Origin of the sequence: Streptomyces sp. ME19-01-6 (assembly GCF_033793745.1) — a bacterium.
Lineage (GTDB): Bacteria > Actinomycetota > Actinomycetes > Streptomycetales > Streptomycetaceae > Streptomyces.
The window spans coordinates 57,474-115,144 of sequence record NZ_JARAXF010000022.1; the positions used below are offsets into that span (position 1 = coordinate 57,474).

Sequence of the window (57,671 nt, forward strand, 5' to 3'; positions counted from 1 at the left end):
GGCGACGCGCAGGTCCTCGACCTCGAGCAGTGCGGTCACTGTCCGTCCTCCGTACGTGCTGTGGTGCTCTTCGGGTTCCCGCCCGCCCCGGTGGACTGCTGGGCCTCGGCCGCTTCGACCTCGGCGGCCTCCTCCGTGCCCGGTGCGCCCTCGAAGGGGGTGCCGATGTAGGCGGCGATGACGCGCTCGTCGCTCTGGACGACGTCGGGGGTGCCCTCGATGAGCTTCTGGCCCTGGACGAGCACGGCGACGCGGTCGCAGAGGTTGAAGATGAAGCGCATGTCGTGCTCGATGACGAGGACGGCGGTGCCCTGGTCCCGGATGGCGAAGACGAGTTCCTCGGTGGCCCGGGTCTCCTGGGGGTTCATGCCGGCGGTGGGCTCGTCGAGGAGGAGCAGGCCGGGGTCGCTGGCGAGGGCCCGGGCGATCTCCAGCTTGCGCTGTTCGCCGTAGGGGAGGTTGCGGGCGAGGTGGTCGGCCTTGCCGGCGAGCCCGGTGAACTCGAGGAGTTCCATGGCGCGTTCCTTGGAGGCGGCTTCGGCGCGTTTGAAGCCGGGGCCGCGCAGAAGGGCCGACCACAGGCCCTCCTTGGTGCGGGTGTGGCGGCCGACGAGCACGTTCTCCAGGACGGTCATGTTGGCGAAGAGCCGGATGTTCTGGAAGGTGCGGGCGACGCCGGCCTGGGTGACCAGGTGGGGCTTGGGCGGCAGGACGGCGCCCTGGTAGGTGACGCTGCCCTCCGTGGGGACGTACAGCCCCGTCAGGCAGTTGAAGAAGGTGGTCTTGCCGGCGCCGTTGGGGCCGATGAGGCCGACGATCTCGCCGGAGTTGACGGTCAGGTCGACGGAGCGTACGGCGGTCAGTCCGCCGAAGCGCATGGTCACGCCGCTGGCGCTGAGCACAGTGGTGCCGGGCGCGGGGGAGGTGGTGGTGGTCGTCATGTCTGTCACGCCTCCGCCTTGGTGACGCCGACGGCGTTGCCGGAGAGCTGGGGCTGGTCGGGGACGTCTAGCTGGCCCGTCTCGTGGTATTCGAGCTGCTGACGCCGGTTGGGGATGATCCCTTCGGGGCGGAAGCGCATCAGGAGGATGAGCGCGACGCCGAAGGCGAGGAGCTGGTAGTCCTGGAGGAATTCCAGCTTCTTGGGGATCAGGAACAGGAGGGTGGCGCCGAGGAGGGGGCCGCCGATCGTGCCCATGCCGCCGAGGATGACCGCGGCGAGCAGGAAGGTGGAGTTGGGGGGCACGGGCCCGGCGAAGACGTACTGCTCGGGCACCACAGTGGTCTGGACGTGCGCCCAGACGGTGCCGGCGACACCGGCGAGGGTGGCGCCGAGGGCGAAGGCGATGAGCTTGACACGGAAGCCGTTGATGCCCATGGCGGTGGCGGCGGTCTCGTCCTCGCGGATGGCGACCCAGGCGCGGCCGATGCGGGAGTTGCCGGCGCGGCTGAAGACGAGCACGACGACGACTGTCACCAGCAGCATCAGCAGGAAGTAGTTGGCGTTCGAGTCGAGCGTGTGGCCGAGGACGGTGTGCTCGTCGTCGAAGTTGAAGCCGAAGATCTCCAGCGGGGGAATGTTGGGGATGCCGTCGGGGCCGTTGGTGACGGAGGGGCCGGAGTCGCCGTCCAGGTTCAACACTGCGAGGCGGAAGATCTCTCCGAAACCGAGGGTGACGATGGCTAGGTAGTCGCCGCGCAGCCGCAGGGTGGGGGCGCCGATGACGACGCCGAAGATCAGGGAGACGACGCCGCCCGCGATGACGGCGGCCCAGAAGGGGAAGTGGACGTCGATGGTGGAGGAGGTGGCTCCGGAGACCAGGGCGGCGGTGTACGCGCCGACGCCGAGGAAGGCGACATAGCCCAGGTCGAGGAGGCCGGCCAGGCCGACCACGATGTTCAGGCCGAGGGCGACGGTCGCGAAGATGAGGATGTTGACGCCGAGCTCGGTGTAGCTGGCCTTGTCCTGGGTGAACGGGAAGGCCACCGCGGTCACCAGGGCCGCGAGGAGGGTGACGGAACGGTACTTCGCGGTGAGCGCGCCCATGCGGGCGACGATCCCGGCCTTGAAGAGGGCGGCGGCGGCGAATCCCACGGCGATCAGATAGCCGAGGAACGGCTCGGGGTGGTCCGGGTCGGTCTGGATGCCGTAGTTGACGACGTAGAGCCCGATCGCGAAGACGGCGGCGATGATCAGGATCTCGGCCCAGGAGGGCAGCTCCGTCGGGCGCTTGAGCGGCCGGGTGTCGTTCGGGATCAGGAGGGCCGCGAGGGGGATCGCGCTGCCGATGGCGGCGACCCAGGCGCCGGGTTCCCAGTTGGCCAGGCCGCCGAGGTCGACGGCGATGGAGATGACCGTGAACCAGGTGGTGGCGAAGGTGCCGAGGGCTATCAGTCGCAGGGCCTGGGTGGAGCCGGCGGGGGTGAGCCAGCGCAGTCCGCGCAGGTCCATGGCGGCGAGCGCGAAGACGGTGGTGAGCAGGCCCAGCACCAGGGTGAGGATCTGCAGCCCGCCGGGGTAGCCGTAGAAGGTGAGGTCGCCGGGGAACTCGTCGGTCCAGGTCCAGGCGAGGAAGGTGGAGACGACGGAGGCGAGGCCGCCGACGGCGGTGATCGCGCGCACCATGGTGGCGCGTCCGCCCGTGTGGGTGTTCTCACCCGTGGTCTTGCTGGTGTCGGTGCTCATATGTGGTCCCTCCTCACGCCCGGTCCGCCACGCGTTCGCCGAGCAGGCCCTGTGGCCTGACCAGCAGAACGACGATGAGCAGGGTGAAGGCCCAGACGTCCTTCCAGGCGCCGCCGCCGAGCTGGTCCATGCCGGGGATGTCCTGGATGTACTTGATGGCCAGCGCCTCGGCGATACCGAGTACGACTCCGCCGAGCATGGCGCCGTAGATGTTGCCGATGCCGCCGAGGACGGCGGCGGTGAAGGCCTTGAGGCCGGCGATGAAGCCCATCTCGAAGTTGATCTGGCCGTACTTCAGCCCGTGGGCCAGGGCTGCGACGGCGGCGAACGCACCGCCGATGGCGAAGGCCATCACGATGATGCGGTCGGTGTTGATCCCCATCAACTTGGCGGTGTCGGGGTCCTGCGCGGTGGCCTGCATGGCACGTCCGGCGCGGCTCTTGGAGACGAACAGGCCCAGGGCGAGCATGCACAGCGGGGCGGCTATGAGGAGGAAGACATCGCCGCGCTGGATGTGCAGATTGCTGAAGATCTCCAGGGACTTGCCCTCGAACTGCGGGAAGCTGCGCGGCTTCTTGGCGTCCGGGTAGAAGGCCCAGACGGCCTGCTGCAGTGCGATGGACAGGCCGATGGCGGTGATCAGCGGGGCGAGCCTGGGTCCGCCGCGCAGTGGCCGGTACGCGAACCGCTCGGCGGCGGTGGCGATGGCCACCGAGGCGACGACGCCGCCGATGAGCATGAGGGGCAGGGCCAGGGAGAGCGCGGTGCCGCTGGGGAGCCAGATGTAGATGGTGAGGGCTCCGAAGCCACCGATCATGAAGATCTCGCCGTGGGCGAAGTTGATGAGCTGGACGATGCCGTAGACCATGGTGTACCCGATGGCGATCAAGCCGTAGAGGGCGCCAAGGGTCAGGCCGTTGACCAGCGTTTGCGGCAGTTCGTGCACCGCAGGGCCTCCGATGAGCGTGTCGGATATGGCACCGCGCGGGGGCGCTGTTGCGCCTCCGCGCGGCTGGGGGTCGATGGTGCGGGGCAGTCCCCGGGATCAGTCCTTGAAGGTCCGGCTCGTCTCGTCCTTCCAGGCGCCCTTGACGACCTCGTAGACCGTCAGCTGCTTGTTGGTGGTGTCGCCGTACTGGTCGAAGGAGACCTTGCCGGTCACGCCCTCGAAGGAGACCTTGTTCAGTGCTTCGGTGATCTTGGCGCGGGCGTCGTCGGGCAGCTTGCCGTCGTTGTCGTTCACCACGGTCTTGACGGCCTGGATGATCGCCCAGGCGGCGTCGTAGGAGTAGCCGCCGTAGGCCGCGTAGGGGTCCTTGTAGCCCTGGGCCGCGTAGTCCTTGACGAAGGCCTTGGCGGAGGGCAGCTTCTCGACGGGGTAGCCGACGGAGGTGGCGAAGTCGCCGTCGTTGCTGGTGCCCGAGGCCTTGATGAAGGCGGGGTCGTAGATGCCGTCGCCGCCCATGATCGGGACGTCGGCCCCGGCCTGCTTGACCTGGTCGGACAGGAGGCCGCCCTCGGGGTACTGGCCGCCGAAGTAGACCGAGTCGGCGCCGGAGGACTTGACCTTGGCGGCGATGCCGGAGAAGTCGGTCTCCTTGACCGTCAGGTGGTCGGTGCCGACGACCTTGCCGCCGAGGCGCTGGAACTCCTGGGCGAAGATCTTGGCGAGGCCGGTGCCGTAGGCCTGCTTGTCGTCGACGACGAAGACCTTCCGCTTCTTGGCGTCCTTGTAGTAGTACTGCGCGGCGAAGCGGCCCTGGATGACGTCGGTGGTCGCGGTGCGGAAGTAGGTCTTGAACGGCCGGGCCTTCTTGCCGGAGGCCCAGTCGTCACCCTGGCTGAGGGCCGGGTTGGTGTTCGCGGGGGAGACCTGGGCCAGGTCGGCCTTGGCGAACACACCCTGCATGGACTGGGAGACGCCGGAGTTCAGCGGGCCGACCGTGCCCAGGATCTCGTCGTCGTCGACCATCGAGGTGGCGTTCGTCTTGCCGGAGGAGGGCACGGCCTGGTCGTCGAATTCTTTGATCTTGAAGGTGACGCCGGGCACCTCGTTGTTCTTGTTGGCGACCTTGGTGGCGAGGTCGACCGAGTTCTTGATGCCCTGGCCGAGGGCGGAGAGGGAGCCGGTCAGCGGGGCGTCGACACCGATGACGACGGTGGTCTTCTTGTTGTCGCTGCTGCTGCTGTCGCTCTTGTCGCGAGACCCACAGGCGCTGAGGGTGAGCGCGCCCGCAGTGACCGCGGTCGTGATGATGAGCAAGGAACGGTGTCGCACGAGGAATCCTTTCCCTGGCCGGCCCCCTTCTTCTGGGTGCCGAGTCCTCGCCGGATGTCTGGAACGGCCGTGCGGATGTTCGGTTAACACCCGACGACGTGGTGACTGGCTGTGACTCTAGGCGCGTCACGCAGCGGGGGGCAGAGGTCCAGGCCATGATGTGACTGTCTTGTTATGCCACAAGTCACCGGGGCGTGTCCGTGTAGCGGAACGTAAGGGACGAATGGGGCATCTGACTGTAATCCATGTGGTCCGGATGCTGAGAATCTGCAGTTCCGCTAAGTAGTGCGAGGGGTCGGAGGGGGATGCGCGGACTGACGTGCGATCATGTACACGAAAAGATCAACAGTACAGTTCCCGGCCTAAGCCAATGCCTAGTTTCGCATTGCGCGATTGTTACGGAGTGTTACGTCCGGCGCTCATGACGGCGGGCGCCAGTTCTCCGAGCTGTGGGTCGCGCCGCGCTCGTCCGTGCAGCGCCGCAGGGTCTCCTGCCTGATCAGCTCCTTGGCGGCCGCGGTGCCGCGCCGCTTTCGCTCCGCGCGCGCGGAGCGCACGATGTCGTCGTAGATCTCGTACTGCTGGTTGGACAGCCCCTTCTGCTCCCAGTCGAGCCCGGCCCATTTGCTGCCCAGCAGGTCCTGCTCGGCCCAGTACGAGATGAGGTCGAAGCACAGCCGCACCGGTGAAGTGGCCTGGGCGGTGGGGCGGTTGGCCGAGGTGCGCGGGGCCGGGGCGGGGCGGGACTGTGGGCCGGCGCACGCGGTCGCGGCCGCCGTGAGCGTCAGCGCGAGGGCCCAGGCGGCGGCGGGACGGGGCCGCGCGCGGGTCGATCGGCGGGTTGCTGCCCCCATGGGAAAACGGTAGGCCCGCCCCGGCGGGGCGGGCAACGGTCCCGCGCGGCGGCCGTCAGTGCGCCGATCCGCCCTCGGGCTCGCCGACGTCGGTCACATCGGCCGACGCCTGGAACGCTCCGGGGTCCACCTCGCGCAGCATGCAGGTCAGTCGGGCCGAGCAGACACGCCGGTCCTGTTCGTCGGTGATGACGATCTCGTAGGTGGCGGTGGAGCGGCCGCGGTGGACGGGTGTGGCGACGCCGGTGACCAGGCCGGAGCGGGCCCCGCGGTGGTGGGTGCAGTTGAGGTCGACACCGACGGCGATCTTGGAGCTGCCGCCGTGGAGCATCGAGCCGATCGAGCCGAGGGTTTCGGCCAGCACCGCCGAGGCGCCGCCGTGCAGCAGCCCGTACGGCTGGGTGTTGCCCTCGACCGGCATCGTGCCCACCACACGCTCGGCGGAGGCCTCGATGATCTGCACGCCCATGCGGGTGCCGAGGTGTCCGGCGGAGAACAGCGCGGGGAGGTCCACGCCGAGCGCCGCGTACTCGTCGATGACCTCTTGCGGGAACGTCACACCGGTCTGCTCGCCCATGGGGTCCTGCTCCATTCGCTCGGGTGTCCTGCCGTCGTTCTGTCGATGGCCGATTCTTGCCGGTCGGCTGAGCAAACGCTTAGGCGGGGTCGGCTACCTGGGGTCGCTTGGTTCCAGGCGGACCACGACGGACTTGCTGGCGGGGGTGTTGCTGGTGTCGGCCGTGGCGTCCAGCGGGACCAGGACGTTGGTCTCCGGGTAGTAGGAGGCCGCGCAGCCGCGTGCGGTCGGGTAGTGGACGATCCGGAAGCCGGGCGCGCGGCGCTCGCTGCCGTCCGTCCATTCGCTGACCAGGTTCGCGTACGAGCCGTCGGCGAGGCCGAGCTCGCGCGCGTCCTCGGGGTGGACCAGCACCACCCGGCGGCCGTTCTTGATGCCCCGGTAGCGGTCGTCCAGGCCGTAGATGGTGGTGTTGTACTGGTCGTGGGAGCGGAGCGTCTGCAGCAGCAGCCGGCCCTCCGGAACCCGCGGGTACTCGATCGGGGCGGCGGTGAAGTTGGCCTTGCCGGTGGCGGTGGGGAAGCTGCGGGAGTCGCGCGGGGCGTGCGGCAGCGCGAAGCCGCCGGGCCTGCTCACCCGGGCGTTGAAGTCCTCGAAGCCGGGGATCACGGCCGCGATGCGGTCGCGGATCGTGCCGTAGTCCTTCTCGAACTCCTCCCAGGGGGTGCGGCTTTCCGCGCCCAGCACCCGCCGGGCCAGCCGGGAGACGATGGCGGGTTCCGAGAGCAGCCCGGGGCTCGCGGGCGCGAGGCGCCCGCGCGAGGCGTGCACCATGCCCATCGAGTCCTCGACGGTGACGAACTGCTCGCCGCCGCCCTGCAGATCGCGCTCGGTGCGGCCGAGCGTGGGCAGGATGAGCGCCCGCGCGCCGGTGATCACATGGGACCGGTTCAGCTTGGTGGACACATGGACGGTGAGGCGGGCGCGGCGCATCGCGGCCTCCGTCACCTCGGTGTCGGGGGAGGCGGCGACGAAGTTGCCGCCCATGGCGAAGAAGACCTTGGCGTGCCCGTCGCGCAGCGCCCCGATGGCCCGTACGACGTCCAGACCGTGCTCGCGGGGCGGGGCGAAGCCGAACTCCCGCTCCAGGGCGTCCAGGAAGGCCGGGGCGGGGCGCTCGAAGATGCCCATGGTGCGGTCGCCCTGCACATTGCTGTGCCCGCGCACCGGGCACACCCCGGCGCCGGGGCGGCCGACATTGCCCCGCAACAGCAGGAAGTTGACGACCTCTCGGATGGTGGGCACGGAGTGCTTGTGCTGGGTCAGCCCCATGGCCCAGCACACGATGGTGCGCTTGGAGGCGAGGACCATCCGCAGCGCCCGGTCGATCTCGGCCCGCTCCAGGCCCGTGGCGCGCAGGGTCTCGTCCCAGTCGGCGGCGCGGGCCGCGGTGGCGAACTCCTCGAACCCATGGGTGTGCTCGCGTATGAACTCCTCGTCGACCGCGCCCGGGGTGGTCTCGGCGGCCTCCAGGATCAGCCGGTTCAGGGCGCGGAAGAGGGCTTGGTCGCCGCCCAGCCGGATCTGCAGGAAGAGGTCGGTGAGCGCGGTGCCGGCGCCCACCAGGCCGCGCGGGGTCTGCGGGTTCTTGAACCGCTCCAGGCCTGCCTCGGGCAGCGGGTTGATGCTGATGATCTTCGCGCCGCCGGCCTTCGCCCGCTCCAGGGCGGAGAGCATCCGCGGGTGGTTGGTGCCCGGGTTCTGGCCGGCCACGATGATCAGATCGGCCTGGTGGAGGTCGTCCAGCAGCACGCTGCCCTTGCCCACGCCGAGGGTCTCGGTCAGCGCCGAGCCGGAGGACTCATGGCACATGTTCGAGCAGTCGGGCAGGTTGTTGGTGCCGAATTCGCGGGCGAAGAGCTGGTAGAGGAAGGCGGCCTCGTTGCTGGTGCGCCCCGAGGTGTAGAAGACGGCCTCGTCGGGGGAGGCGAGGGAGGCCAGTTCCTCGGCGATGATGTCGAAGGCGCGCTCCCAGGTCACCGGCTCGTACGACTCGGCGCCCTCGGGCAGGTACATCGGCTGGGTGAGGCGGCCCTGCTGGCCGAGCCAGTAGCCGCTGCGGGTGGCGAGGTCGGCGACGGGGTGTGCGGCGAAGAAGTCGGGGGTGACGCGGCGCAGCGTCGCCTCCTCGGCGACGGCCTTGGCGCCGTTCTCGCAGAACTCGGCCTTGTGGCGCTTGTCCGACTCGGGCCAGGCGCAGCCCGGGCAGTCGAAGCCGTCCTTCTGGTTGACCTTGAGGAGGGTGAGCGCGGTGCGGCGCACGCCCATCTGCCGCTGGGCGATGCGCAGGGTGTGGCCGATGGCGGGCAGTCCGGCGGCGGCGTGCTGCGGGGCGGCCACCTCGGGTGCGTCCTGCACCGGGTCGCCTGCGGGCGGCTTGGCTGCCATATCGCTTCTCCCTACGCGCTCGGAGACCAGGTCCTCACTCCTTGAGGTCCGATCCTTTCATGGCGCAGCTGGTTCTCGGGCGGGAGGCGGGGAGCGTTGTCGGTGGGGCGTGGCAGGATCGGGGGCGTGGCAGAGAAAGCATCGAAGAAGACCGCAGCGCCCGCGACCGCCGACCGTGCGGGAGACCGCCCCCGGCTGCTCCTGCTGGATGGGCATTCCCTGGCATATCGGGCGTTCTTCGCGCTGCCGGCGGAGAACTTCAACACCACCACCGGCCAGACCACCAACGCGATCTACGGCTTCATCTCGATGCTGGCGAACACGCTCCGTGATGAGCAGCCCACGCATCTGGCGGTGGCGTTCGACGTCTCGCGCAAGACCTGGCGCTCCGAGCAGTTCACCGAGTACAAGGCGAACCGCTCCAAGGCGCCCGACGAGTTCAAGGGGCAGGTCGAGCTGATCGGCGAGCTGCTCGACGCGATGAACATCACCCGCTTCGCGGTGGAGGGCTTCGAGGCCGACGACATCATCGCCACCCTCGCCACCCAGGCCGAGGCCGAGAATTTCGAGGTGCTGATCGTCACCGGCGACCGCGACTCGTTCCAGCTGGTCAGCGACCATGTCACGGTCCTCTATCCGACGAAGGGCGTCTCCGAGCTGACGCGGTTCACCCCCGCCAAGGTCGAGGAGAAGTACGGCCTCACCCCGCGGCAGTACCCGGACTTCGCCGCGCTGCGCGGCGACCCGTCGGACAACCTCCCCGGCATTCCGGGCGTCGGGGAGAAGACCGCGGCGAAGTGGATCAACCAGTTCGGCTCCTTCGCGGAGCTGGTGGAGCGGGTCGCCGAGGTCAAGGGCAAGGTCGGCGACAAGCTCCGCGAGCACCTGGAGGCCGTCAAGCTCAACCGCCAGCTGACCGAGCTGGTGCGGGACGTCGAACTGCCCGTCGGCCCCGACGGCCTCAAGCGCGTTCCGTACGACCGGCAGGCGATGTCGGTGATCATGGACGCGCTGGAGTTCCGCCACCAGAACTTCCGGGACCGGGTCCTGGCCGTCGACCCCGGCACTGCCGAGGAGGAGCCCGCGGCCGCGGCCCCCGGCGTCGAGGTGGACGGCGTCGTGATCGGCTCGGGCGACCTCGCCCCCTGGCTGGAGCGGCACGGCGCCGAGCCGCTGGGCCTGGCCACCGTCGACACCTGGGCGCTGGGCAGTGGCAGCGTGAGCCAGATCGCCCTGGCCACCGCCTCCGGCCCCGCCGTCTGCTTCGACCCGTCGGCAGTGGACGAGCCCGACGAGCGGGCCTTCGCCGACTGGATCGCGGACCCGGGCCGGCCGAAGGTGATGCACGACGCCAAGCGCGTCATGCGGGTCTTCGACGAGCACGGTTGGACCGTGGCCGGGGTCGCCATGGACACCGCGCTCGCCGCCTATCTGGTCAAGCCCGGCCGCCGCTCCTTCGCGCTGGACGCCCTGTCGGTCGAGTACCTGGGCCGCGAGCTGTCCCCGGCCGCCGCCGCGGAGAGCGGGCAGCTGGCCTTCGGCACCGACGAGCAGGCCGAGCAGGACGCCCTGATGACCCAGGCCCGGACGATCCTGGACCTCGGTGAGGCGTTCGGCGAGCGGCTCGCCGAGGTCGGCGCGGTCGAGCTGCTGCGCGATGTCGAGCTGCCGATCTCCGCGCTGCTGGCCCGCATGGAGAAGGCGGGCATCGCGGCGGACCGGGACTGGCTGGACCGCATGGAGCAGCAGTTCGCCGGGGCCGTGCAGCAGGCCGTCAAGGAGGCACACGCCGCGGTGGGCCATGAGTTCAACCTCGGCTCCCCCAAGCAGCTCCAGGAGGTGTTCTTCGGCGAGCTCGGCCTGCCCAAGACCAAGAAGACCAAGACCGGGTACACGACGGACGCGGACGCGCTGGCCTGGCTGGCCACCCAGACCGACCACGAACTCCCGGTGATCATGCTGCGCCACCGCGAGCAGGCCCGGCTCCGCTCCACCGTCGAGGGCCTGATCAAGACCGTCGCCCCCGGCGGCCGTATCCACACCACCTTCAACCAGACCGTGGCGGCGACCGGCCGGCTCTCCTCCACCGACCCCAATCTGCAGAACATCCCGGTGCGCACCGACGAGGGCCGGGCCATCCGGCGTGGCTTCGTCGTCGGCGAGGGCTTCGAGTCGCTGCTGACCGCCGACTACAGCCAGATCGAGCTGCGCGTCATGGCCCATCTGTCCGAGGACGAGGGCCTGATCGAGGCGTTCACCTCCGGTGAGGACCTGCACACCACGGTCGCCTCCCAGGTGTTCGGTGTGCCCAAGTCCGGGGTGGACCCGGAGATGCGCCGCAAGATCAAGGCGATGTCGTACGGACTGGCGTACGGGCTGTCGGCGTTCGGCCTGTCCCAGCAGCTGGGCATCACACCGGACGAGGCGCGCAAGCTGATGGACACCTTCTTCGAGCGGTTCGGCGGGGTGCGCGACTATCTCCAGCGGGTCGTCGACGAGGCCCGGGCCACCGGCTACACGGAGACCATGCTCGGCCGCCGCCGCTATCTCCCGGACCTCAACAGCGACAACCGCCAGCGCCGCGAGATGGCCGAGCGCATGGCGCTCAACGCGCCGATCCAGGGCACAGCCGCCGATATTGTGAAAATCGCGATGCTTCGGGTGGACGAGGCGTTGACGGAGGAAAAATTGTCGTCGCGGATGCTGCTCCAGGTGCACGACGAAATCGTGCTGGAAGTCGCCCCGGGGGAGCGGGAGCGGGTGGAGGCCCTGGTGCGCCGGGAAATGGCCGGAGCCTTCCAGCTCCGGGCCCCGCTGGACGTGTCCGTAGGGGCCGGACCGGACTGGGAATCGGCGGCGCATTAGGGCTGTTCGCGAACCGGGCCTCGGAACAGGGGGCCCGGACGGACCGCCGCCCTGGGGCGATACGGGCGGTACGTACCGGTAGCTGCGGGGCGGCAAGTTGTCGTAGTGTCACGAGGATTGACGTGGGGGAGCGCGCGCAGTGCTCGACAGGGAGGGACATACGCATGGCACCGCATATCGGCCGACGACTGCGCAAGGGAGCGGCCACGACGGCGGTGGCGGCGGTCGTGATGGCCGCTCTCACCGCCTCGCAGGCCCCTGGATTCGCCGGTACGGCCCGGGATCGGCACCACGACAGCGCGGATGAGACGCCGGCACCACCGTCGTCCGACGCCCCCATCGACGGCGGCTCGTCCTACCACACCGATCTGCCGCCCCTGCAGAAGCCCGGCAAGCCCGGTGCCTCCGTCGACCTGCCGGGGCTGCCGGACGGCGCCGCGGCCGCCGAGGCGGGCATACCCGCGAGCGTGCTCGACGCGTACAAGAAGGCCGAGGCGGCCCTCAAGGAGTCCAGGCCCGGCTGCAACCTCCCCTGGCAGCTGCTCGCCGCGATCGGCAAGGTCGAGTCCGGCCAGGCGCGCGGCGGCCGGGTCGACGCCGACGGCACGACGTACACGCCCATCCTGGGCCCGGTGCTCAACGGCAACGGCTTCGCCAGGATCACGGACACCGACGGCGGCGCGTACGACGGGGACTCCACCCACGACCGCGCCGTCGGGCCCATGCAGTTCATCCCGTCCACGTGGGCCACCTGGGGCCGGGACGGCAACGGCGACGGCGCGAAGAACCCGAACAACGTCTACGACGCCGCGCTCGCGGCCGGCGCGTATCTGTGCGCCGGCGACCGCGATCTGTCGGTCAAGGCCGACCTGGACCGGGCGATCCTCGGGTACAACCACTCCCAGGAGTATCTGGCCACCGTCCTGTCCTGGTTCGAGTACTACAAGAAGGGCACCCACGAGGTGCCCGACGGCGCCGGCGTGCTGCCCGACCCGGACAAGAACAACGGAGGCTCGGGCGGCGGTAAGGACCACGGCGGCAGCGGCTCGGAGAGCCCTACCCCGCTCCCCGACCCGACCCCGGGCGGCGGCGACGGCTCCACCCCCGAGCCCCCCGCGACCGGCTCCGGCGAGGTCGAGACCCCCGCCCCGGAGACGCCGTCCCCGGAAACCCCCGCCCCGTCCACCGTCTCCCGGCTCAAGGCCGTCGGCGCCACCGAGCTGACGGCCACGGCCGGCACCGAGTTCGCCGACAAGCCCAAGGTCCGCGCCGAGACCGCGGCCGGCAAGCCGGTCGCGGGCGTGCGCGTGCAGTACGAGATCCGCGGCGAGACCGACGCACGCTTCCCCGGGAACGCGACCCGCGTCTCCGCCTTGACCGGCAGCGACGGCACCGCCACCGCCCCGGCGCTGCGCGCGGGCGAGACCGCCGGCTCCTTCACCGTCCGGGTCACGGTCGTGGGCCGCACGGTGACCGCCGCTGACTTCGCCGCCACCGTCAAGGCCCGCCCCGCCCCGCAGGCCGACGCGCTGGCCCGCGCCGACGACAAGGCCCTCAAGGCCGAGACCGGCGGCTCCTTCGCCGACGCGGTCGCCGTCAAGGCCACCTACAAGGGCAAGGCCGCGGCCGGTGTGGCGGTGACCGCCACCATGATCGTCGACGATGCGGCGAAGGCGACGGACAAGCCCACCGAGAACGACAAGGGCCCCTACTTCAAGGGCGCCCTGGGCATGCCCGTCCGCACCCTGACCACCCTGAAGACGGACGCCAACGGGCAGCTGATCCTCCCCAAGATCTACACCGACGACCACGCGGGCACCTTCCTGCTCCGCCTCACCACCGCCGACGGCGTGGCCCTGACCATCGAGCTGACCGTCACCGAGCCCGCGGCCCAACCCACGGACCAGCCCACGGCCGAGCCCACATCTCAGCCCACGGCCCAGTAACCGGCCGAGGCCACCGAGCACCACCCCACCGCCCCTGCGCCCCCACCGGGCCAGGGGCGGTGCGACGTCCACGCCCACGCGTTCTCGCCTTCGTGTTCTCATCTCCGCCCCCCGTTGCTACGGTGCCCCAACCCTGACGCACCGTCAGGGCGTCCCGTACGCCGCAGCAACCGGAGGCTGAGACATGCGCGCCCTCGCCGCCGCCGCGATCGGACTGGCCGCCGCCCTCGCCCTCGTCTTCACGGTGACGGCCATCGGCGCCCCCAGCGGCAAGACCTCCCCCAAACCGCTGCTCACCACCGTCCCCGAGCACCCCTGAGCCCCGAGGGAGGGACATACCGCCATGCGCCGCAAAGCCAGCCTGGTGCTGCTCGCCTTCGCCGTCTTCTTCGCCGCCCTGTCGCCGCTGTTGCGCTGGTACGCCTTCCCCCGGCTGGCCAAGATCCCGCCCAGCGAGTACCAGACCGCCGTCCTCGAGGCCAAGCCCGCCGTCCTCCTCGACTACGGCACCATGCAGCCGAAGAAGGTCTCCAAGGTCAGCATCGTGCAGACGCTCCGCGGAAACGTCGCCGCGGCGAAGAAGGCGGGGAAGGCGGCCGGGCGCGATGTCGTCGTCTGGGACGCCCTGTCCTACATCGCCGGGCCCGACGGCAAAATGGTCTCCAAGATCCCCGAGCGCTATGTCTTCGACGCCCACTCCCAGGACCCCGTGCACCAGGGCGGCGAACACGTCGACGGGGACCCGGTCCGCCGGGAGGGCATCGAATACAAGTGGCCCTTCCTCACCGAGAAGCGCGATTACACCTACTTCGACGCCCAGACCAGGACGTCCGCGCCCATCCACTACAAGGGCACCCAGAACTTCCGAGGCCTGAAGGTCTACTACTTCGAGCAGACGATTCCCTGGACCAAGGTGAAGCTGCCGAAGATCATGCCGGTCGAGGGCGTCACCCCCGAGACCGTCCACAAGGCCGGCACCACCCGCTGGTACTCCACCAAGCGCATGTTCTGGGTCGAGCCCACCACCGGCGCGCCCGTCAAGGGGGAGGAGATCCACCGGGAGGAGCTGCGCGGCGGCACGCTGCTCGGCGGCCGCGACAAGGTGACCGTCTTCTCCGGCCATGTGAAGATGCGCGAGGACTACATCGAGCACACCGTGAAGATGGTCAAGTCCCAGCGGCAGCTGGTCCTCCTGCTCACCACCTATCTGCCCTGGGGCTTCCTCGCCCTCGGCGCCGGGCTGCTGACACTCTCCCTGGTGCTGGAGGCCCGCGGTCGCCGCCCGGGCAGCGGCACCGGGGCCCGCGACGAGTCCCCGGTCCCCCGGCCCGTACCCGCCCCGGTGTGACCGGGCCGGCGGGACTGTCAGTGCACGCCCGTACCGTACGCCCATGCCTACCAGCACCTGCCTGCCCAGCCCCGAACTCGCCGACCAGCTCGTCGAACTGGCGCGCCTGGAATGGACGCCCGGCGCCACCGCGGCCGCCGCCGAACGCTTCGGCTGGACGCCGGTGCAGGACGAGGAGTGCCACCTGCCGTTCTGCTACTACTACGAGGCCGACGACTTCGACGAGGAGCTGGCCACGGGCGGGCTCAACGGCAACATCGACTGGCTGGAGAAGCACTACGCCCACGACCCCGGGTGGCGCTTCGAGCGCGACAGCGGACGCGCTCACTTCGATGCGCAGTGGCGCGCCGCCGTCGCCCTGTTCACCCAGCGGCTGGGGAAGCCGGAGGTCACCGTGCGCCACGAGAAGGGCAAGTCGCCGTGGTACTACGCGGCGTGGCGCTGCGCGGGGAACGCGCTGGTGGTCGGCCAGTGCACGGACAGCGGCTCGTATATGACCTTCGAGCAGGCGCTCGTCTGGATCGCCCCCTACCCGGCCGGGCGGCCGTTCCCGGGGGCGGGCGGGTTCGACAGCCTCATCGAGTGCTGAACGGGCCCCGCGCCGGGGCTCAGCGACGGGAGTTGGTACGCCGCGTCGGCTCGGCCGCCGCCGGGTCCTCCGGCCACGGGTGCCTGGGATACCGGCCGCGCAGCTCGGCGCGCACGGAGCGGTACCCCTCCCGCCAGAAGGACGCCAGATCGGCCGTGACCGCGGCGGGGCGCCCGGCCGGTGACAGCAGGTGGACGAGGAGCGGCACCCGCCCGCCCGCGATCCGGGGCGTCTCCTGCCACCCGAACAGCTCCTGCAGCTTGACGGCCAGCACGGGCTGCTCCTGGCCGTAGTCCACCCGCACCCGCGAGCCGCTGGGGACCCGCACCCGCTCGGGGGCCAGCTCGTCGAAGCGCGCCGCGTCCCCGGTCGCCCAGGGCAGCAGCCGGGCGAGCGCCTGACCCGTGTCCGCGCGCTCCAGGTCGGCCCGCCGCCGTGCCCGGTCGAGCTCCGGGCCCAGCCACGCGTCCAGCTCCGTCAGCAGCGCCGGGTCGGACACATCCGGCCAGGGGCCGCCCAGCTCCCGGCGGAGGAAGGCCAGCCGCTGCCGGAGGACGACCGCCTCAGCGGGCCAGCGCAGCAGCCCGAGCCCCTCGGCGCGCAGCCCGTCCCGCAGCGCGGCGCGCACCAGCCGCGGATCGGGCGCGGCCAGCGACCGTGCCGCCAGCTCCACCGCCCCCAGCCGCTCCACCCGCCGCGCCACGACGTCCCCGCCGGACCAGCCGACCTCCTCCCGCTGCTCGTACAGGGCCGTCGCCGCGATACGAGCCGTCTCCTCGTCCACGACGGCCGCGAGCCGCACCCGCGCCGACGCCGCCGAGACGGGCCGGTCCGCGACAGCCACCGCCAGCCACGGCGCGTCCCGCAGCCGAGACCCCTCACCGAGCTCCGCGCCGGTGCCCGACGCCATGAGATACGCCCGCTCGCCCCGCCGCCGCGCCACCCGCTCAGGAAACGCCAACGCGGCCACCAGCCCCGCGACGGCGTCATCGCTCACCGGACCCGCGCCACGGGCGTCCGGCGCGTGCCCCGAGGACCGCAGCGCGCTCAGCGCGCTCTCAAGGCGGCGCGCCTCCTGGCGCCAGCGGGCGGCGTACGCGTCCGTGCCGCGCCGGGCGGCGCGCCACGCGGCGGCCAGGTCGTCGCCGTACTCCCTGGGCGGCTCCTCGCTGAGCAGGGCCACGGCCTCCGCCGCACGGCGCGCGCCCACCTCTGGCGCGCCGTCCAGCAGCGCCCGCGCGAGCCGGGGGTGGAGGCCCAGGCGGGCCATGCGCGTGCCCCGGTCCGTGGCCCGCCGGGCCCCGTCCACGGCGCCGATCGCGGTCAGCACCTCGCGCGCGGCGGTCAGCGCACCGCCCGGCGGCGGGTCGAGCAGCGCGAGGCCGGAGGCGTCGGGGTCTCCCCAGCACGCCGTCTGCAGCGCGAACGCCGTCAGGTCCGCGACGCTGATCTCCGGGGACGGGAAGCGCGGCAGCCGGGCGTCCTCGGCCTCCGGCCAGCAGCGGTAGACGGTGCCCGGTGCCTCGCGCCCGGCCCGGCCCGCCCGCTGCCGGGCCGCGGCCCGTGAGGCGCGTACGGTCGTCAGCGCGCTCAGGCCGCGCGCGTGGTCCATCCGCGGCTCGCGCGCCAGCCCGCAGTCCACGACGACCCGTACGCCCGGGACGGTCAGGCTCGACTCGGCGACCGAGGTCGCCAGGACCACCCGCCGTGGCGCCGTCGATCCCGCGCCCGCGAGCACCGCGTCCTGCGCGGCGGCGGGGGCGCGCCCGTGCACCTGCAGCACCTCCGCGTCGGCGCCGCCGAGCAGCCCGGCGACCCGCGCGATCTCCCCGACGCCCGGCAGGAAGCACAGCACGTCCCCCTCCCGCTCGCGCAGCGCCCGCCGCACCACCGCCGCGACGTGGTCGAGCAGGGCGGGGTCCACCCGCATCCCGTGCGGCGGGCGGAGGGGGCGCGCGGGCGGCGCCCACACCACCTCGACCGGATGGGACACGCCCTCGGCGGACACGACCGGCGCCGGCTCGCCGTCCGCGCCCAGCAGCCGGGCCCAGCCCTCCGCGTCCGTGGTCGCGGACGCGGCGATCAGCCAGAGGTCGGGCCGCAGGGTGGCCCGTACGTCCAGCAGGAAGGCGGCGGCCGTATCGGCGTCCAGGTGCCGTTCGTGGCACTCGTCGAGCACCACCGCGTCGACCTCGGCGAGCTCGGGGTCGCGCTGCAGCCGCTGCAGCAGCACACCGGTGGTGACCACCTCCACGACGGTCTCGCGGCTCACCCGCCGCTCCCCGCGCACCGTGAATCCGACCCGGCCGCCCGTCGCCTCCTCGCCCAGCAGCCACGCCATCCGCCGCGCCGCGGCCCGCGCCGCGATCCGCCGTGGCTCGGCGACCAGCACCCGTCGCGGGGGCCCGCCGGCGGGGCCCGCCGCCCCGGCGAGCTCCAGGGGCACCAGTGTCGTCTTGCCGGTCCCGGGCGGGGCGCACAGCACCGCAGCGCCCCGGTCGTCGAGCGCGCGCCGCAGGGCGGGCACGGCATCGCGTACGGGAAGCGCTTCGAGCGCGGTGATGCGGGGCGTACGGGGCGCGCTGGGCGTACGGCGGACGGTCATCGGGTCATCCTGTCAGTCGAGGGGACGCGGCCCGCCGGGCGCGCCCGCCCCGCCTCGCCCGCCGGCCCCGCCAGCTGGTCCCGCCCGTCAGGCCCGCTCGCACACGAAGATCGCTGTCCCTGGGATCAGATTCCCGCGCAGCGGGGACCAGCCGCCCCACTCCTGGTCGTTCCAAGCGGGCCATTCCGGCTCGACGAGGTCGAGCAGCCGGAATCCCCCGGCCACCACGTCCCGCACCCGGTCGCCCAGCGTCCGGTGGTGCTCGACATAGACGGCACGGCCCGTCTCGTCCTGCTCGACGTACGGCATGCGGTCGAAGTAGGAGGCGGCGACACTCAGCCCCTCGGGGCCGGGTTCGTCCGGGAACGCCCACCGTATGGGGTGCGTCACCGAGAACACCCACCGCGCGCCCGGCCGCAGCACCCGGTGGACCTCGCGCATCACCCGCACCGGGTCGGCGACGAAGGGGATCGCCCCGTACGCCGAGCACGCGAGGTCGAAGGACGCGTCCCGGAAGGGGAGCGCCGTGGCGTCGGCCTGGACGAGCGCGACCGGCCCCGGGCCCGCCGTACCCGCCGCGCCGGCTGCGCCGATTTCGGTATCGATCCGCAGCGCGTGCCGAAGCTGCCGGTGGGAGATGTCGAGCGCCACCGGCCGCGCCCCCTGCGCCGCGAGCCAGCGGGAGCACTGCGCCGCGCCCGCCCCGACCTCCAGGACGGCCAGCGCCTCGAGGCCGTCCGCCGGCCCGAGCAGCCCGGCCTCGGCCTCGTCGAGGCCCTCGGGGCCCCAGACGAAGCGGTCGTCGCCCAGGAAGCCGCCGTGCTCCTCCTGATACTCGTCCGCGTTGCGGTCCCACCAGCCGCGGCTGGCCCGGCTGCTCTCCGCGTCGTCGGCGATCCGCCGGGTGGCCGTGGGCTCCTCCGGCTCGCTCGCCGTCGCCGTGAGATCTGTTGTCGCCATGGGATCTCCAGGGGCGCCGGGCGTGCCGGGCTCGTCGGTTGCACGGGGCATGTGTTCTTGGACCATCGGGCGCGTCGTCGTACTCTCTGTATCGACCTGTGGCTGTGGGGAACGGCTGTCCGCGTCGCAGCACGAACCGTGCGATTTGCCGGGTTTGGGGCGAAATGCCCAGCGTGTGCTCTTCGTGTATTGACCCTGCCCGGCTGCCCCCGTATGCTACAAGTTGCGCTGCGGGCCTGCGCGCCTCAGACGGAGCAGGTCGCGCTCGCATCTGTTGTATGTCCCTCGGTCACCGAGGCGCTTTTCGATCCCTCGGGAAGAGATCAACGCCTCCGAGGCTGTCCGGCTTCTGCAGTGCGATAACGGGTCCTCGGCGTAGCAGTACCTACGACTTCATGTCCGTACCGGAGCCCTTTCCCACATGACGAGCAGCACCGAGGCAACCCGCACCACCCCGCAGGTGGCGGTAAACGACATCGGTTCCGAGGAAGCCTTCCTCGCCGCGATCGACGAGACGATCAAGTACTTCAACGACGGCGACATCGTCGACGGCGTCATCGTGAAGGTCGACCGGGACGAGGTCCTGCTCGACATCGGTTACAAGACCGAAGGCGTCATTCCTTCCCGCGAGCTTTCGATCAAGCACGACGTCGACCCGAACGAGGTCGTGGCCGTCGGCGACGAGATCGAGGCCCTTGTCCTCCAGAAGGAGGACAAGGAAGGCCGCCTGATCCTCTCGAAGAAGCGTGCCCAGTACGAGCGTGCCTGGGGAACCATCGAGAAGATCAAGGAAGAGGACGGCATCGTCACCGGTACCGTCATCGAGGTCGTCAAGGGTGGTCTCATCCTCGACATCGGCCTCCGTGGCTTCCTCCCCGCCTCCCTGGTGGAGATGCGCCGCGTCCGCGACCTTCAGCCCTACGTGGGCAAGGAGCTCGAGGCCAAGATCATCGAGCTGGACAAGAACCGCAACAACGTGGTCCTGTCCCGCCGTGCCTGGCTGGAGCAGACCCAGAGCGAGGTCCGCCAGACCTTCCTCACCACCCTCCAGAAGGGCCAGGTGCGCTCCGGCGTCGTCTCCTCCATCGTCAACTTCGGTGCCTTCGTGGACCTGGGTGGCGTCGATGGTCTGGTCCACGTCTCCGAGCTGTCCTGGAAGCACATCGACCACCCGTCCGAGGTCGTCGAGGTCGGCCAGGAGGTCACGGTCGAGGTCCTGGACGTCGACATGGACCGCGAGCGCGTGTCCCTGTCGCTCAAGGCGACCCAGGAAGACCCGTGGCAGCAGTTCGCCCGGACCCACCAGATCGGCCAGGTCGTCCCGGGTAAGGTCACCAAGCTGGTGCCGTTCGGTGCGTTCGTCCGCGTCGACGAGGGCATCGAGGGCCTGGTCCACATCTCCGAGCTGGCCGAGCGCCACGTGGAGATCCCGGAGCAGGTCGTCCAGGTCAACGACGAGATCTTCGTCAAGGTCATCGACATCGACCTCGAGCGCCGCCGCATCAGCCTCTCGCTGAAGCAGGCCAACGAGGCCTTCGGTGCCGACCCGTCCGTGGTCGAGTTCGACCCGACCCTGTACGGCATGGCCGCGTCCTACGACGACCAGGGCAACTACATCTACCCCGAGGGCTTCGACCCCGAGACCAACGACTGGCTCGAGGGCTTCGAGACCCAGCGCGAGGCATGGGAGACCCAGTACGCCGAGGCGCAGCAGCGCTTCGAGCAGCACCAGGCGCAGGTCATCAAGTCGCGCGAGGCGGACGAGCAGGCCGCTGCCGAGGGGGCGGGCGGCGCCGCCCCGGCGCAGGGTGGTGGCCAGGCGTCCGGCGGTTCGTACTCCTCGGAGTCGGCCGACAACTCCGGCGCCCTGGCGTCGGACGAGGCGCTGGCCGCGCTCCGCGAGAAGCTGGCCGGCGGCCAGAGCTGAGCTCGGCTGCCAACGGCTTCGGCCGCCACAGCTCCGGCTGAGCGGCTGAGCGGCTGACCGACGTAAGGCCCGCTCTCCTTGGAGAGCGGGCCTTACGCATGCCCGGGCGCGGGCAGCGGATCCACGCCGGCGACAGCTATGCGTGCCCCTGCACGGTGACGGAGTCGACCGTGACGCTCTCCGCCCTCTCGATCATGATCCCTTGGCGGCCGCCGGTGACCGTGATGCCCCGGACCGTCCAGTACGAGGCGCCGTCCAGGTGCAGCCCGAACGCGTGGCCGTCGCTCGCCGTGAGCACCGCTCTCGGGGAGCCGGTGAGCGTGATCCGGGAGCCGGAGGTCCCCGAGGTGGTGATCACGAAGCCGCCGCGGTAGGTGCCGTCGGCGAGCTCGATGGTGTCGCCGGGCCTGGCCGCCGCGAGGGCGTCCTTGAGCTGGGCCGCGTCGGAGACGGCGATCGGCCGGGCGGAGTTCTCGCGGCCGTCCTCGGCGGCGGTTCCGGCGGCGACCAGCCCGCCCATGGCGAGGATCCCGGCGGCGGGCGCGGCGATGAGGGCGCGGGTGGGGGTGCGGGAGTGCATGGGGGGTTCCGCCTTCCTGCGGTGGTCAGGGGTGGCACCTTCGTGACGCGCATATGTTCTTGTGGCTGAACGTGAGACGACAGCGTGAACCTCTGACGGGTCGCGAAGCTAGAGCCGGCGCCTGGGCGCGTCAACCCCCTCGTGACGCTCCGTCACCATCAGTATGAGCTGGGGGATGGCCGCGCGGACGACGCGAAGTCGAGTGTGGGGCCGGGAATGCGGCGCCCCCCGCCCGACGTTCCCGAAGCGGAACACAAGGAGGAGCGGTCACAGTGCTAGATCCGCAGGATTTGTACGCATGGGAGCCGAGCGGACTCGCGGAAGTCGACGCGATAACCTCCCGGGACTCGGCCGGGCTGGTGCTGCTCTACCACTTCGACGGCTATATCGACGCCGGCGAGACCGGCGACCAGATCGTGCAGCGGCTGCTCGACGGGCTGCCGCACCAGGTCGTCGCGCGCTTCGACCACGACCGGCTCGTCGACTACCGGGCGCGCCGCCCCCTGCTCACCTTCAAGCGCGACCGCTGGACCGCGTACGAGACCCCCGCGATCGAGCTGCACCTGATGCGCGACGCGACCGCGGCCCCCTTCCTGCTGCTCTCCGGGCCCGAACCGGACGTGGAGTGGGAGCGGTTCGCGGCGGCCGTGGGCCAGCTGATCGAGCGGCTCGGGGTGCGGCTGTCGGTGAACTTCCACGGCATCCCCATGGGCGTGCCGCACACCCGCCCCGTCGGCATCACCCCGCACGGCAATCGCTCCGACCTGATGCCCGGTCACCGGGGCTACTTCGACGAAGCCCAGGTGCCCGGCAGCGCCGAGTCCCTCGTCGAGTACCGGCTCGCCGAGGCCGGCCATGACGTGCTCGGCGTCGCCGCCCACGTCCCGCACTACCTGGCCCGCTCCGCCTACCCCGACGCGGCGCTCACCGCGCTGGAGGCGATCACCGCGGCCACCGGCCTGGTGCTGCCCGGAGCGGCCCACGCGCTGCGCAACGAGGCGCTCAAGACCCAGGAGGAGATCGAGCGGCAGATCTCGGAGGGGGACGAGGACCTCGTCGCGCTGGTACGCGGCCTTGAACACCAGTACGACGCGGTGGCTGGGGCGGAAAGCCGCGGCAGCCTGGTCGCCGAGCCGGTCGAGCTGCCCTCCGCGGATGAGCTGGGGGCCGAGTTCGAGCGATTCCTGGCCGAACGGGAGGGCGATGGGACCGCGTAGACCGCATAGGCTGACCCCATGCTGAGGCTGGGACTCACGGGCGGAATCGGCGCGGGCAAGAGCGAAGTGTCGCGCATGCTGTCCTCATACGGAGCGGTGCTGATCGACTCCGACCGGATCGCCCGCGAGGTGGTCGAGCCGGGGACCCCCGGACTCGCGGCCGTGGTCGCCGAGTTCGGGCCCGGTGTCCTCGCCCCCGACGGCGGCCTGGACCGCCCGAAGCTCGGCGGCATCGTTTTCGGCGACCCGGAGCGGCTGCGCGCCCTGAACGCGATCGTGCACCCCCTGGTCCGCGCCCGCTCCGCCGAGCTGGAGGCCGCCGCCGGGCCGGACGCCATCGTCGTCCACGACGTCCCCCTCCTCGCCGAGAACGGCCTGGCGCCCCTGTACGACGTGGTGATGGTTGTCGACGCGGCGCCCGGGACCCAGCTCGACCGGCTGGTGCGGCTGCGCGGCATGACCGAGGACGAGGCGCGGGCCCGGATGGCGGCCCAGGCGACGCGCGAGGAGCGGCTGGCCGTGGCCGATGTCGTGATCGACAACGACGGCCCGTTGGAGGAGCTGGAGCCGCAGGTCAGAAAGGTCTGGGCGGACCTGGCCGAGCGCGCGGCGGGCGGCGCGCGGACCGAGGGCTGACCGACGCCAGGGGGCCGCCCGCGCCGGGGCTCTGGCGGGAATGCGCCGTGTGGCGTCATTGTTGTCTAGCCCGTACCAACGATCACCCGACCAACGATCACCCCGCACCAAGCGATCACCTCGCCCGACGACCACCTCGCGCCGACGGTGATCGTCAGCGCGCTCCGGGAAGGAAACGGTTGTGTCCGAGCCCACGCCCGAGACCCATGTCATCGACTACCGCGCGGCCGAGCAGCTGCTGGCCGCCCGCGACCCGCGCGGCGCGGTGAAGCTGCTCGACTCGGTCATCACCGCCCACCCCGAGAACACCGCGGCCCGGCTGCTGCGGGCGCGCGCCTTCTTCGGTGCGGCGCAGCTCCGGGCGGCGGAGCTGGAGTTCCAGCTCGTCCTGGAGCGCGAACCGGACAACGCCTTCGCCCACTTCGCCCTCGGCCGCACCCTGGAGCGCGCCAACCGCCCCGCCGAGGCGACCCGCCACTTCCGTCTGGCGGCGGCGCTCGACCCGCGCCCGGACTTCGTCAGGGCCGCGCGCTTCGGCGAAAACGGCTGAGCCTCGGCCCCCGCCGGCCCGCCGGACAGGGGCCGCGCACCGGCGCGTACGGCGGCACATCCCGGCCGGGCTGGTAGTGCGGCCCCTGCCGGATGTGCCGGACGACCAGGACCAGGTCGGCGAGGGTGAGGGCGGCCAGCACAGCGCAGGCGGCCGCCCAGCCGGGCCGGTGGACCATCAAGAAGGCCACCGTGCCCGCGACGGTCCAGGCCAGGCCCCACAGGGCCAGCACACAGCGTATGCGCAGCGGGCTGCGTGCGTGCAGCGGCTCGTCGCCCGTACGGATCAGTCGGCTCGGCATGGCTCACCATCTCCCACTACGAATCTAACGCCGTACTCCCGGCGCGATCCGGGATCCGGCGTCTGGAATCATGGCCCGAGCATCTGAGCATCTGAGCATCTGAGCACGTCAGCATGTACCTCCGGGCGCCGCCCCGGGCGATGAGGAGCCGCGCGATGATCCGCGAGTCATGGGACGAAACGGCCGCCAGGCGGGCTCGCATCCGCGGCTGCCTGCTCGGGGGCGCGATCGGCGACGCCCTGGGCAACCCGATCGAGTTTCTGTCCCTGAGCAGGATCCGCGAGACCTACGGGCCGGAGGGGATCACCGCGCTGGTCCCGGACTCGGACGGCGTCATCGGCCGGATCACCGACGACACCCAGATGACCATGTTCACGGCCGAGGGGCTGATACGGGCCTGCGCCAGGGCCACGGCCAAGGGCATCGGCGGCGCCGAGGTCGCCATCGTGCGCCACTCCTATCTGCGCTGGCTCGACACCCAGAACCACCCCGCCCCGCCGCCCGCGCGGCAGGGCCAGGACCAAGATCTGGTCCGCTCCGGCTGGCTGCGCGAGCAGAAGTGGCTGTACGCCCGCCGCGCCCCCGGCGGCGCCTGCCTGTCCGGCCTCGCACAGGAGCACATTCCCTCGTCCTCCGACGCGCTCGACGGCACCCCCGGCCCGGTGAACACCGGCTCCAAGGGCTGCGGCACCGTGATGCGCTCCGCGCCCTTCGGGCTCACCGGCGCGGGCGCCCGCGAGTCGTTCGAATTCGCCGCCCACTGCGCCCAGATCACCCATGGCCACCCCACCGGCTACTACGCCGCCGGCGCCCTGGCCGCGATGATCGACCTCCTCCTCGACGGCGACTCCCTGGAGGGCTCCGTCCTGCGCACCCTGGAGCTGCTCTCCCGCTACTCGGGACACGAGGAGACGAGCGCCGCGCTGCGCAAGGCCGTCGATCTGAACGCGCAGGGCGAGCCCACCCCGGAGAAGACCGAGTCGCTCGGCGGCGGCTGGATCGCCGAGGAGGCCCTGGCGATCGCGGTCTACTGCGCCCTGGCCCATACGGCGCCGCGGCGCACCCTCTACAGCAAGGGCGGCGGGATCGGCTACGACCCGAAGTGGCGGCGCACCCCCCTCCAGCGGGCCCTGCTGCTGTCCGTCAACCACTCCGGCGACAGCGACTCGACGGGCTCCATCTGCGGCAATCTGCTGGGCGCCCACTACGGCGACCTCCGCCTGCCCCCGATGTGGCTGGCGCAGATCGAGGGCCGGGGCACCATCGCCGAACTCGCCGACGACTTCTCCTCCGTGTTCCACCAGTCGATCGAGACGTACGAGTTCGACGGCATGATCTTTCCGCGCTCCCGTTACCCCCTCTACTGAGCCGCTGACCGCCGAGCAGCCGAACAATCCGTTCGATCGCTGTCCCACCCGCCTGTTAACGTGCGGGGTGTGGCGAAACTGAACCAGATCATCGCCGTGGAGAAGGGCGTCAAGTCCAAGTCGCAGCAGGACCTGACGGCCGCGCACCACGGTCTGCAAAAGCCGGCCCTGCTGGCCGGCATATCCCGTACGTACCAGCCCAAGGACGAGGAGGGCGAGCAGCTGCCGCCCGAGTCGACCCGCGTGCAGGTCAAGGCCGAGGATGTGCTCCGCGACACCGCGGCCATCCTCACCCGGCTCTTCGACGTCACCGCCACCAAGGACTGGTCGAACTGCGCGGCGAGGGCGGATGTGACGGTCGAGGGCCGCACCCTCCTGCGCGACGTCCCGGTCTCCTATCTCCTCTTCCTCGAGAAGCAGCTGACCGACCTCAACGCCCTGGTCCGTAAGCTGCCGGTGCTCGACGCCGCCGAGTCCTGGTCGCTGGACCCCTCCACGGACTCCTGGAAGACCGAGCCGGTCCGCACCGTTCGCACCAAGAAGGTCCCCCGCAACCACGTCAAGGCGGAGGCCACGGACAAGCACCCGGCCCAGGTCGAGGTCTACCACGAGGACATCCCGGTCGGCTACTGGACCACCGTCAAGTTCTCCGGCGCCCTCCCGGCCCGCCGCGTCAACGAGCTCCTGGACCGGGTCGAAAAGCTCCAGCAGGCGGTCAAGTTCGCCCGCGAGGAGGCGAACGGCGCGGAGGCCGCCGATCAGCGCGTCGGTGACGTGGTCTTCGGCTACCTCTTCGGGTAGCGTGATGAACTCCCCGTCGGCCTCAGCGCGGGCGGGGTGCGCGAGGAGCGCAAGCTGAAGCTGAAGCTTGTCGTGACGGCGCGGTCGTCAGTGGAGGTTCAAATCCTCCTCCCGGCGCTCATCCACGGGCCGGGGTAGCCCAAGTCCGGCAGAGGCAGACCGCGATCAATCTCAGACTCTCGCTCCAGACTCAGCATTCGCCGCCGATCGCCGGATCGACCGGGCCCGGGCCCTAGTCGTCGGATGCCGGTTCAAGTCCGGCCCGTGCAGCTTCGATGCGCGGTAGTTCAAAGGCAGAACACGACGACATGAGACTGACCTGTGCTCTCAACTGAGCCGGCGTGCGCAATTGGGCGGCATCACAGGGCTCGGGGGCAGGCTACGCCCCCGGGCCCGCTCGCATGGGTGGACGCCGTGCCCGAACACCGGGGCGGTGGCCGAGGACTCCAGTGCCCCGGCCGTCCTCTGCCCTCCACTCCTATTCGTACTCCGTTCCGCCCTTGCGCGTCAGATACGCACCGCTGACCACCTTGGCGATGGCTCGTCCGCCGAGCACGGAGCTGTACCGATCGTTCGTCGCCCGGACCACCACCCCCTCCCGGATGTGCGACCCGGTTCCGGAGACGGTCTCGCGCCCCTCGGCCAGCTCCAGCACCCGCCCGGCGTCGTACGGCCCGGTGTACAGCGTCGGCACCACCGGCAGTCCGCCGTCCAGCGTCTTCGCCAGTTCCTCCGGGTCCAGCCAGCGAGACCGCCCGTCGACGTCCACCGCGATGTCGAACACGGCGTATCCGGGCACGCCGCGCCGGCTGTCGGTCCCGTATCCGAGGTCCTGCACCCCGCCCCCGTACACCTCGCCGAAGATGCCGACCCGCGCCGCCCCCAGCTCGGCGGCCACCCGCGCCGCCAGCGCGGGCACGCCGTGCCCGCGCACGGCCCGCCAGTAGAGGTTCTTCTCGTCCTCCACCAGCGCCAGCCGCTGAGCCCCCAGCCCCTTCGACGTCACCCGCACATCCCCGCCGTCCGCGAAGTACGTCAGGCAGCACGCCGTCCCGTGCAGCTTCTCGGTGACCGCGACGGCCTCCCCGTCCTCGAACACGTCCGGATAGCGCTTGAGGTTCTCGATGTCGATCCACGGCATCAGATCCGGCGCGGGCTCCACCTGTCCGCTCATCGAGATCGGCACCGGCGGCACCCACTTGACGATCCCGAGCCGTTCGGCGAAGTCCTCGCCCTCCCGCGCCGCCCGTTCCAGGTCCACGTCAGCCAGCACCCGCGGCCGGCACACCAGCCCCTGTGACAGCTCCCCGCGCAGCCGGATCGCCTTGACCCGGTTGTGCCCGGCCCCCGCCAGCTTCCCCGTCAGCCCCAGCTCACCGATCAGCTCCTCGGGCAGCACCGCCTGTTCCGGCACATACACGGCGAACTCCCCCGACCGGAAGGCCCCCTTGGCCACCACGGCCCGGTACAGCCCCACCTGCGCCAGCTCCAGCGCGTCGGCGTTCGGGTGCTCATGAATGGTCAGCCGCTCAGCGGTGACGCGCAGCGTCGACATGCTCGGGTCCCCGTCCCTCGTTCAGTGGTGTGCCACCACTGTGCGGCGGGGGCGAGCGGACCGGCCACCGATTTTGTGGTCAGGCCGTGCCGCGGCGCTCCGCGCGGCGCCGGCGGAGCCAGCGCCGGATCTTGTGCAGGAAGGGGTAGCGCTCGCGCTGCTCGCGGGCGCTGCGGTCGAGCTCTTCCATCAGGCGCATGGAGCGCTGTTCCATGTCCAGCTCGTCGAGGATCCGGTCGATCTCGGCGAGCAGCGCGCCGTGGAGCTGCCATTGGCGCGGGTGCTCCTGGACGCGATCGAGGAGGGCGTGGGCGACCACGTCGCGGCTCGCGTGGGCCTTGGCGAGCTCGCTGGCCAGCCGGGACTCGGCCTCCTCGGCGTTGGCGCTGACCTGGGTGGTGACCAGGACGGCGAAGCTCTCGACGGCCGAGGCGAGGTGGACGAAGAGGTTTTCCAGGGCGGCCGCCACGTCGGGCGGGAACAGGGGCTCGTCGGTCCGCTTCTTGGCGAGGTCGGTGAGGGTGCGGGCCAGGACGCGCAGCACGACCATGCAGATTTCCAGGGTGTCCAGGCCGGTGCGCAGCATGACGCGGTAGAGCAGCCCCTCCCTGACGCGGGGGTTGAGCCGCAGGCTGTCCTCCGCCTGCCGGAGCGCGCCGTCCACCTGGGCGATGTCCTGGTCGAGGCGGCGGGCCTCGTGGAGCCGGGCGGCGGCGCGTTCGACGGGGGTGTGGCCGCCGAGCTCCTCGCCGATGTGCAGCAGCAGTCGGCGCATGCGGCGGGCGAGGTCCTCGATGGACTCGCCGGCGGTCTCCACCCACACCGGCGGGGCGAGCAGGAGGTTGAAGGCCAGGCCCACCCCGGCGCCGATCAGCGTCTCCAGCACCCGGTCCCAGGCCGTGTTCGCGACCCGGGTCACGCCGAGGACCAGCATCGCGCTGATCGCCACCTCGGCGACGAACTCGCTGACCCGTACGACATGGCCGACCGTCAGCGCGACCAGGATGATCAGCCCCAGGCTCCACCAGGTCAGCCCCACCAGCGCGCTGAACCCGATCGCGATGATCACGCCGACGACCACGGAGTTCACGCGGCGGACGCCGGTGGTGATGGTGGCGTAGAGGGTGACCTGCACCACCAGCAGGGCGGTGAGCGGGGCGGTGAGCGGGGCCGGTTCGGTGCTCAGCTGCAGGGCGACGACGTAGGCGATGGTCGCGGCGGCCGTCGAACGCAGCGTCTGCACGACGACCGGGTCTTTCCGCCGTTTGACGAGGTCCGCCACTGGGTCGAGAACATCTGGCACGTTGTGCCCCTTCCCGCATCAGAAGTCACACAGGCATCACTACGACGGCTTGCCACCTGAGCGACCCTCACACGCCACGCGCAACCACGGACGGGCTAACGTGTGGGTCGTGATCACGCCATTCAACGAGCACGGAGACGCCGCCCCGCTGCCGGGCAGCACGGGCCCCACGGCCACGGCGGAGGCACATCCGCGCCAGGTCGGCCGGGTGCGCACGCAGTACGCGCCGGACCCGGACGGCGACCCGGACCCCGGGGAGATCGTCTGGACCTGGGTGCCGTACGAGGAGATGGACGGCCGCGGAAAGGACCGGCCGGTGCTCGTCGTCGCCCGGGAGCGCGGCGGGACCCTGCTGGCCGTACAGCTGTCGAGCAAGCGGCACGACGACGACCGCGAGTGGGTGGCCATCGGGTCCGGGCCGTGGGACCGGGCCGGGCGCGACTCCTGGGTGGACCTGGACCGGGTGCTGCGGGTGCACCCGGAGGGCATGCGCCGGGAGGCCTGCGCCCTGGACCGGCCGCGCTTCGACCGGGTCGTGGCCCGGCTGAGGCAGCGGTACGGCTGGAGCTGAGCGGGAGAGCCCGACGGATAGGGCGGGTCGCCAGGGCGCAGGTGTCAGGCGTCGGCCAGCGCCAGCAGCTTGGTGACCGTGTTCCAGTTGCGGGCCGTCATCGCGACCCCGAGCGGCGCCCGCGTGACCTTCTCCGCCAGCTTGGAGCGGCCGACGCCGTCCGGGGCGCGCAGATAGATCTCCCGGCCGACGAGCCGGAACTCGTCCGGGGCGTACGAGGCCAGATCCAGGGCGTCCAGCGGGGCCGGGTCGGCCGGGGCGGCCGACAGGAACACCACGTGCAGCGTCCTGGGCTCGGCCGTGGCCTCCGGGTAGGGGTTGGCCTCGACGGTGGCGGCGAGCTCGTCGCGGGTACGGACGACCACCGGCACCGTCAGCCCGAGGTCGGCGGTGATGCGGTCGGCGATCGTACGGGCCGTCCGCTCGGGCGGGGTGCCGGGGTCGGCGAAGACGATGTTGCCGGTCTGCAGATGGACGGTGACGTCCTCGAAGCCCAGGTCCCGCATCAGCTCGCGCTGCCGCGCCATCGGGAACTTGTTGTGGCCGCTGACATTGATGCCGCGCAACAGCGCGATTTGGGACGGCATGGCGGGGGCTCCTCCGGATGGGATGAGCGGATCCTACGCTCGCGTCCAGTAGCGTGACTTTTCCGGGACGCGGAGCGATCAGGGGGCGACGAGGTGTCAAGGGCCGCTGACGGCGGGGCGGATGACCAGGGGTGGCCCACTGCGGGGCCGACGATGGGGAACGAGGTCTCCGGCACCGTTCACGGACCCGTCGTACAAGCCGGCCGGCTGCACGGCGGCGTGCACTTCCACTACCAGACGCCGCCTGCCCCGCCCCCGGCCCGGGTGCCGCGGCAGGTGCCCGCGGGCACGGCGTCGTTCGAGAACCGTACGACCGAACTCGCGGAGCTGGACGACTGGCTGACACCGGGCGGCCAGGGCGGCCCCGGGGGTCCCGAGGGCGCCGGCTCACCGCGGATCGCCCTGCTCAGCGGGTTGCCCGGAGTCGGCAAGCGGGCGACCGTACGGCGGTGGGTGGAACGCACCCGTGACCGCTTCCCCGGTGGCCACCTGTACGTGGACTTCGCCAGGCTGCGCCGCGAGGGCGCGGCCGGAGGCGATGTCTCCGAAGGGCTGCGCCACTGTCTGCGCTCCATCGGCGTCGCCGAGGAGTATCTCTCCGGCGACCTGGCCGAATTGACCGCCCACTACCGCAGCCACAGCGCCGACCGGAGGATCGTGGTCGTCCTCGACGAGGTGAGCCAGCCCGCCCAGGTCCGGGCGCTGATCCCGAACGCGCCCGGCAGTGTCGTCCTGGCCACCAGCCGGGACCGGCTCGGCGAGCTGATGTGGGACGGCGCCCGGCTGATGCCGGTGGAGCCGCTGAGCGCCGACAGCGGGCGGCGGCTGCTCGCCCGGCTGTGCGGCGAGGACCGCGTACGGGCCGAGCCGGAGGCCGCGGCGCGGCTGGTGGAGTGGTGCGGTGGGCTGCCCGTGGCGCTGTACGTGGTCGCCGCCCGGCTGGCCGTGCACCGGCGGCTGACGCTGTCGGCGCTGGCCGGGGAACTCGCCGACGAGAACCGCAGGCTGGCCGGTCTGAGCCCGGGGGCGCGCAGGGGTGAGGCGCGCATGGACGAGCCGCAGCACAGAAGTGAGCCGCACAGGAGCGATTCGCTCATCGGGGAGGAGCACACCGTGTCCGCCGTCTTCACCGTCGCCTACCGGGATCTGCCGCAGGACGCCGCCCGCCTGTACCGGCTGCTGGGCGCCAGCCCTGGGCGCAGCTTCGACACCGGGGGCGCCGCGGCCGTCGGCGGCCTGCCCGCCTCCGCCGCGGCCCCGCTGCTGGGCGCCCTGGAACGGGCGTCCCTGCTCGACGTCGGCGAGGACGGCCGCTACCGCTTCCACGACCTCGTACGGCTGCACGCCCGCGACCTCGCCGACGCGGACGAGCGGGAGGCCGCCCTGGCACGCGCCATGGAATACCACCTGACCGGGGCCGCCTTCGCCGACCGGGCGATCATGGGGCGGCGGCTGCGGATCGCCGACCACCGGGAGCGGATGCGGCGGGCGGGCCCCGATCCGTTCGAGCAGGCCCAGGGCGGCGCCAAGCAAGCGGCGCTGGCCTGGCTGGAGGCCGAACGCGCCGACGCCCTCGCCGTCCTGCGCGCCGCGGCCGCGCACGGCGGCCTGGACCGGCAGACCTGGCAGCTCGCCGAGGCGCTCACCGCGCTGTACCTCCACCATCGGCACCTCGCCGAGTGGATCGAGTCGGGCGAGCTGGGTGCCGCGGCCGCCGCACGGGACGGCCAACCGGCGGCCGAGGCGCGGCTGCGCGCCCTCCTGTCGCGGCCGCTGATGGACCTGGGCGAGTTCGAACGGGCCGGGCAGGAGCTGGAGACCGCGGTCCTGCGCGCCGACGGGGCCGCGGCGGCCGCCCCCGAGGACCGGCGGCTGATCCTGCTGCGCGGCTCGGTACGCGAGTTCAGCGGACGCTACTGGGACCGCTTCGACCCGGCCCGCGCGGCCGAGGCGTACGACAGCGCCCGCGCGCTGAGCGCCGAGGCGGGCGACGACCGCGGCGTCGCCATCGCGCTGTACTTCATGGGCTGCTCGCAGAGCGCGACAGGACGCCACGAGGACGGGCTCGCCACCCTGCGGGACGGGTACGAGCTGCTGCGCGGGCTCGGCGACGTACGCATGGCGGCGCGCGCCCAGGCCGCCATCGGGGACACGTACGAAGCCCTGGGACGCACCGCGGAAGCGGTGGAGGCGTTGGAGGAAGCGGCCCGCGCGCTGCGCGCCCAAGAGGCCACGCACTACGAGGCCCAGGCCCTTGAGACGCTGGCCGGTATCGCGGAACGGGCGGGCGACACGGAGTCGCTGCGGCGCCATCTGCACCGTGCGGTCGAGATCCACGAGGCGGGCGGCAGCCCCCGCGCACCCGAACTCCGGGCCCGTCTGGAAGCGGCGGAGGGGAGCGAGGGCTGACCGGCGCTGCCGGCCCGCCGGGGTCGGCGAGCGGCCGTCTCGCGTACGGCGCGGTGAGCGCTCCGCCCCGGCTCGCAAGGCCGCAGGGAGCCGCCGAGGCTGCCACGTCGGAGCGGGGCACGCGGCCGTCGGGCTGCCCGGACAGCGGCGCGGCGTCTCGCGGGCCCACGGCACGGCGCTGGTGGGCGTGGTGGCCGGTTCGTGGCGGGTGGCGGGTGGCCGGCCCGGCGGGGCCGTGTGCCGCGCGGCGGCCGTCGGGCGGGCGGACGCCGGCGAGAACGTGGCACACGGCGCACGCGGTCAGTCGTGCGCCCCCACGGGGCGGACGCGCAGGGCGACGTCCTCCTCGCGCCCTCCCACCCGCAGGGTGACGATGCCTTCCAAAGGCCGGCCCGCGCGCAGGCGTCCGTACACCACGGCGGCCAGCAGGCCCGGGTCGCGGACCAGGCCGGTGGCCGACGCCTCCGCGACCCGGCCGTCCCGCAGGGCGACCAGGCAGTCGCCCCGCGCCGTCGCGGCGGCGGCCATCAGGCTGCCCGGGTAGCGGTGCAGAGTCTCGTGGGCCCACCGCATGGCGGTGGTCGGCGTGGCGGCCGGTTCGTGGCGGGTGAGGACCGACGCGCTCTCCAGCAGGTGGCGGTCCCGCTCCCGGTCCTGGCAGCACAGGTGGCGGCACACGCAGGCGGTTTCTTCGGTGGCGTTGGGGTCGTTGGGGTGGCCCGCCTCGTCCGGCACCCCGGCGACGGACGCCGGGAAGCGGCGTACGGCCACGGTGTCACCGTCGACGGCGGTCGTCACCGTCGCCGAGAACACCTCCTGGCGGTCGGGGAGTGGATCGCCGAAGGCGCGTACCGGGGGCGGCGGGGCGGCCGGTTCCGGCAGCCGCAGCAGCGCGTACAGGTCGGTGCGCAGCCGCGCCAGCGCCTGGCCCGGGTCGGCGAAGGCCGCGGCGCCGATCTTGGCGAGCCGGGCCGGTTCGTGGTCGGCGATGGCGCGCTCGACCTGCTCGTACAGCCCGTGCCCGCCTTGTCCGTATGGCCGGCCCGGCCCTGTCGGCCTGCCCCCGCTCCCCGCGCGCACGGTCAGCCGGGGCGCGATCCGTCCCAGTTCGGCCATGGGGGTGCCGGGGATCGACTCGTCCCCGAAGGCCGCCAGGATGACGGGCTTCCCGAGCGCGGCGCCGTAGAAGGTGACCGAGCCGTGGTCGCCGATCAGCACATCCGCGGCGATGAGCGTGGCCTGCCAGCCCGCGGTCGGCGGGATCAGCAGCAGGCCCGCCTCGCGGGCCGACGTCTGGTCGGTACGCAGCCCCCAGGAGCCGTGCGCCGACACCACGTTGGGGTGGGTGATCAGCGCGACCCGGTACTCGTCCAGCGGCAGCTCGGCCAGCAGCCGGGCCGGCAGGTCCGGGTGGCGGCCGAGGAGCGACTGGGTGCGCCAGGTGGAGCTGAGCATGACCAGGCGCTGGTCCTCGGCGACGCCCAGGGCCTCGCGGTAGCGGGCGCGCAGATCGCGGGAGCACAGCAACTCGTCGTAACAGGGGTCGCCGACGAGGAGGGTGCGGCCGACGGTCCCGGGGTGCAGCGCGGCCAGCTGGCCGGCCTGGTCCGGGTGCGAGATCGTCAGCCATGCGCGGTCCAGCAGACCTTCCGGCACCAGTCCCGAGACGCGGTCGTGGGGGCCGCGTGCGTCGGGGACCAGCTTGTGGAATCCCACGCCGTGGGGGAGGACGAGCACGGGGGCGTCGGTGCCGGACAGATCCGCGTTCTCGGTGGCCGTCACGATCAGGTCGCACGGTATGCGGGCCAGCTGGTCCCATGGCATGACGCGGGCGCCGTGGGCGCGGAGGAGGTCGGACACGCCGTCGCTGAACGCGGAGGTCGGGTCGTAGCCGAAGACGACGTGGACGCGCGGGTCGTCGCGCAGGACCGGGGCGAGGACGTCGAGGACGCGGACGGTGGAGGTGACGGTGCGGGCCACCGCTACCAGGGTCCGCTCGCCGTCGAACGTCGTCCAGCGCGCGGCGTCCGGGCCGACGGGCGTGCGGAGGGGAGGCGGCTGGCAGCCGTGCGCGGGGGGCGGCGCGGGCGGGGTGGCAGGCGGAGGAGCGGTCAGCCTCTCAGCGCGGCTCGCGGCTCGCGGCTCGCGGCTCGCGGCTCGCGGCTCGCGGCTCGCGGCTCGCGGCTCGCGGCTCGCGGCTCGCGGCCATGCTTTCCATACCGTTTCGCAAGCCGCCCGACAACCCCTTCCATGCCCTCACTCACCTCATCCATCTGCCGCAGACCCCACCGTAAGGCAAGCGCCCCACCCCATACCTGCATGATGGGGGCTGTGCGGCTCGAATCGATCTCCTGGGAACGGCTGACCGGCGCGCTCGCCGACCGCGTCGCGGATCTGACGGCGGCGGACGGCAGCCCCTGGCTGAGGGTGGCGGTCGACGGGGCCCCGGCGGCGCGTACCGGGGAGCTGGCGCACGGGCTGGCCGAGGCGCTGCGGGTGCGGGGGCGGCCGGCGCTGGTGGTCGCGGCGGGCGGCTTTCTGCGCGCGGCGTCCCTGCGTTACGAGTACGGGCGGCGGGACGCCGACGCGTACTACGACATGTGGCTGGACACGGGCGCCCTGTGGCGTGAGGTCTTCGACCCGCTGGAGCCCGCGCCGCGCGGCACGGGGCGGGTGCTGCCGGATCTGTGGGATCCGGTGACCGACCGGGCCACCCGCTCCCCGTATGTCGAACTGCCGCCGGGCGGGGTGCTGCTGCTCCATGGCGCGCTGCTGCTGGGGCGCTGGTTCCCGTTCGATCTGTCGGTGCATCTGCGGCTGTCCCCGGCCGCCCTCGCCCGCCGTACGGACGCGGACGAACAGTGGACGCTGCCCGCCTTCGCGCGTTATGAGGAGGAGGTGCGGCCCGCGGAGGCCGCGGATGTGGCGGTCCGCGCGGACGACCCGCGCCATCCGGCCTGGAACGGACCGGGGGCCTGAGGCTCCGCGGGGGCACGGGGGACGACGCCGTGCGCCGCGCCCCTTGCGGGGACGTGGCGCACGGCGCCCGGAGTGCGGGGTCCGGCGGGGTGGCTACGCCGACGGGCACTCCTTCCACGCGAAGTGGTAGGTGGTGCTCACGCTGCCGTCGGTCGAGTCCATGGTCATGAAACTCGTCGTGTTCGTCGTGTCCGAGGTGCCGGCGTTGACCCGCAGCTCGGTGTTGATGTTGAAGTTCCGCAGCGCACCGCAGGGGGCCCATTCCACGGTGGCGATGTCGGAGACGTCGGTCGCCTGCCAGTTGTCGTCGTACGGACCGTTGAAGTTATGGGAGAGGGCGGAGGTCTGTGACGAGCCCTGGAAGTAGTACGAGGCCTTCTCGGTGCTGGAGGCCCCCCTCTCCAGGTGCGCGTAGCCGCGGTAGTCGACGCTCGCGATGGCGTACGTGAAGCCCTGCGGCACATGCACGACCAGGTTGAGCTGGCAGTTCTTCCTGAAGTCGGTCGGCTTGGCACCCTTGCCCACTTGGGCGAGATAGTCGCTGTAGGTGACGGTGAACGCCGTGTTGTCGGGCGATACGGCCACGGCCGCAGTTCCCGCCGGACAGCCCGAACCGTTGACCGTCGCCACCGTGATCACGATTTTGTCGGGCGGCACGGTTTCGAACGGCGATTGCGCGGATGCGGGCTGGGATGAGACGAGTGCCGTGGCGAAGAAAGCCGCGGCCACGCCGCCTGCGAACATTGCACGGGGCATGATTCTCCATTCGATCGTCTGTGGACGACGACGGAAAGCCGGGCAGGCTCCGACGCCGCCCTGGCTGGTGGAGTTTCGCGCCTTACCGGACGGAAGGACATTCCTTCCAGGCGATGTGATAAATCGTGTTCGAACTGCCGTCGGTCGAGTCCATGGCCATGAAGCTGGTGCTGCCCGACGTCGAGGTACCAGCGTTCACCCGCAGTTCGGTGTTGATGTTGAAGTTGCGGTCCACGCCGCACGGCGCCCAAACAAGGGCGCTGTAATCGGTGGAGTCGCGGGTCTGCCAGTTGTCGCTGTACGGACCGTTGAAGTCATGGGTCCGCGATGTGGTGTCCGCGGATCCCTGGAAGTAATAACTCGCCTTCTCGGTGCCTTTCGCGCCCTTCTCCAGGTGCGCGTAGCCGCGGTAGTCGACGCTGGCGATGGCGTACGTGAAGCCCTGCGGTACGTGAACGCCCAGGTTGAGCTGGCAGTTCTTACGGATGTCGGTCGGGTCGGCGCCCGCGCCGACCTGGGCGAGATAGTCGCTGTAGGTCACCGTGAAGGCCGTGTTGTCGCTGGAGACCGCGACGGCGGCGGTCCCTTTGGGGCAGCCCGATCCGTTCACGGTGTTGACGCTGACCTGGATCTTCTCGGGCGGCACATCGGAGACCGACGCGCCCTGCGGGGAAATGCCCGATGCGAATAACGCCGCGACCGCGCCGCCGGCGAGCAGGCCAAAAGACATGGTTCTCCCATCGAAAGTCGATGAAGCGTGGTGGAAACCGTGGGGGGTGTATAGCCCGCGGTGTGGAGCGTGCCGACGTGCGCGTCCGGGCGCGATTTCGTCGGATGTTTGGATGTCCGGATGTCCGGTAGTGGCCGCGGTCGTAAGCGGTCGTCCGCGGTTCTTCACGGTTTTTCCGGGGAGGGCCTTATCCGCTGTGGGGGGAGAGCGGTTCAGCCTTGAAGAAAGGAGCTCGTGCCGCCGTGCGCGTGGTCAGTGCGCATGGGGAGCGATCCAAAGATAGGAGTGAAACGTGTCCACGACAAGACGCTCGGAGTTTTCCGGAACAAGATATTTCCGGGGCGGCGTACGGGCCCGAAGCAGGGGGCGGAGCAGGGGTCGGATCCGGACTCGGAGCGGACTCGGAGCCGGGGTCAGAAGAGCGGCTGCGGAAGGATCCCTTCCAGGGCCAGCAGCGTGCGCTTGGTCTCCAGGCCGCCGCCGAAGCCGCCTATGCCGCCGCCGCTCTCGACGACGCGATGGCAGGGCACCACGACCGGCAGCGGATTGCTGCCCATGGCCACGCCCACCGCCCGCGCGGCGCCCGGGTCGCCGACGCGGTCGGCGAGGTCCCCATAGCCGACGACCGTGCCGTACGGGACGTGGTCGGCGAGCTCGCGCAGGACGCGGCGGTGGAAACCGGCGGTGAGGGACCAGTCCAGGGGGACGGTGAACTCGCGCAGCGCGCCGGTGAAGTAGCTCTCCAACTGGCGCACGGCCGAGCCGAGGTGAGCCAGGCGGTCCGGCGTGGTCCCGGCCCCGGAACTCGCACCGGAGGGCGCACCGGAGGCGGGGCCGGGGACCGGCTCGGGCTCCGGGGCCGTGCCGAGCCGGCCGGTGAGCCGGGAGACGGCCTTGGCCGCCGTCGCGTCGTCGGCGTGAAAGACGACCTGGGCCAGGCCCTGATCCGTCGCCGCGAGCAGCAACGGGCCGATGGGGGAGTCGAGCACGCTCCAGCACCACGCGCGAGCCTCGCGCCGCTCGGTCTGCCCGCTCTGCTCCGCAGAGATCGCCGGCCCTTCTGAGATCGTCACGGCTCCAGCCTAGGCGGGGAGACCGACAACGCCTCCCCGCGCCAGGCCGTGACCACGCCGCGGCGCCGCTACGAGACCGGCGCCGGGGCGCCCGGCACCTCGTAGCCCGCGTCCTCCAGCGCGTCGCGCACCACATCAGGGTTGTTGGTGATGATCCCGTTCACGCCCATGCGCGCGACGTCGACCGCCGTCTGCGCGTCGTTCACCGTCCAGGCGTAGACCTCGAACGGGCGGCCGTGCGCGCCGTCCACCTCGTGGACCGCGGCGACGTACTCGGCGTCGATGGTCTTGTAGCTCGGGTTGATCTGGTCGGCGAATTCCGCGTATGTCTCCAGGTCGCCGACCGCGGGCGTGCCGAGGAAGCCGGTCTTGATGTCCGGCCGCAGGTCGTGGACCTGCTTCACGGCGTCCGCGCTGAAGCTCTGGACGATCAGTTTGTGCTGGACATGGCGGCGGTCCAGCCAGCCCTCCCTGCGCAGCTCGCGCAGCGTCTGGCGCTCGATGTCCGGATACAGCTCGGGGGCCTTGAGCTCCAGGAGGAGCTTCTGGTGGTTGTGTTCCACCCGATCGAGGTAATCCTCGAGGGTCGGTACTCCCTCGCCCGCGAACTCGGGGCTGAACCAGCTGCCCGCGTCCAACTGCTGGATCTCCTCGAGGGTGAAGTCGGAGACTTTCCAGGGGGCGCGGTCCGGAAAGACGTCCTCGACGTCCGTGGTCCGGTTCAGCGTGGTGTCGTGCATGACGATCAGCTCGCCGTCCTTGGTGCGCTGGACGTCGTTCTCCACCCAGGTGATGCCGAGGTCATCCGCCGCGTCGACGGCGGCGAGCGTGTTCTCCGGGGCGTAGGCGGAGGCGCCCCGGTGGGCGACGGTGACGGTGTGGTGCGACTGGTCGTCGGCTTGATCAATGTGATCGGCCCGGGCGGCCGCCGGTGAGAGGAAGAGCGCGGACATACCGATGAGCGCGCCGGTGAGGGCGGCGGCGGGGCGGATGCGCATACGGACTCCTCGCGTCGTCTGACTCGCGTGACTCGCGGACGGGCAGAGGGTCCCAGTCGTGCCGTCCCGGAGGGTAGGTCGCGGATGGACAGAATGAAATCGCGGATGGACAGAGCGAAAGTCGGATGGACCGAGTGAAGCACGGGCCCGCCGGGTGGTCCGGCGGGGCGCGAGCGGGGTCACCCCTCCACCGCCCCGGGTTCGGCCGGTCGGCCGTTGTCAGTGGTGGGTCGTACGGTGGGTGTCATGCGGCCCGTATCTCAGATCGAACGCAAGGTGGCGCCCTTCGAGGTCGTCAGCCCGTACCAGCCCAGCGGTGACCAGCCGACGGCGATCGCCGACCTGGAGCGACGCATCCGCGCTGGTGAGAGCGATGTTGTGCTGCTCGGCGCGACCGGCACCGGAAAGTCGGCGACCACAGCGTGGATGATCGAGAAGCTCCAGCGGCCGACCCTCGTCATGGCGCCCAACAAGACCCTCGCCGCCCAGCTCGCCAATGAGTTCCGCGAGCTCCTGCCGAACAACGCGGTCGAGTACTTTGTGTCGTACTACGACTACTATCAGCCAGAGGCGTATGTCCCGCAGTCGGACACGTACATCGAGAAGGACTCCTCGATCAACGAGGAGGTCGAGCGGCTGCGCCACTCCGCGACGAACTCGCTGCTCACCCGGCGTGACGTGATCGTGGTGGCATCCGTCTCGTGCATCTACGGTCTGGGCACCCCACAGGAGTACGTGGACCGCATGGTGCCGCTGAAGATCGGCCAGGAGATCGACCGAGATCAGCTGTTGCGCCGCTTCGTCGACATCCAGTACACGCGCAACGACATGGCGTTCACCCGCGGCACCTTCCGGGTCCGCGGCGACACCATCGAGATCTTCCCGGTCTACGAGGAGCTCGCCGTCCGGATCGAGATGTTCGGCGACGAGATCGAGGCGCTGTCCACGCTCCACCCCCTCACCGGCGAGGTCATCAGCGACGACCAGGAGCTGTATGTGTTCCCGGCCTCCCACTATGTGGCCGGGCCCGAGCGCATGGAGAAGGCCATCGCCGGGATCGAGGCCGAGCTGGAGCAGACCCTGGCCCGGCTGGAGAAGCAGGGCAAGCTGCTGGAGGCCCAGCGGCTGCGGATGCGGACGACGTACGACATCGAGATGATGCGCCAGATCGGCACCTGTTCCGGCATCGAGAACTACTCCCTGCATATCGACGGCCGCGAGACCGGATCCCCGCCGCACACCCTGCTGGACTACTTCCCGGAGGACTTCCTCCTGGTCATCGACGAGTCCCATGTCACCGTCCCGCAGATCGGCGCGATGTACGAGGGCGACGCCTCCCGTAAGCGGACGCTGATCGAGCACGGCTTCCGGCTGCCCTCCGCTCTCGACAACCGCCCGCTGAAGTGGGAGGAGTTCCTGAAGCGCACCGGCCAGACCGTCTATCTCTCCGCGACCCCCGGCCCGTACGAGCTCTCGCGCGGTGACGGCTTCGTGGAGCAGATCATCCGTCCGACCGGCCTGGTCGACCCCGAGGTCGTCGTCAAGCCCACCGAGGGGCAGATCGACGACCTGATCCACGAGATCCGCACGCGCACGGAGAAGGACGAGCGCGTTCTGGTCACCACCCTCACCAAGAAGATGGCCGAGGACCTCACCGACTACATGCTCGAGCTGGGCATCCAGGTCCGCTATCTGCACAGCGACGTGGACACCCTGCGCCGCGTGGAGCTGCTGCGCGAGCTGCGCGCGGGCGAGTACGACGTCCTGGTCGGCATCAACCTGCTGCGCGAGGGCCTGGACCTGCCGGAGGTCTCGCTGGTCGCGATCCTCGACGCCGACAAGGAGGGCTTCCTGCGCTCCGGTACTTCGCTGATCCAGACCATCGGCCGCGCCGCCCGTAACGTCTCCGGTCAGGTGCATATGTACGCCGACAAGGTCACTCCGGCGATGGAGAAGGCCATCGAGGAGACCAACCGGCGCCGGGAGAAGCAGATCGCCTTCAACAAGGCCAACGGGATCGACCCGCAGCCGCTCCGCAAGAAGATCGGCGACATCGTGGCGACCATCGCCCGCGAGGAGATCGACACCAAGGAGCTGCTGGGCACCGGCTTCCGCAAGACCGACGGCAAGGGCGCGGCCAAGGGGCAGGCGAAGGCCCCGGTGCCCGCCCTGGCCGGGCAGCGGGCGGGAAACGCCGGCAAGGCTGCGAAGGGCGCCAAGGACGGGCAGCTGACGGACCGTCCGGCCGCCGAACTCGCCGAGCTGATCGAGGAGATGACCGACCGGATGCGGGCGGCGGCCGCCGAGCTGCAGTTCGAGGTCGCGGCGCGGCTGCGCGACGAGGTGGGGGAGTTGAAGAAAGAGCTGCGCCAGATGAGGGAGGCCGGGCTGTCCTGACCCCTGTGGCGTGCCGCCCTCGGTCCGTGCCGCCCGGTGTGTTGCAAGACCGACACAAAAGCCGGTGGGGGCGGTTGGGGGGCTTGTCCCAGTGCATAGGGTTCAAGCAGGCCGTGCGGACCGGGCGGCCGCGGGGAATCGAGAAACGAGAGTAGGGACAGCGCGTGACGGTCAACATGTCCAAGGGACAGGCCATCAGTCTGCAGAAGGCCGACGGGGGCACCCTGACCGCGGTGCGGATGGGGCTTGGCTGGCAGGCGGCTCCCCGCCGCGGGCTGTTCGGCTCCCGCACGCGGGAGATCGACCTCGACGCCTCGGCTGTCCTGTTCGCCGACAAGCAGCCGGTGGACGTCGTCTTCTTCCGCCACCTGGTCAGCGACGACGGCTCGGTGCGCCACACGGGTGACAACCTGGTGGGCGGCGCCGGCCAGGGCGGCGACGACGAGGCCATCCTGGTCGACCTGCAGCGGGTGCCGGTGCACATCGACCAGATCATCTTCACGGTTAACTCCTTCACCGGCCAGACCTTCGCCGAGGTGCAGAACGCGTTCTGCCGGCTGGTCGACGAGACCAATGGTCAGGAGCTGGCCCGCTACACCCTCACCGGCGGCGGGCAGTACACCGCGCAGATCATGGCCAAGGTGAACCGCGCCGGCTCCGGCTGGGAGATGAAGGCCGTCGGCGAGCCGGCCAACGGCCGCACCTTCCAGGACCTGATGCCGCACATCCTGCCGCACCTGTGAGCAGCTGAACCCGTCGGCCCGGTGGGCGCATCCGCCCACCGGGCCGATGTGCTCCCGGCACCACAAGCACGTATCGCACGTACAAGCACTTATCGCACAGTCAACACAGCGAAACACAACGAGGGGACGCACCCATGACGGCCGAGCTGGTCCGAGGGCAGAACCACGCACTGCCCCAGACCCGTTTGGAGATCCGGGTCTCGGCGGGCCATCCGATCGTGGCCGGGGTGACGCTCGGCGACGAGCAGGGCACGGTACGGGGGACCGAGTGGGTCGCGCACCCCGCCACGCCGCAGCTCCCGGGCATCGATGTGCCCAAGCAGGCCGCGGCGGACCACCGGCTCGCCGTGGACCTCGGCGCGGTGCCCGAGGCCGCCCACCGGGTCAATGTGTTGCTGGCCCTGCCGACGGGCGTCGGCGGCCCCACGCGTTTCGGCGTCATGCCGGCGCCGTTCGTCGCCGTCACCGGCCTCGACGGCACCGAGGTCGCCAGCTACACCATCACCGACCTGGACTCGGAGTCCGCGGTGGTCGCCCTGGAGCTGTACCGCAGGCAGGGCGCCTGGAAGGTGCGCGCCGTCGGCCAGGGATACGCGGGCGGGCTGGCCGCGATGCTGCAGGACCAGGGGTTGCCGGAGGCCGTCGAGCTCGCCGCGCGGATCAATGACGCGGTCGCCCAGGGCATGGCCCGGTCCGTCGCCCAGCCGCCACCCCGCCCGGAGGGTGAGGGACGGGTGCGTACGGCCACGGCCGGCGGCAGCGGCCCTGCGGGCGAGCCCGCCGCCGCGCCCCAGCAGACCCCCGCGGGCACCGCCGCCGGGGGCGCGCCCGGTTCGGGCGGGCCGGGTTCGGGCGGGCCGGTCAATTACCAGCACCCCGGCCGCCGTACGTCCGCGCCGCCCACGCCCCCTCCGGCCGCCCCGCCCGCCCAGCCGGGGCGGCCCGCCCAGCCCGTCGCGGGCGACGCCTCCGGCTGGACCATGGACGAGCGGCTCTACAACCAGGTCTGGGGCATGTTCGAGGACCTGGCCCGGACGACCGCGGCCTACCGCAGCGCCGTCGACTTCGCCGACTCCCGCATGGAGAAGGAGCTGGACGGGGTCCTCTCCGACCCGCGCACCCGCTTCGGCCCGGCCGCCGACTCGGCCCGCGCGGAGGCCCGTACCAAGCACACCGCCCTGGTCGAGCAGGCCCGCGCGGTTCTCGACCGGGACCTGGCCCAGCTCGCCGCCGAGGCCGAGGTCGTCGAGCCCGCGCTGCCCCCGGCGTTCGCGCGCTGGGACAGCCCGGTCTGGCAGGGCTACCAGGTGCCCATGGAGATCCCCATGGCGCTGCGCCTGGGCGAGCTGCACCTCCCGGAGAGCCGGGATCTGCGCATACCGATGCTGGTGCGGCTGCCGCTGGAGCGCGGGCTGTGGATCGACAGCGGGCGGGACGCCCTGTCCGACGCGGCGATGGTGGACTCCGGGGAACTGCGCCGGCTGGCCGCGGACACGGCGGTCGCGCACGCCGCGCGGCTGCTGGCGGTCTATCCGGCGGGTGAGTTCACGGTGCATGTGATCGACCCGGCCGGGTCGGCCGCCGGGTCCCTCGCCCCGCTGCTGCGCTCCGGCGTGCTGCGCGAGCCGCCCGCGTCCGGCGCCCAGGGGGTGAGCGCGATGCTCGCCGGTCTGACGCGCCGGGTCGACCTGGTGCAGATGGCGGTCCGCAGCGGCGCCACGGACGCGCTGCCGCCCGACCTGGACGTCGCCGAACAGCTGCTGATCGTCAATGACTTCCCGCACGGCTTCGACGACCGGGCCGTCACCCAGCTGCGCTATCTCGCGGACGAGGGGCCCTCGGTGGGCGTGCACCTGATGATGGTGGCCGACCGGCAGGACGCCCAGGCCTACGGCCCGGTGCTGGGCCCGCTGTGGCGCTCGCTGCTGCGGGTCACCCCGGTCCCGGACGACCACCTGGCCGATCCCTGGGTGGGCCACGCCTGGACGTACGAGCCGTCGCTGGTGCCGGCCGGCAGCCAGGTGGTGGAGCAGGTGCTGGCGCAGGTGATGAGGGCCCGGCAGGCGTACGGACAGTGAACGCCCGATTACGCTGACGCCCTGTCAATACTTGGTAAAGGGGATCTGACCAGCCAATTTACCTTTCTCTTTACTCTTCCTTGGTAATTCCTGTACTCTTCTTGGTGCGGAGGGGAGTACTCCTGTCGCGGCGTTCCCGTCAATACGGATCGCGTCCGGTGCCTGGTCGGGCCGGATGCGAACCCGGGGCGTCGGCCCGTGGTGCGAGCCCGGGCGGAAGAGACCTCCGGCAGCGACGACGCTGAACATTGCCGTACGAATGCCGGAGGAACTGTTGGACGTCTCCTGGTCCCTGTGGGTGCTGACCATTGTCGGTCTGTGCGCCCTTATCGCCGTCGACTTCTTCATCGGCGGCCGCAAACCGCATGAGGTCTCGCTCAAGGAAGCGGGGATCTGGACCGCGGTCTGGATCGCCCTCGCCGGGCTGTTCGGGCTCGGGCTGCTGGTCTTCGCGGGCGGTCAGCCCTCGGGCGAGTTCTTCGCCGGGTTCATCACCGAGAAGTCGCTGAGCGTCGACAACCTCTTCGTCTTTGTGCTGATCATGGCGAAGTTCGCGGTGCCGACGATCTACCAGCAGCGGGTGCTGATGGTGGGCGTGCTCATCGCGCTGGTGCTGCGGGCGATCTTCATCGCCGCGGGCGCCGCCATCATCACGACCTTCTCCTGGGTCTTCTACCTCTTCGGCGCGTTCCTCATCTGGACCGCGTGGAAGCTGATCCAGGAGGCGCGGGCCGACGAGGAGGAAGAGGAGTTCGAGGAGAACCGCCTGCTGAAGTCGGTCGAGAAGCGCTTCCCGTCCACCGACAAGTACCACGGCACCAAGCTGTTCATCGTCGAGAACGGCAAGCGCCTGATGACCCCGATGCTCATCGTCATGCTGGCGATCGGCACCACGGACGTCCTGTTCGCGCTCGACTCGATACCCGCGATCTTCGGTCTCACCCAGGACCCGTACATCGTCTTCACGGCCAACGCGTTCGCGCTGATGGGCCTGCGTCAGCTGTACTTCCTGATCGGCGGGCTGCTGAAGAAGCTGGTCCACCTGTCGTACGGGCTGTCGGTGATCCTCGGCTTCATCGGCGTGAAGCTGGTGCTCCACGCGCTGCACGAGTCCGGGGTGCATGTCCCCGAGATCAGCATCCCGGTCTCGCTCGGGGTCATCTGCGCGGTGCTCGTCATCACCACGGTCACCAGCCTCTACGCCTCGAAGAAACAGGCCGAGCGGGAGCGGGCGGCCGAGGAGCAGACCGAGGAGGCCGCGACAGCGGAGCGCGACAGCGTCGACGTCCGGCCCTGACCACAGCGACAGCCTCGACGTAACGACCAGACCAGGGAGCCGGCGGCCGCACCCGCCGGCTCCCGTCCAGACTCGCCCCGGGCTGCCCTGATCCCGGAGCGGGCCCTAGACCGCCGCCTCCCCGGCCTCCATCGGCCGCGGGAGGGGGCGGTCCGTGCCGTTTGCCGGTCGGGTCGGCCGGGTCTCCGGCAGCAGCGCGAAGCAGCCCAGGCTGAGCAGCGCGATGCCGGTCAGATACGCGGCGACGCCCCACGGTGGACCGTCGCCGCGCGACAGGGCGGTCGCCACGAGTGGGGTGAGGCCGCCGCCGAGCACGCCCCCGAGGTTGTAGCCGAGCGCCGCGCCCGTGCAGCGCACCCGCGGCTCATACAGCTCGGGCAGATAGGCCGCCGTGACGGCGAGCATCGCGACGAAGGCCAGCAGCGAGCCCAGGAAGCCGAGGAACATCAGCGGGGCCCGTCCGGTGCCCACCAGCGCCACCATCGGGAACGTCCACAGCACCGTGCCGGCGCAGCCCGCCAGGCACATGGTCCGCCGCCCGAAGCGGTCGCCGAGATGCGCGGCCAGGGGCGTCACCGCGCCCTTGACCGCCACCGCCGCCATGACACAGCCGAGCATGACCGAGCGGTCCGCTCCCAGCCGCTCCGTCCCGTACGCGAGGGACCAGGTCGTCACGGTGTAGAAGACCGCGTAGCCCACGGCGAGGCCGCCCGCGGTGAGCAGCACCAGCCGCCAGTGGTCGCGCACCACCTCGGTGAGCGGCGCGGCGGCGCGCTCGTCGCGCTCGGCCAGCTCCCGGAACCGCGGCGATTCGGCGAGCTGGGCGCGCAGCAGCAGCCCGGCCGCCACCAGCACGGCCGCCGCCCAGAACGGCACCCGCCAGCCCCAGGACCGGAAATCGGCCTCGCTCAGCGTCGCAGACAGGGCCAGCATGACGCCGTTGGCGAGCAGGAATCCGACGGCCGGGCCGATCTGCGGAAAGCCCGCCCACAGCCCGCGCCGCCGCTCGGGCGCGTGCTCGGCGGTCAGCAGCACCGCGCCGCCCCACTCGCCGCCGAGCCCGAGCCCTTGCACAAAGCGCAGCGTCAGCAGCAGCACGGGGGCCGCGACGCCGATCGAGTCATACGTGGGCACAAAGCCGACCGCGACCGTCGCGACCCCGGTGAGCAGCAGCGAGAAGAGAAGGACCGGCCGTCTTCCGTAACGGTCGCCGAGGGGGCCGAAGAGCGCTGAGCCCAGAGGCCGGGAGAGAAAGCCGACGGCGAAGGTGCCGAAGGCGGCGAGGGTCCCGGCGAGCGGGGAGACGGTGGGGAAGAAGAGCGGGCCGAGGACGAGGGCGGCCGCGGTGCCGTAGACGAAGAAGTCGTAGAACTCGATGGCGGTGCCGGCCAGGGACGCGGTGGCGAGCCGGACCATGGACGGGGAGCGGTCGTCGTGCATGAAGCGCCAACCGCCGCCGTGCGCCCGCGGTTACGGGGCGTGCGGCGGGTGCGAGGGCGCGCGGCGTGCGGGCGCGGCGCGCACCCTCCCACGCGTCGCGCGCGCCGCTCTCACACCTCACCGCGCGCCTGCCCTGCGTCGTTCACCGCGCGCAGGGCCGCATGTCGCGGCTGGTTGGTCAGGCCGCCGGGCGCGTCGGGCCCGGCCCGCAGTCGCCCGGCCGCGCAACCCGGCGGGGGTCGGCGGCGACCCTGGCGCCGCCGCGGCAGCGGGCCGAAGCCGCTGTCGAGTGGGCCGGGAGGGTCCGCGCTCACCAGCCTCGCTCGCGCCACTCGCCCAGGTGCGGGCGCTCCGCGCCGAGGGTGGTGTCGTCGCCGTGGCCGGGGTACACCCAGGTCTCGTCCGGCAGTCGGTCGAAGAGCTTGGTCTCGACGTCGCTGATGAGGCTCTCGAACGCCTTCCGGTCCTTCCAGGTGTTGCCGATCCCGCCAGGAAAGAGGCAGTCGCCGGTGAACACATGCGGGTGGCCGTGCGGGTCGTCGTAGACCAGGGCGATGCTGCCCGGCGTGTGCCCCACCAGGTGGCGGGCGGTGAGCTCGACCCGGCCGACGCGCAGCGTGTCCCCGTCCTCGACCGGTACGTCGGTGGGGACCGGGATGCCCTCGGCGTCGTAGCGGCCCGCGTAGGTGCGGGCCCCGGTGGCCTCCACCACCTCGCGCAGCGCGCCCCAGTGGTCGTGGTGGCGGTGGGTGGTGACGACGGACGCGATACCGCTGCTCCCGATGAACGAGAGCAGGGTGTGCGGCTCGGCGGCGGCGTCGATGAGCAGCTGCTCGTCGGTGGCGCGGCAGCGCAGCAGATAGGCGTTGTTGTTCATCGGGCCGACGGCGACCTTCGAGATCATGAGATCGGTCAGTTCGTGCACGTCCGCCGGTCCGCCGACCTTCACCGCTCCGCTGTACGTCATGGCCTCAGCCTAGCGGCGGGAGGGCGGGCAGGGGGGCGTCCGGGCAGGACAGGTCCGCCCCGTCCGCGCGCCCGGTCAGCCACCCCAACAGGGCGGCGGGGGAGCCCTCGACGGTCAGCCGCGGCTCTCCCTGGGCCACCGCTGGGAGGTGCTCCCCGTTCCCGCCCGCCCGGCCGGTGTGCCGGACCCCGGCGGCGCCGGCACGCGACACCAGCCGCAGCGGGGGGACGCCGGAGTGGCCCGCGAACCTCTCGGTGAGGAAGTCGAGCTCCTCCTCGACGAACGCGGCGGGCAGGTCCGCCAGGGTGTAGCCGACCCCGAGGTCGACATGGTGCAGCTCGACCTCGACCAGCCTGCGGAAGGGCAGCCGGCCGGCCTGCTCGACGACGCCGCGCCGCATGGTGACTTCGTACGACCAGCGGTCAGCGGGGAGCGCCGCGGCCGCCGCGTTGAAGCGGAAGGCGCTGGTGCGCAGATCGTCGAGGTGGACGGGCAGCGGGCGGGTCGCCGCGTCCTCGATCTCGCTGTCGCGCGCGTCCTCGCTCGGGTACATGGGGGTCGGGTCCCCGGTGCGCGCCCATGTGAGGAGATTCACCAGGGCGTCCGCGTTGCGCGCCAGATGCGCCAGCACATGGCCCCGGGTCCAGCCGGGGAGCAGCGAGGGCTCGCTCACGGCCGTCTCGTTGAGCCGGGACACCGAAGTCATCAGCCGGTCGGTCGCGCCCCGCACCGCGGCGGCGTCCCGTGCGTAGTCGGTCATGTTCCGACCGTAGTGCGCACCACACCTTCGGGTGAAGCTGTCGTCCTTGGTCCGCAAATCGAATGTGCGTGCTATAGGCTCGTGTGCTGCATCCTTAAGACAACGCCGCAGCGCCCCCTACCCTGGGTCGGGGGGCTTCGCCTCGCTCCGGTTCTGCACACCGGCAGAGCCCCCACGGAAGCGGGGCCCGCGGACCCCCACCTCTCTCAAGAAAGGTGCCGACCGGCGTGGCCGACCGTCTCATCGTCCGTGGCGCTCGCGAGCACAATCTCAAGAACGTCTCGCTCGACCTCCCTCGCGACTCCCTCATCGTCTTCACCGGGCTCTCCGGGTCGGGCAAGTCGTCCCTCGCGTTCGACACGATCTTCGCGGAGGGCCAGCGCCGTTACGTCGAGTCCCTCTCCTCGTACGCCCGCCAGTTCCTGGGGCAGATGGACAAGCCCGACGTGGACTTCATCGAGGGCCTGTCCCCGGCGGTGTCCATCGACCAGAAGTCCACCTCGCGGAACCCCCGCTCGACGGTCGGCACCATCACGGAGGTCTACGACTACCTCCGGCTGCTGTTCGCCAGGATCGGCAAGCCGCACTGCCCCGAGTGCGGCCGACCGATCGCCCGTCAGTCGCCGCAGGCGATCGTCGACCGGGTGCTGGAGCTGCCCGAGGGCAGCCGCTTCCAGGTGCTGTCCCCGCTGGTGCGCGAGCGCAAGGGGGAGTTCGTCGACCTCTTCGCCGACCTGCAGACCAAGGGCTACAGCCGGGCCCGGGTGGACGGCACGACCATCCAGCTGACCGACCCGCCGAAGCTGAAGAAGCAGGAGAAGCACACCATCGAGGTGGTCGTCGACCGCCTCACGGTCAAGGACAGTGCCAAGCGGCGGCTGACCGACTCCGTGGAGACCGCGCTCGGGCTCTCCGGCGGCATGGTGATCCTCGACTTCGTCGACCTCGACGAGGACGACCCGCAGCGCGAGCGGATGTTCTCCGAGCACCTCTACTGCCCGTACGACGACCTGTCCTTCGAGGAGCTGGAGCCGCGCTCCTTCTCCTTCAACTCGCCCTTCGGCGCCTGCCCGGAGTGCACCGGCATCGGCACCCGCATGGAGGTCGACCCCGAGCTGATCATCCCGGACGAGGAGAAGTCGCTCGACGAGGGCGCCATCCACCCCTGGTCCCACGGCCACACCAAGGACTACTTCGCCCGGCTGTACGGCGGGCTCGCCGAGGCCCTCGGCTTCCGTACGGACATCCCCTGGGCCGGCCTCCCGCAGCGCGCCAAGAAGGCCCTGCTCAACGGGCACAAGACGCAGATCGAGGTCCGCTACCGCAACCGCTACGGGCGGGAGCGCGCCTACGTCACGGCCTTCGAGGGGGCGGTGCCCTTCGTCCGGCGGCGGTACACGGAGGCGGAGAGCGACTCCAGCCGTGAGCGCTTCGAGGGCTATATGCGCGAGGTGCCCTGCCCCACCTGCCAGGGCACCCGGCTCAAGCCGCTCATCCTGGCGGTCACGGTGGAGGACCGCTCCATCGCGGAGGTCTCCGCGATGTCGATCAGCGAGTGCGCCGAGTTCCTGCGCGGGATGAAGCTGAGCGCCCGCGACAAGGCCATCGCCCAGCGGGTCCTGAAGGAGGTCAACGAGCGGCTGCGGTTCCTGGTCGACGTCGGCCTGGACTACCTCTCGCTCAACCGCGCGGCGGGCACGCTCTCCGGCGGCGAGGCGCAGCGCATCCGGCTGGCCACCCAGATCGGCTCCGGCCTGGTGGGCGTGTTGTACGTGCTGGACGAGCCGTCGATCGGACTGCACCAGCGCGACAACCACCGGCTGATCGAGACGCTGGTACGGCTGCGCGACCTCGGCAACACCCTGATCGTCGTCGAGCACGACGAGGACACCATCAAGACCTCGGACTGGGTGGTGGACATCGGCCCGGGCGCGGGCGAGCACGGCGGCAAGGTCGTCCACAGCGGGCCGCTCAAGGAGCTGCTGGCCAACGAGGACTCGATGACCGGGCAGTATCTGGCCGGGAAGAAGTCCATCGAGCTGCCGGGGATGCGCCGGCCCATGGACCCGGAGCGGCAGCTGACGGTGCACGGCGCCCGGGAGAACAACCTCCAGGACATCGATGTGTCCTTCCCGCTCGGTGTGCTCACCGCCGTCACCGGCGTCTCCGGGTCGGGTAAGTCCACCCTGGTCAACGACATCCTGTACACCCACCTGGCGCGCGAGCTGAACGGGGCGCGGGCCGTCCCGGGCCGGCACACCCGGGTCGCCGGCGACGACCTCGTCGACAAGGTGGTGCACGTCGACCAGTCGCCCATCGGCCGTACCCCGCGCTCGAACCCGGCGACGTACACCGGCGTCTTCGACCATGTGCGCAAGCTGTTCGCGGAGACGATGGAGGCCAAGGTCCGCGGGTACCTGCCCGGGCGCTTCTCCTTCAACGTCAAGGGCGGCCGCTGCGAGAACTGCTCCGGCGACGGCACCATCAAGATCGAGATGAACTTCCTGCCGGATGTGTATGTGCCGTGCGAGGTCTGCCACGGTGCGCGCTACAACCGGGAGACACTGGAGGTGCACTACAAGGGCAAGTCCATCGCCGAGGTGCTGGACATGCCCATCGAGGAGGCGCTCGACTTCTTCGAGGCGGTGCCGACCATCGCCCGCCATCTGCGCACGCTCAACGAGGTCGGGCTCGGGTACGTCCGGCTCGGGCAGTCCGCGCCGACCCTCTCCGGTGGCGAGGCGCAGCGCGTCAAGCTCGCGAGCGAGCTGCAGAAGCGGTCGACGGGGCGCACGGTCTACGTCCTCGACGAGCCCACGACCGGGCTTCACTTCGAGGACATCAGCAAGCTGATCAAGGTGCTGTCCGGACTGGTCGACAAGGGCAACACGGTGATCGTCATCGAGCACAACCTCGATGTGATCAAGACGGCCGACTGGGTCGTGGACATGGGCCCGGAGGGCGGCAGCGGTGGCGGTCTGGTCGTCGCCGAGGGCACCCCGGAGCAGGTGGCCTCGGTCCCGGCCAGCCACACCGGCAAGTTCCTCAGGGAGATGCTGGGGGACCTGGTGAGCGACGCGGTGGCGCCGGTCGGGCGGAAGACCGTGAAGAAGGCCCCCGCGAAGGCTCCGGCCAAGAAGGTGGCCGCCAAGAAGACCGCGGTCAAGAAGGTCGCGGTGAAGGCGACGGTCCCCGGACGGCGCACGGCGGCGAAGTAGCGCGCGCCGGAGTCACGCGCCACCGGTACGCACCGGAGTGTGCCGCGCCCCCGCCGGGCGCGGCACACTCCGCTGTGAGACCGGGGGTCAGAGCTCGGCCGCGTAGGGCGGCTGGGCGCCCGCCCGGGAGCAGGTGACCGCGGCGGCCCGCGCCGCGAAGCCGAGCACATCCCGCCAGGCCGCCTCGTCCAGCTTCGCCACCGCGTCCGCCGACAGCGCCTCATGGGCCATCAGACGGTGCAGCAGCGCGGCGTTCACCGTATCGCCCGCCCCGATGGTGTCCACGACCTCGACCTGTACCCCGGGGACGGCGCAGCCGCCCCCGCCCCGGGTGAGGACGCTGACGCCGTCCCGGCCGTGGGTGAGGACGACGGCCGCCGGGCCGGCCGCCAGCCACTCCCGGGCGGCCGCCGCCGGGTCCTGGCCGTCGGCCAGCCAGGCGGCGTCCTCCATCGACAGCTTGAGCAGCCCGACATGCGGCAGCCAGCCGCGGAACCGGGCCCGGTAGGCGTCGGCGTCGGGGATCAGGCCGGTGCGGATGTTGGGGTCGAGCGTGGTGAAGACGCCCCGCGCCGCCTCCCGCCTCAGCAGCGCCTCGTACGCGCTCGCGCCCGGCTCCAGCACCAGCGAGCAGGTGCCGAAGGACACCGCCGCGACCGAGTCGGGAAGGGCCGCGGGCAGCTCGAAGAGACGGTCCGCGCTGCCCTCGACGTAGAAGCCGTAGCCCGCCGAGCCGTCGGCGGCTATCGACGCGACCGCCAGCGTGGTGGGCTCGGCGCCGCGCTGCACCAGCGCGGTGTCCACGCCGTCCGCGCGCAACCCCGCCATCAGTGCCTCGCCGAAGCCGTCGGACGAGATCCGGGAACAGAAGGCGGTCGGCGAGCCCATCCGGCCCAGCGCCACCGCCGTGTTGTACGGGCCGCCGCCGCGCCGCGGCAGCAGCGCCGGCAGGGCCGGGTCCGCCGCGGGGCCGGCCGCTGCCGGGCGGTCGGGCACCAGGTCGATGAGGGCTTCTCCGGCGACGACGATCACGAGGCGGTTCCTCACGTTGTTGGTGGGTGGGGTCCCGGGGCCTGCTGCTGCTCGTCGGCCGGCGGACGGCCCCGCCAGGCGCTTCACTCCTTGCAGCCGCATGAGGTGCGGTGCACGAAGGTGCAGGGCAGCCGGACGGTCTGCGGCGCCCGGGAGGGATCCGCCAGCCGGTCGAGCAGCAGCCTGACCGCGGTGGCGCCGATCCGGCGGCTGGGCTGCGAGATCGCGGTGAGCCGGGGCGAGAACACATCGGCCCAGGAGAAGTCGTCGAAGCAGACCAGCGCGATGTCGTCCGGCACGCCGAGGCCCGCCTCGCGCAGGGCGCGCAGCGCGCCGATGGTCATCGCGTTGTTCGCGGTGACGATCGCGGTGGGTGGCCGGGCGGCCGCCAGCAGCCGGTGGGTGGCGTCTCGCGCGCCCCCCGCCGCGGAGTCGCCACTGGCCAGCAGCTCGGAGCCGAACGGCAGCCCCCGCCGGCGCAGCCCGGCCCGGTAGCCGGCGATCCGCTCGGCGGTGGTGCTCAGCCCCGGCGCGCCCGCGACCAGGCCGATGCGGGTGTGGCCGAGGTCGGCTAGGTGGAGGACGAGCTGTTCGACGTGGCGGGTGTTCTCCGCGCACACCTGGTCGTGGGCGTCTGTGACCAGCCGGTCGAGAAAGACGGCGGGGACCTGGTGGCGGGTCAGATAGTCGAGCATCGCGCCGGGCTCCGCGGAGGCGGCGACGATCACTCCGTCCACCCGCCGCTCGTGGAGGAGCTGGACGGCCTTGCGCTCCTGCCCGGGGTCGTCGTGCGGGTCCGCGACGAGCAGGCCGTAGCCATGCTCCAGGGCGCCGGCCTCGACGCCCTGGAGGATCTCGGTGAAGTACGGATTGCTGATCGCCGAGACCGCCAGGCCGATCGAGCGGGTGCGCGCGGTGACCAGGGAGCGGGCGAGCGTGTTGTGGGTGTAGCCCAGGGCGTCGATGGCGTCAAGCACGGCCCGGCGGGTGTCCGGGAGCACCGGGCGGGTCTCGTTGAGCACATGCGAAACGGTGGCCACGGACACGCCCGCGCGCCGGGCCACATCGGCCATGGTCGCCACGTGCGGCTCTCCCCCTTCTCAGGGCTCGGTTCGCGTTGAGCAGCGGTTCGAGGCAGGAACGTACCTCATCCGAGGCGACGCGTAAACGCTTGCGCAAGCGTTTACGCGCCCCGGCCGACATCGCATGCGGCGCACGCGGCCCGACCGCTCCGGACTGTCACTCCCCGCCAGTAGGGTGGTGACCATGGCCGACCCGAGCAGCTACCGCCCCAAGCCGGGACAGATCCCCGACTCGCCGGGGGTCTACAAGTTCCGAGACGAGCACGGCCGGGTGATCTACGTCGGAAAGGCGAAGAGTCTGCGCCCGCGGCTCTCCTCGTACTTCCAGGACCTGGCGAACCTCCACCCGCGCACCCGCACCATGGTGACCACGGCCGCTGCCGTGGAGTGGACCGTGGTGAGCACCGAGGTCGAGGCGCTGCAGCTCGAGTACTCCTGGATCAAGGAGTTCGATCCTCGATTCAACGTCAAGTACCGCGACGACAAGAGCTATCCCTCCCTCGCCGTCACGCTGAACGAGGAATTCCCCCGGGTCCAGGTCATGCGCGGCCCCAAGAAGAAGGGCGTGCGCTACTTCGGCCCGTACGGCCACGCCTGGGCCATCCGCGAGACGGTCGACCTGATGCTGCGGGTCTTTCCGGTGCGGACCTGCTCGGCCGGGGTGTTCAAGCGCTCGGCCCAGATCGGCCGCCCCTGCCTGCTCGGCTACATCGGCAAGTGCTCCGCCCCCTGCGTGAGCCGGGTGACAGCCGAGGAGCACCGGCGGCTGGCCGAGGAGTTCTGCGACTTCATGGCCGGGCGCACCGGCACCTACCTGCGCCGCCTGGAGCAGCAGATGCAGGAGGCCGCCGAGGAGATGGAGTACGAGAGGGCGGCCCGGCTCCGTGACGACATCGGGGCGCTCAAGCGCGCCATGGAGAAGAACGCGGTCGTGCTCGCCGACGCCACCGACGCCGACCTGATAGCGATCGCTGAGGACGAGCTGGAAGCCGCGGTCCAGATCTTCCATGTGCGTGGCGGCCGGGTCCGCGGCCAGCGCGGCTGGGTCACCGACAAGGTGGAGGCCGTCGACACCGCCGGGCTGGTCGAGCACGCGCTGCAGCAGCTGTACGGGGAGGAGAAGGGCGACGCGGTCCCCAAGGAGGTCCTGGTCCCCGCCCTGCCCGAGCCCGCCGAGCCGGTCGCCCAGTGGCTGGGCGACCGCCGCGGCTCCCGGGTCGATCTGCGCATCCCGCAGCGCGGCGACAAGAAGGACCTGATGGCGACCGTCGCGCGCAACGCCCAGCAGGCGCTGGCGCTGCACAAGACCAAGCGCGCCTCCGATCTGACCACGCGCTCGCGCGCCCTGGAGGAGATCGCCGAGGCCCTGGAGCTGGACTCGGCCCCGCTGCGCATCGAGTGTTTCGACATCTCGCATCTGCAGGGCGAGGACGTGGTGGCGTCCATGGTGGTCTTCGAGGACGGCCTGGCGCGCAAGAGCGAGTACCGCCGCTTTCAGATCAAGAGCTTCGCGGGCCAGGACGACGTCCGGGCCATGCACGAGGTCGTCGGCCGCCGGTTCCGCCGTTATCTGCAGGAGAAGACGGACACCGGCGAGTGGGGCCCGCCGCCCGAGGACGACGCGGAGCGCTCCACCGAGCCCGCGGAGCACCCGGAGCCCGCCGCGCCCGCCGGGCCCGTCGACGAGAGCGGCAAGCCGAAGCGATTCGCCTACCCGCCGCAGCTCGTCGTCGTGGACGGTGGCCGGCCACAGGTCGCCGCGGCCAAGCGGGCGCTGGACGAGCTCGGGATCGACGACGTGGCGGTCTGCGGCCTCGCCAAGCGGCTGGAGGAGGTCTGGCTGCCCGACGACGAGGACCCGGTGGTGCTGCCGCGCAGCAGCGAGGGGCTCTATCTGCTGCAGCGCGTGCGCGATGAGGCGCACCGCTTCGCCATCACCTACCAGCGCGGCAAGCGGGCCAAGTCGATGAAGGCCGGCCCGCTGGACACCGTGCCCGGGCTCGGTGAGAGCCGTCGGCAGGCGCTCCTGAAGCACTTCGGCTCACTCAAGCGGCTGCGCGCCGCGACGGTCGAGCAGATATGCGAGGTGCCGGGGGTGGGCCGCAAGACGGCCGAGACGGTTGCCGCCGCCCTCGCCACGGCGGCCCCGGCCGCCCCGGCGGTGAACACCGCCACAGGAGAGATCATTGAGGATGAGACCGCGAGCGCGGTGTCGTCATCGACGCGGGGGACGGACAGATGAACGAGCATGAGAAGCATGGAGACGGAGCGCAGGTGAATACGGGCACCCCGGGAGACGCCGCCGCCGAGACGACGGCCATCCCCGAGCTGGTGATCATCTCCGGCATGTCGGGGGCGGGTCGCAGCACGGCCGCCAAGTGTCTGGAGGACCTCGGTTGGTTCGTGGTGGACAATCTGCCGCCCGCGCTGATCCCCACCATGGTGGACCTCGGCGCCCGCTCGCAGGGCAATGTGGCCCGCATCGCGGTGGTCGTCGACGTCCGCGGCCGTCGCTTCTTCGACAACCTGCGCGAGTCCCTGGCGGACCTGGCCGCCAAGAACGTCAAGCGCCGCGTCCTCTTCCTGGAGGCGTCCGACGAGGCCCTGGTGCGCCGCTTCGAGTCGGTGCGCCGCCCGCACCCGCTCCAGGGCGACGGCCGGATCGTGGACGGCATCGCGGCCGAGCGGGACCTGTTGCGCGAGCTGCGCGGCGACGCCGACCTGGTGATCGACACCTCCAGCCTCAATGTGCACGAGCTGCGCGCCAAGATGGACGCCCAGTTCGCCGGCGAGGAGGAGCCGGAGCTGCGCGCCACCGTCATGTCCTTCGGCTACAAGTACGGCCTGCCGGTCGACGCCGACCTGGTGGTGGACTGCCGCTTCCTGCCGAACCCGCACTGGGTCCCGGAGCTGCGCCCCTTCACCGGCCTCAACGAGGAGGTCGCCGGGTATGTCTTCAACCAGCCCGGCGCCAAGGAGTTCCTCGACCGCTATGCCGAGCTGCTGCAGCTGATCGCGGCCGGCTACCGCCGCGAGGGCAAGCGCTATGTGACCATCGCCGTCGGCTGTACCGGCGGCAAGCACCGCAGCGTCGCGATGTCCGAGCGGCTCGCCGCCCGGCTCGCCGCCGAGGGAGTGGAGACCGTCATCGTCCACCGTGACATGGGGCGCGAGTGACGATCCGGACCAGACGGCTGCGGCGGCTGGTCGGATCCCGTACC

Annotated in this window: 47 protein-coding genes and 1 tRNA gene (2 of these 48 cut by a window edge); 23 read left to right on the forward strand and 25 right to left on the reverse strand. The window is 71.5% G+C overall.

Annotated elements, in window-relative coordinates:
- The 8 genes from PV419_RS36180 to PV419_RS36215 all read right to left on the reverse strand — a co-directional run.
- On the reverse strand, positions 1-39 hold the start of the coding sequence (locus PV419_RS36180) for an ABC transporter ATP-binding protein (protein ID WP_319696230.1). It extends 678 nt beyond the left edge of the window; the window shows 39 of its 717 coding nt (coding positions 1-39); the start codon lies at positions 37-39; its stop codon lies off the left edge, out of view.
- Positions 36-941 carry an ABC transporter ATP-binding protein gene (locus PV419_RS36185; protein ID WP_319696231.1) on the reverse strand — a complete coding sequence of 302 codons (906 nt, stop codon included), beginning with the start codon at positions 939-941 and terminating at the stop codon, positions 36-38. The genes PV419_RS36180 and PV419_RS36185 overlap by 4 nt, the downstream gene beginning before the upstream one ends.
- 5 nt (positions 942-946) lie before the next feature.
- Complete coding sequence (locus tag PV419_RS36190) at positions 947-2,686, reverse strand: ABC transporter permease subunit (protein WP_319696233.1); 1,740 nt, start codon at positions 2,684-2,686, stop codon at positions 947-949.
- Between the two features lie 13 nt (positions 2,687-2,699).
- Positions 2,700-3,632 carry a branched-chain amino acid ABC transporter permease gene (locus tag PV419_RS36195; RefSeq protein ID WP_319696234.1) on the reverse strand — a complete coding sequence of 311 codons (933 nt, stop codon included), beginning with the start codon at positions 3,630-3,632 and terminating at the stop codon, positions 2,700-2,702.
- A 99-nt stretch (positions 3,633-3,731) separates the two neighbouring features.
- On the reverse strand, positions 3,732-4,964 hold the full coding sequence (locus PV419_RS36200) for a branched-chain amino acid ABC transporter substrate-binding protein (RefSeq protein ID WP_319696235.1): 1,233 nt from the start codon (positions 4,962-4,964) through the stop codon (positions 3,732-3,734).
- A gap of 419 nt (positions 4,965-5,383) precedes the next feature.
- Positions 5,384-5,818 (reverse strand): hypothetical protein, encoded by a 435-nt coding sequence (locus PV419_RS36205; protein WP_319696236.1) that lies wholly within the window; start codon positions 5,816-5,818, stop codon positions 5,384-5,386.
- A 55-nt stretch (positions 5,819-5,873) separates the two neighbouring features.
- Positions 5,874-6,395 (reverse strand): hotdog fold thioesterase, encoded by a 522-nt coding sequence (locus PV419_RS36210; protein ID WP_319696384.1) that lies wholly within the window; start codon positions 6,393-6,395, stop codon positions 5,874-5,876.
- 93 nt (positions 6,396-6,488) lie between these two features.
- Positions 6,489-8,783, reverse strand: a complete 2,295-nt coding sequence (locus PV419_RS36215) for an FdhF/YdeP family oxidoreductase (RefSeq protein WP_319696238.1) — start codon at positions 8,781-8,783, stop codon at positions 6,489-6,491.
- A gap of 126 nt (positions 8,784-8,909) precedes the next feature.
- On the opposite strand from PV419_RS36215, the gene polA reads away from it, so the two are divergent.
- The 5 genes from polA to PV419_RS36240 all read left to right on the forward strand — a co-directional run bounded on the left by polA (position 8,910) and on the right by PV419_RS36240 (position 15,531).
- Positions 8,910-11,648, forward strand: a complete 2,739-nt coding sequence (gene polA, locus PV419_RS36220; protein ID WP_319696239.1) for a DNA polymerase I — start codon at positions 8,910-8,912, stop codon at positions 11,646-11,648.
- A gap of 164 nt (positions 11,649-11,812) precedes the next feature.
- Positions 11,813-13,594, forward strand: coding sequence for a lytic transglycosylase (locus tag PV419_RS36225; protein WP_319696241.1), 1,782 nt, complete (start codon positions 11,813-11,815; stop codon positions 13,592-13,594).
- A gap of 184 nt (positions 13,595-13,778) precedes the next feature.
- Positions 13,779-13,913 (forward strand): SPW_0924 family protein, encoded by a 135-nt coding sequence (locus tag PV419_RS36230; RefSeq protein ID WP_319696242.1) that lies wholly within the window; start codon positions 13,779-13,781, stop codon positions 13,911-13,913.
- Between the two features lie 24 nt (positions 13,914-13,937).
- A complete protein-coding gene (locus tag PV419_RS36235) occupies positions 13,938-14,942 on the forward strand; it encodes a DUF3068 domain-containing protein (RefSeq protein WP_319696244.1) in 1,005 nt (334 codons plus the stop codon).
- A 43-nt stretch (positions 14,943-14,985) separates the two neighbouring features.
- Positions 14,986-15,531 (forward strand): hypothetical protein, encoded by a 546-nt coding sequence (locus PV419_RS36240; protein ID WP_319696245.1) that lies wholly within the window; start codon positions 14,986-14,988, stop codon positions 15,529-15,531.
- A gap of 19 nt (positions 15,532-15,550) precedes the next feature.
- On the opposite strand, the gene hrpB is transcribed toward PV419_RS36240, so the two are convergent.
- Together hrpB and PV419_RS36250 are read right to left on the reverse strand one after the other, a co-directional pair.
- The gene (gene hrpB / locus PV419_RS36245) at positions 15,551-18,136 is read right to left on the reverse strand and encodes an ATP-dependent helicase HrpB (RefSeq protein WP_319696247.1); all 2,586 of its coding nucleotides are present in this window, start codon (positions 18,134-18,136) and stop codon (positions 15,551-15,553) included.
- Positions 18,137-18,223: 87 nt separating this feature from the next.
- Positions 18,224-19,096, reverse strand: coding sequence for a class I SAM-dependent methyltransferase (locus PV419_RS36250; RefSeq protein ID WP_319696248.1), 873 nt, complete (start codon positions 19,094-19,096; stop codon positions 18,224-18,226).
- A gap of 421 nt (positions 19,097-19,517) precedes the next feature.
- Between PV419_RS36250 and rpsA the strand changes: the two genes are divergently transcribed.
- Positions 19,518-21,023 (forward strand): 30S ribosomal protein S1, encoded by a 1,506-nt coding sequence (gene rpsA / locus PV419_RS36255; protein ID WP_319696250.1) that lies wholly within the window; start codon positions 19,518-19,520, stop codon positions 21,021-21,023.
- A 136-nt stretch (positions 21,024-21,159) separates the two neighbouring features.
- On the opposite strand, the gene PV419_RS36260 is transcribed toward rpsA, so the two are convergent.
- Positions 21,160-21,603 (reverse strand): hypothetical protein, encoded by a 444-nt coding sequence (locus PV419_RS36260; RefSeq protein WP_319696252.1) that lies wholly within the window; start codon positions 21,601-21,603, stop codon positions 21,160-21,162.
- Positions 21,604-21,875: 272 nt separating this feature from the next.
- Here PV419_RS36260 and PV419_RS36265 point away from each other — a divergent pair, with 272 nt between their 5' ends.
- From PV419_RS36265 to PV419_RS36275, 3 genes are all read left to right on the forward strand, one after another.
- On the forward strand, positions 21,876-22,820 hold the full coding sequence (locus tag PV419_RS36265) for a PAC2 family protein (protein ID WP_319696254.1): 945 nt from the start codon (positions 21,876-21,878) through the stop codon (positions 22,818-22,820).
- Positions 22,821-22,838: 18 nt separating this feature from the next.
- Entirely contained in the window at positions 22,839-23,456 is a 618-nt protein-coding gene (gene coaE, locus PV419_RS36270) for a dephospho-CoA kinase (protein ID WP_319696255.1), read from the forward strand.
- Between the two features lie 181 nt (positions 23,457-23,637).
- Positions 23,638-24,006, forward strand: coding sequence for a tetratricopeptide repeat protein (locus tag PV419_RS36275; protein ID WP_319696256.1), 369 nt, complete (start codon positions 23,638-23,640; stop codon positions 24,004-24,006).
- Here PV419_RS36275 and PV419_RS36280 read toward each other — a convergent pair.
- A complete protein-coding gene (locus PV419_RS36280) occupies positions 23,975-24,307 on the reverse strand; it encodes a DUF6343 family protein (RefSeq protein WP_319696258.1) in 333 nt (110 codons plus the stop codon). The genes PV419_RS36275 and PV419_RS36280 overlap by 32 nt on opposite strands.
- A gap of 155 nt (positions 24,308-24,462) precedes the next feature.
- On the opposite strand from PV419_RS36280, the gene PV419_RS36285 reads away from it, so the two are divergent.
- The 3 genes from PV419_RS36285 (at position 24,463) to PV419_RS36295 (ending at position 26,592) form a co-directional block, all read left to right on the forward strand.
- Complete coding sequence (locus PV419_RS36285) at positions 24,463-25,674, forward strand: ADP-ribosylglycohydrolase family protein (RefSeq protein ID WP_319696259.1); 1,212 nt, start codon at positions 24,463-24,465, stop codon at positions 25,672-25,674.
- 69 nt (positions 25,675-25,743) lie between these two features.
- Positions 25,744-26,475, forward strand: coding sequence for a hypothetical protein (locus tag PV419_RS36290; protein WP_319696261.1), 732 nt, complete (start codon positions 25,744-25,746; stop codon positions 26,473-26,475).
- Between the two features lie 30 nt (positions 26,476-26,505).
- A tRNA-OTHER gene (locus PV419_RS36295) sits at positions 26,506-26,592 on the forward strand.
- A gap of 361 nt (positions 26,593-26,953) precedes the next feature.
- Here PV419_RS36295 and PV419_RS36300 read toward each other — a convergent pair.
- Positions 26,954-28,030, reverse strand: a complete 1,077-nt coding sequence (locus PV419_RS36300; protein ID WP_319696263.1) for an RNA ligase (ATP) — start codon at positions 28,028-28,030, stop codon at positions 26,954-26,956.
- A gap of 79 nt (positions 28,031-28,109) precedes the next feature.
- On the reverse strand, positions 28,110-29,333 hold the full coding sequence (locus tag PV419_RS36305) for an FUSC family protein (protein WP_319696264.1): 1,224 nt from the start codon (positions 29,331-29,333) through the stop codon (positions 28,110-28,112).
- Between the two features lie 100 nt (positions 29,334-29,433).
- Between PV419_RS36305 and PV419_RS36310 the strand changes: the two genes are divergently transcribed.
- Positions 29,434-29,904, forward strand: a complete 471-nt coding sequence (locus PV419_RS36310; RefSeq protein ID WP_415925453.1) for a type II toxin-antitoxin system PemK/MazF family toxin — start codon at positions 29,434-29,436, stop codon at positions 29,902-29,904.
- 44 nt (positions 29,905-29,948) lie between these two features.
- On the opposite strand, the gene PV419_RS36315 is transcribed toward PV419_RS36310, so the two are convergent.
- Entirely contained in the window at positions 29,949-30,491 is a 543-nt protein-coding gene (locus tag PV419_RS36315; RefSeq protein WP_319696268.1) for a DUF1697 domain-containing protein, read from the reverse strand.
- A 153-nt stretch (positions 30,492-30,644) separates the two neighbouring features.
- Here PV419_RS36315 and PV419_RS36320 point away from each other — a divergent pair, with 153 nt between their 5' ends.
- Complete coding sequence (locus PV419_RS36320) at positions 30,645-32,900, forward strand: NB-ARC domain-containing protein (protein ID WP_319696270.1); 2,256 nt, start codon at positions 30,645-30,647, stop codon at positions 32,898-32,900.
- A 300-nt stretch (positions 32,901-33,200) separates the two neighbouring features.
- Here the strand turns inward: PV419_RS36320 and PV419_RS36325 are convergent, their stop codons facing one another.
- Positions 33,201-34,880, reverse strand: a complete 1,680-nt coding sequence (locus PV419_RS36325; protein WP_319696272.1) for a CDP-glycerol glycerophosphotransferase family protein — start codon at positions 34,878-34,880, stop codon at positions 33,201-33,203.
- A 342-nt stretch (positions 34,881-35,222) separates the two neighbouring features.
- On the opposite strand from PV419_RS36325, the gene PV419_RS36330 reads away from it, so the two are divergent.
- Positions 35,223-35,879 carry a uridine kinase gene (locus PV419_RS36330; RefSeq protein ID WP_319696385.1) on the forward strand — a complete coding sequence of 219 codons (657 nt, stop codon included), beginning with the start codon at positions 35,223-35,225 and terminating at the stop codon, positions 35,877-35,879.
- Between the two features lie 93 nt (positions 35,880-35,972).
- Here the strand turns inward: PV419_RS36330 and PV419_RS36335 are convergent, their stop codons facing one another.
- From PV419_RS36335 to PV419_RS36350, 4 genes are all read right to left on the reverse strand, one after another.
- Positions 35,973-36,635, reverse strand: a complete 663-nt coding sequence (locus PV419_RS36335) for a DUF4360 domain-containing protein (RefSeq protein ID WP_319696273.1) — start codon at positions 36,633-36,635, stop codon at positions 35,973-35,975.
- Between the two features lie 82 nt (positions 36,636-36,717).
- Positions 36,718-37,365, reverse strand: coding sequence for a DUF4360 domain-containing protein (locus PV419_RS36340; protein WP_319696275.1), 648 nt, complete (start codon positions 37,363-37,365; stop codon positions 36,718-36,720).
- 413 nt (positions 37,366-37,778) lie between these two features.
- A complete protein-coding gene (locus tag PV419_RS36345; protein WP_415925454.1) occupies positions 37,779-38,438 on the reverse strand; it encodes a methylated-DNA--[protein]-cysteine S-methyltransferase in 660 nt (219 codons plus the stop codon).
- Between the two features lie 68 nt (positions 38,439-38,506).
- A complete protein-coding gene (locus PV419_RS36350) occupies positions 38,507-39,436 on the reverse strand; it encodes a glycerophosphodiester phosphodiesterase (RefSeq protein WP_319696277.1) in 930 nt (309 codons plus the stop codon).
- A 246-nt stretch (positions 39,437-39,682) separates the two neighbouring features.
- Here PV419_RS36350 and uvrB point away from each other — a divergent pair, with 246 nt between their 5' ends.
- The 4 genes from uvrB to PV419_RS36370 all read left to right on the forward strand — a co-directional run bounded on the left by uvrB (position 39,683) and on the right by PV419_RS36370 (position 45,951).
- Positions 39,683-41,833, forward strand: a complete 2,151-nt coding sequence (gene uvrB, locus PV419_RS36355) for an excinuclease ABC subunit UvrB (RefSeq protein ID WP_319696279.1) — start codon at positions 39,683-39,685, stop codon at positions 41,831-41,833.
- 164 nt (positions 41,834-41,997) lie between these two features.
- A complete protein-coding gene (locus PV419_RS36360; RefSeq protein WP_319696281.1) occupies positions 41,998-42,576 on the forward strand; it encodes a TerD family protein in 579 nt (192 codons plus the stop codon).
- 134 nt (positions 42,577-42,710) lie between these two features.
- Positions 42,711-44,654: a TerD family protein gene (locus PV419_RS36365; protein ID WP_319696282.1), complete on the forward strand. Its 1,944-nt coding sequence runs from the start codon at positions 42,711-42,713 to the stop codon at positions 44,652-44,654.
- 274 nt (positions 44,655-44,928) lie between these two features.
- Positions 44,929-45,951 (forward strand): TerC family protein, encoded by a 1,023-nt coding sequence (locus PV419_RS36370; protein ID WP_319696388.1) that lies wholly within the window; start codon positions 44,929-44,931, stop codon positions 45,949-45,951.
- A 105-nt stretch (positions 45,952-46,056) separates the two neighbouring features.
- Here the strand turns inward: PV419_RS36370 and PV419_RS36375 are convergent, their stop codons facing one another.
- The 3 genes from PV419_RS36375 to PV419_RS36385 all read right to left on the reverse strand — a co-directional run bounded on the left by PV419_RS36375 (position 46,057) and on the right by PV419_RS36385 (position 49,118).
- Positions 46,057-47,367, reverse strand: a complete 1,311-nt coding sequence (locus PV419_RS36375) for an MFS transporter (RefSeq protein WP_415925457.1) — start codon at positions 47,365-47,367, stop codon at positions 46,057-46,059.
- A 334-nt stretch (positions 47,368-47,701) separates the two neighbouring features.
- Complete coding sequence (locus PV419_RS36380; protein WP_319696285.1) at positions 47,702-48,358, reverse strand: MBL fold metallo-hydrolase; 657 nt, start codon at positions 48,356-48,358, stop codon at positions 47,702-47,704.
- 4 nt (positions 48,359-48,362) lie between these two features.
- Positions 48,363-49,118 carry a maleylpyruvate isomerase family mycothiol-dependent enzyme gene (locus PV419_RS36385; protein ID WP_319696287.1) on the reverse strand — a complete coding sequence of 252 codons (756 nt, stop codon included), beginning with the start codon at positions 49,116-49,118 and terminating at the stop codon, positions 48,363-48,365.
- 227 nt (positions 49,119-49,345) lie between these two features.
- Between PV419_RS36385 and uvrA the strand changes: the two genes are divergently transcribed.
- On the forward strand, positions 49,346-52,336 hold the full coding sequence (uvrA, locus tag PV419_RS36390) for an excinuclease ABC subunit UvrA (RefSeq protein ID WP_319696289.1): 2,991 nt from the start codon (positions 49,346-49,348) through the stop codon (positions 52,334-52,336).
- Between the two features lie 87 nt (positions 52,337-52,423).
- Here uvrA and PV419_RS36395 read toward each other — a convergent pair whose 3' ends face one another.
- Entirely contained in the window at positions 52,424-53,368 is a 945-nt protein-coding gene (locus tag PV419_RS36395; protein ID WP_319696390.1) for a carbohydrate kinase, read from the reverse strand.
- Between the two features lie 83 nt (positions 53,369-53,451).
- Positions 53,452-54,450, reverse strand: a complete 999-nt coding sequence (locus PV419_RS36400) for a LacI family DNA-binding transcriptional regulator (protein ID WP_319696291.1) — start codon at positions 54,448-54,450, stop codon at positions 53,452-53,454.
- Between the two features lie 184 nt (positions 54,451-54,634).
- Here PV419_RS36400 and uvrC point away from each other — a divergent pair, with 184 nt between their 5' ends.
- The 3 genes in view from uvrC to PV419_RS36415 are tightly spaced (each overlapping or abutting the next) and all read left to right on the forward strand, a layout consistent with a single transcriptional unit that may run on beyond the window.
- Positions 54,635-56,692 (forward strand): excinuclease ABC subunit UvrC, encoded by a 2,058-nt coding sequence (uvrC, locus tag PV419_RS36405; RefSeq protein WP_319696293.1) that lies wholly within the window; start codon positions 54,635-54,637, stop codon positions 56,690-56,692.
- Positions 56,689-57,627, forward strand: coding sequence for an RNase adapter RapZ (gene rapZ / locus PV419_RS36410; protein WP_319696294.1), 939 nt, complete (start codon positions 56,689-56,691; stop codon positions 57,625-57,627). The genes uvrC and rapZ overlap by 4 nt, the downstream gene beginning before the upstream one ends.
- Positions 57,624-57,671, forward strand: partial view of a uridine diphosphate-N-acetylglucosamine-binding protein YvcK gene (locus PV419_RS36415; RefSeq protein WP_319696296.1) — the start only. 972 nt of this gene lie beyond the right edge of the window; 48 of the gene's 1,020 nt are visible here — the first part of the coding sequence; its start codon is at positions 57,624-57,626; its stop codon lies off the right edge, out of view. The genes rapZ and PV419_RS36415 overlap by 4 nt, the downstream gene beginning before the upstream one ends.

What these genes read in the sequence shown, in the direction of transcription:
- PV419_RS36185 (WP_319696231.1), bottom strand. Translation starts at nt 941, where the DNA reads ATGACGACCACCACCACCTCCCCCGCGCCCGGCACCACTGTGCTCAGC.
- PV419_RS36190 (WP_319696233.1), bottom strand. Translation starts at nt 2,686, where the DNA reads ATGAGCACCGACACCAGCAAGACCACGGGTGAGAACACCCACACGGGC.
- PV419_RS36205 (WP_319696236.1), bottom strand. Translation starts at nt 5,818, where the DNA reads ATGGGGGCAGCAACCCGCCGATCGACCCGCGCGCGGCCCCGTCCCGCC.
- PV419_RS36210 (WP_319696384.1), bottom strand. Translation starts at nt 6,395, where the DNA reads ATGGGCGAGCAGACCGGTGTGACGTTCCCGCAAGAGGTCATCGACGAG.
- PV419_RS36215 (WP_319696238.1), bottom strand. Translation starts at nt 8,783, where the DNA reads ATGGCAGCCAAGCCGCCCGCAGGCGACCCGGTGCAGGACGCACCCGAG.
- PV419_RS36225 (WP_319696241.1), top strand. Translation starts at nt 11,813, where the DNA reads ATGGCACCGCATATCGGCCGACGACTGCGCAAGGGAGCGGCCACGACG.
- PV419_RS36230 (WP_319696242.1), top strand. Translation starts at nt 13,779, where the DNA reads ATGCGCGCCCTCGCCGCCGCCGCGATCGGACTGGCCGCCGCCCTCGCC.
- PV419_RS36235 (WP_319696244.1), top strand. Translation starts at nt 13,938, where the DNA reads ATGCGCCGCAAAGCCAGCCTGGTGCTGCTCGCCTTCGCCGTCTTCTTC.
- PV419_RS36240 (WP_319696245.1), top strand. Translation starts at nt 14,986, where the DNA reads ATGCCTACCAGCACCTGCCTGCCCAGCCCCGAACTCGCCGACCAGCTC.
- hrpB (WP_319696247.1), bottom strand. Translation starts at nt 18,136, where the DNA reads ATGACCGTCCGCCGTACGCCCAGCGCGCCCCGTACGCCCCGCATCACC.
- PV419_RS36250 (WP_319696248.1), bottom strand. Translation starts at nt 19,096, where the DNA reads ATGGCGACAACAGATCTCACGGCGACGGCGAGCGAGCCGGAGGAGCCC.
- rpsA (WP_319696250.1), top strand. Translation starts at nt 19,518, where the DNA reads ATGACGAGCAGCACCGAGGCAACCCGCACCACCCCGCAGGTGGCGGTA.
- PV419_RS36260 (WP_319696252.1), bottom strand. Translation starts at nt 21,603, where the DNA reads ATGCACTCCCGCACCCCCACCCGCGCCCTCATCGCCGCGCCCGCCGCC.
- coaE (WP_319696255.1), top strand. Translation starts at nt 22,839, where the DNA reads ATGCTGAGGCTGGGACTCACGGGCGGAATCGGCGCGGGCAAGAGCGAA.
- PV419_RS36280 (WP_319696258.1), bottom strand. Translation starts at nt 24,307, where the DNA reads ATGCCGAGCCGACTGATCCGTACGGGCGACGAGCCGCTGCACGCACGC.
- PV419_RS36285 (WP_319696259.1), top strand. Translation starts at nt 24,463, where the DNA reads ATGATCCGCGAGTCATGGGACGAAACGGCCGCCAGGCGGGCTCGCATC.
- PV419_RS36300 (WP_319696263.1), bottom strand. Translation starts at nt 28,030, where the DNA reads ATGTCGACGCTGCGCGTCACCGCTGAGCGGCTGACCATTCATGAGCAC.
- PV419_RS36315 (WP_319696268.1), bottom strand. Translation starts at nt 30,491, where the DNA reads ATGCCGTCCCAAATCGCGCTGTTGCGCGGCATCAATGTCAGCGGCCAC.
- PV419_RS36320 (WP_319696270.1), top strand. Translation starts at nt 30,645, where the DNA reads ATGGGGAACGAGGTCTCCGGCACCGTTCACGGACCCGTCGTACAAGCC.
- PV419_RS36330 (WP_319696385.1), top strand. Translation starts at nt 35,223, where the DNA reads ATGGGGGCTGTGCGGCTCGAATCGATCTCCTGGGAACGGCTGACCGGC.
- PV419_RS36335 (WP_319696273.1), bottom strand. Translation starts at nt 36,635, where the DNA reads ATGCCCCGTGCAATGTTCGCAGGCGGCGTGGCCGCGGCTTTCTTCGCC.
- PV419_RS36340 (WP_319696275.1), bottom strand. Translation starts at nt 37,365, where the DNA reads ATGTCTTTTGGCCTGCTCGCCGGCGGCGCGGTCGCGGCGTTATTCGCA.
- PV419_RS36350 (WP_319696277.1), bottom strand. Translation starts at nt 39,436, where the DNA reads ATGCGCATCCGCCCCGCCGCCGCCCTCACCGGCGCGCTCATCGGTATG.
- uvrB (WP_319696279.1), top strand. Translation starts at nt 39,683, where the DNA reads ATGCGGCCCGTATCTCAGATCGAACGCAAGGTGGCGCCCTTCGAGGTC.
- PV419_RS36365 (WP_319696282.1), top strand. Translation starts at nt 42,711, where the DNA reads ATGACGGCCGAGCTGGTCCGAGGGCAGAACCACGCACTGCCCCAGACC.
- PV419_RS36375 (WP_415925457.1), bottom strand. Translation starts at nt 47,367, where the DNA reads ATGGTCCGGCTCGCCACCGCGTCCCTGGCCGGCACCGCCATCGAGTTC.
- PV419_RS36380 (WP_319696285.1), bottom strand. Translation starts at nt 48,358, where the DNA reads ATGACGTACAGCGGAGCGGTGAAGGTCGGCGGACCGGCGGACGTGCAC.
- PV419_RS36385 (WP_319696287.1), bottom strand. Translation starts at nt 49,118, where the DNA reads ATGACCGACTACGCACGGGACGCCGCCGCGGTGCGGGGCGCGACCGAC.
- uvrC (WP_319696293.1), top strand. Translation starts at nt 54,635, where the DNA reads ATGGCCGACCCGAGCAGCTACCGCCCCAAGCCGGGACAGATCCCCGAC.
- rapZ (WP_319696294.1), top strand. Translation starts at nt 56,689, where the DNA reads ATGAACGAGCATGAGAAGCATGGAGACGGAGCGCAGGTGAATACGGGC.